The following is a 56,259-nucleotide window of genomic DNA, read 5'->3' on the forward strand; positions in this document are numbered from 1 at the left end:
CGTCAACCTGCTCGTGATCCTGCCGATCGCGCTGCCCGGCATCATCACCGGTATCGCGCTGAACAACTTCTTCCGTACGATCATGGGCGTGCCGCTGTCGATCTGGACCGTCGTCATCGCCCATGCGACCTTCTGCATCGTGACGGTCTTCAACAACGTGATCGCGCGACTGCGCCGCACGGGGACGAAGCTCGAGGAGGCGTCGGCCGACCTCGGCGCGGGCGTCTGGACCACGTTCCGGCTCGTGACCTTCCCGCAGCTGCGGTCGGCGCTGCTCGCCGGCGGCCTGCTCGCGTTCGCGCTGTCGTTCGACGAGATCATCGTGACGACGTTCACGGCCGGGTCGGGAGTCACGACCCTGCCGATCTTCATCCTGAACAACATGTTCCGGCCGAACCAGGCGCCGATCGTCTCGGTGATCGCGGTCGTCCTGGTGCTCGTCTCGATCATCCCGATCTGGCTCGCCCAGCGGCTCTCCGGCGACGAGCAGCAGCGGCGCTGACCGCGAGGGCGGAGCGACGACCCCCGCGCTCCGTCCTCGCCCGGGTGCAGAATGTGTGCATGGATGCCACGCCGACGTCGTCCTTCTCCGCCGCACTGCCCGAGTGGCTGGTCGCCGAACTGCCGCGGATCGCGGCGGAGCCGCTGCCCGACGACGACGCGCGCATGGCGCTCGCGATCGAGCTCGCCGACCGGAACTGGCGGGAGGGCAGCGGGGGGCCGTTCGGCGCGCTCGTCGTCGACGCGGCATCCGGTGAGGTGGTCTCGGCCGGCGTGAACCTCGTGCTCTCGAGCGGGCTGAGCTCGCTGCACGCCGAGGTCACGGCGATCTCGCTCGCGCAGCGCCGGCTCGGTCGATGGGACCTGGGCGCCGGAGGCGCCGAACTCGAGCTCGTCGTCAACTGGGCGACATGCGTCATGTGCTACGGCGCGACCATGTGGTCTGGGGTGCGACGGCTCGTCCTCGCGGGCGACGGCGAGGAGTGCGAGCGGCTCACCGGGTTCGACGAGGGCCCGATGCCGACCGACTGGAAGGGCGAGTTCGAGCGGCGCGGCATCCGCGTGCACTCGGGGGTCCGTCGCGACGATGCGATCGAGGTGTTCCGCGCGTTCGGCGCGTCGGATGCGGTCGTCTACAACGCGCGCGGCGCGACCGAGCGGTAGTCGCGGCCGGGCCGGGGGCGCCGCGATGGGGATCGACAACGACGTCTACGACCGGCTCGGCGCGACGTGGTGGGACGAGGACAATCCCCTGAACGTGCTGCACGGCAGCTTCACCCCCGCACGCATGCGGTACTTCCGGAGGGTCCTCGAACGGGTGGGCGTATCCGGCGGCCGGGTCCTCGACGTCGGCTGCGGCGCGGGGTTCCTGTCTGAGGAGTTCGCGAAGTCCGGGTTCGCGGTCGCGGGGATCGACCCCTCGCCGGTGGCGATCGCCGCCGCGCGTGCGCACGCCGAGGCCGGCGGGCTGGTCATCGACTACCGCCTCGGCAGGGGCGAGCAGCTGCCGTTCGCCGATGCGAGCGTCGACGTGGTGGCCTGCTGCGACGTCCTCGAGCACGTGGCCGACGTCGATCCCGTGGCCGCCGAGGTGGCGCGGGTCCTCCGCCCCGGCGGCGTGTTCCTGTACGACACGGTCAACCGCACCCGGCGCAGCCGGCTGCTCGTCATCCGAGCGATGCAGGAGTGGCGATGCACGCGGATCACGGACGCCGAGATCCACGAGTGGGCGATGTTCATCACCCCGGCCGAGCTCTCGGCGGTGCTCGACCGACACGGCCTGGCCGCCGCCGAGACGGTCGGCCTGGCCCCCAGGGCGGGACTGCCGGCGATCGTGCGCGACCTGCTCCGCACCCGACGGGGTCGGATGACGTACGGCGAACTGAGCCGGCGACTCGACTTCGGCGAGGTCGCGGACGTCCGCGTGTCGTACCTGGGGTACGCGGTCCGGAGCGGATGACGCGACCGGCCGGCCCGGACCTCGTCCGGACCGGCCGCTCGGCGATCAGTGCTCGGGGTGGCCGTCGCGCCCTCCGCGCCGGCCGCCGTCGTGGTGCAGGTGGACGTGCACGTGGACGTCGTCGTGGGCGCGACCGTGGCCGCGACGTCGGCCGCGGCCGTGTCGGCGCCCGCCGTGCTCGTGCTCGCACGGGTCGACGTCGTGACCGTGGTGGTCGTCGAACGCCGACGGATGCCGCATCGGCCCGCCCTGCGGGCCGCCGACCGCCCACGGCGGAATGCCGCCCCGGGCGCCGCCGCGCCGCATCCACGGCGCCGGCCCGAATCCGGGGCCGCCGGGGCCGCCAGGGCCGAAGCCGGGACGCCGCCGCCCGCGTCCGCGACGGGGCTCCGGCGTCGACTCGTCCCAGCCGAGTCCGCGGGCGATCGCCTCGAGCGAGGCGATCATCGTGGCGTACTCCTCGTCGGAGACGGCCGAGCGTACCCGGTCTCGCACGCCCTGTACGAGTTCGGTGAGCCGGTCGAGCGTCTCGCGCCCGGCGTCGGTGAGTGTCCAGTCGCCGGGCTCGCCGGTGATCCAGCCGCGCTCGACGAGGTCGTCGAGCTTGCGCGGACGGGCGGCCAGTCGCGCCGCGAGGCGCTCGTCGCGAACCTCGCCGGCGACCAGGTTGAGGCGGCGCCAGTCGCGCAGGCCGACGCCCTCCTCGGCGAGTGCGGTGTCGACCTCGGCGGCGATGCGCTGATCGACGGTCGTCAGCCAGAAGCCGAGGGGGCGGATGCCGCGGGTCGGCGTCTCGGGAGCGTCGGACGCCTGGGGCGCTTCGTTCGCGCCGTCGGCGTGGCCGGGCCCGTCGTGGTCGTGGTCGTGGTCGTGGTCTTGGAATCGATCGTCGGTGTTCATGGGAATCCTCTCGTGGCGCGCATGCGCGCCGGACTGCGACGCCCGCACGGTCGGCGGGCGTGGTCGGGGTGCCGCGAGTGCGGCGTCGGAGCGGGGCGCCCGACGTGACGCCGGGGAGTCCTGCTCCCGGCGATGTACATGTCGCATGACATGTACATGCACTATGACATGGAACCCGTTCGCATGTCAAATGACATGTAATCTGGGGGCATGAGCGAAGAGGGCGACGCGCGGGGTCGGGACGATGCGGTGGAGCGCATCGAACAGGCCCTCGCGTCTCTGCGGCGCGGCGGCCGCGGACAGTGGGCCGGGCCGCACGGACACGGCGGTGCCCACGGCCGCGACCAACCGGATCGGCGCGGCGAGCCGCATCGGCACGACGAATCGCATCGCCGCGGCGGGCCGTTCGGCGCGCCCTTCGGGAGTGGGGGGCCCGGTGGCCGTGGCGGGCCCGGCGGTCCGCGCGGCCCGTGGGAGTTCCGCGTCGGCCCGGTGGCCCGGGCGCGCCTGCTCGCCATGCTCGACGCTGCGGATCGGCCGATGTCGGTGACCGAGCTCGCGGGTGCGGTCGGCGTCGACCAGCCGAGGGCGAGCCGGCTCGTGCAGGCGGCCGTGGAGGAGGGACTCGTCGTGCGCGAGGCCGATCCCGACGACGCTCGGCGCACGCGCATCCGGATCACCGACCTCGGTCGCGGGGTCGTGCACGCGACGACCTCGAGTCGCCGGCGCGCGATCGAGTCCGCGTTGGAGGGCTTCAGCGACGAGGACCGCGAGCGATTCGCCGAACTCCTGGCGCGGTTCGCGGACGGGCTCCGGCGCGCACATCCGCCGCACTCGTGACCGTGCTCATCTGAGCAGGGCCCCGGGAGAAGAATGCACATTTGCGGGCAGCGCGTGAACGCTTCGTGACAGGTCTTCCCGATCGCCCGGGACCTCCATAGGCTGACGCCGTCCGGGGGTCAGGGTGGCCTCCTGTCGCGTGCCGGAGGTGCCGAGATGCAACGACCCGTCCAACGCCTGACCGTGGGGCTGACTGCGGCAGTCCTGATGGGGGTGGGAATCGCGGGGCCGACGAGCGCCGCCGTCGCGGCCGAAGGGCCGACCGACCTCATCATCAGCGAGTACGTCGAGGGGTCGTCGACCAACAAGGCCGTCGAGCTCTACAACCCGACCGACGCCGACATCTCGCTCTCGGGCTACTCGTTGAACGTCTACTTCAACGGCAACACGACGTCCACGGCGTTCGCCCTCGCCGGTTCGGTTCCCGTCGGCGGGACGTTCGTGTTCGCCAGCACCCTGTTGGCCTCGTCCGCCCCCGGCCTCGCCCAGCAGACCACCGGCGCCGGCCTGTGGAACGGGAACGACGCCATCGTGCTGAAGCGCGGCGACAACGTCGTCGACTCGCTCGGTCAAGTCGGGTTCGACCCGGGCAGTGAATGGGGCACCGACCTCGAGTCGACCGCCGACAACACCCTCCGCCGCAACGCGAACGTCTGCGTCGGCGACACGGACCCGTCCGACGTCTTCGACCCGTCCGCCGAATGGACCGGCTACGCGGTGAACACCTTCGACGGCCTCGGCTCGCACACCTGCGGCGAGTCCGGACCGCAGGAACCCGTCATCAACGAGTTCTCGGCGTCGACCGTCGGGACCGACGTCGAGTACGTCGAAATCCTGGCCGAACCCGGCACCGACGTGAGCGGATACCGCGTGCTCGAGATCGAGGGCGACTCGAACTCCGCCATGGGCACCGTCGACGAGGTCATCTCGTTCGGACCCGTCGACGGCAGCGGGCGCTCGCTCGCCTGGCTGCCCGCCAACGCGCTCGAGAACGGCACGATCTCACTGCTGCTCGTCAGCGGGTTCACCGGTGCGCTCGGCGACGACCTCGACGCCGACAACGACGGAACGCTCGACGCGGCCGGCTTCGAGATCCTCGACTCGGTCGCCGTGAACGACGGAGGCGCCGGCGACCTCGCCTACGGCGACACGGTCCTCACCGTCGCGTACGACGGCCTGTCGTTCGCGCCGGGCGGCGCCTCCCGCATCCCGGACGGCGTCGACACCGGTTCGACCGCCGACTGGGCGCGCAACGACTTCGACCTCGCCGGGATCCCCGGTTTCACCGGAAGCCTCGTCGGCGGCGAGGCGGCCAACACCCCGGGCGCGCCGAACTCGCTGACGGTGGTCGTCGTGCCGCTGCCTCCGGCCGACTGCAACGCCGCGACCGTATCGATCGGCTCCGTGCAGGGCTCGGGCTCCGCCTCGCCCGTGGTCGGATCCACCGTCCAGATCGAGGGCGTCGTCGTCGGCGACTTCCAGGACGGAGGATTCGACGGCTACTACGTGCAGGACACCGGCGACGGTGATCCTGCGACCTCGGACGGCATCTTCGTGTACGCCCAGAACGGCGTCGATGTCGCCGAAGGCGACGTCGTCCACATCGCCGGGGTCGTGAGCGAGTTCTTCGGCATGACCGAGATCACGGCGACGGCGAACTCGGTGTGCGAGACCGGCGCCGCGCTTCCGCCGGCCGCCGAGCTGATCCTGCCGGCCACGCCGGAGGCGAAGGAGTCCCTCGAGGGCATGCGCGTCACCCTGCCGCAGTCGCTCTCGATCCTCGAGTACTTCAACTTCGGCCGGTACAACGAGATCGCGCTCGGGACCGAGCGGCAGATGCAGCCGACCGCGGTCTACGAGCCGGGATCGCCCGAGGCGCTCGCTCTGAAGGAGGAGAACGCGGCGAACCGCATCACGCTCGACGACGGGCGCAGCACCGAGAACCCCGACCCTGCGATCCACCCGAACGGCGAGGAGTTCGGCCTCGACAACACGTTCCGCGGCGGCGACCTCGTCACCGACGCGACGGGCGTGCTCGACTACCGGTTCGACCTCTGGCGCGTCCAGCCCACCCAGGGCGCCGACTACGAGGCCGTGAACCTGCGGCCCGAGGTCCCTGAGGTCGGCGGGAACTTCACCGTCTCCAGCTTCAACGTGCTGAACTACTTCACCTCGATCGGCTCGGGCGGCGACTTCCGCGGCGCGAACACTCAGGAGGAGTTCGACCGACAGGAGGCCAAGATCGTCGCCGCTCTCGCCGAGATCGATGCCGACGTATTCGGGCTCATCGAGATCGAGAACAACGACGAGGCCGTCTTCACCCTCGTCGACGCGCTCAACGAGAAGCTCGGAAGCGACGAGTACGCGGCACTCGATACGGGGATCATCGGCACCGACGTGATCACGACGGCGTTCATCTACAAGCCGTCCGAGGTCGAACTCGCGGGCGACTTCGCGATCCTCGATGAGAGCGTCGACCCGCGCTTCGACACCGATCGCAACCGTCCGGCGCTCGCGCAGACGTTCGCCGACGTCGAGACCGGTGAGGAGGTCACGGTCGTCGTCAACCACCTCAAGTCGAAGGGCTCCGCCTGTGCGGGCGATCCCGACATGGACGACGGCCAGGGCAACTGCAACCTGACCCGTGAGGCGGCAGCCGAGGCGATGGTCGACTGGCTCGCCACGGGCCCGACGGGCGCCGAGCCCGGTCGCGACCTGATCATCGGCGACCTGAACTCCTACGACAAGGAGGACCCGATCGACGTCCTCACGGAGGCCGGCTACACCGACCTGCTCCTCGCCGAGCAGGGCGAGAACGCCTACTCGTACGTATTCGACGGCCAGCTCGGCTACCTCGACTACGCGCTCGCGGGGCCGGGACTGCTCCCGAAGGTCACGGGCGCGGCGGCGTGGGCCATCAACGCCGACGAGCCGAGCCTGCTCGACTACGACATGACGTTCAAGAAGGACGCCCAGGACGCGATCTTCGCGCCCGACCCGTTCCGCTCGAGCGATCATGACCCGGTCCTGGTCGGCTTCGACTTCGTGCCGCCCGAGCTCTCGGTCACGGTCGACCCCGAGCTGGTCTTCCCGCCGAACGCCAAGTGGCAGACGGTCACGTTCGACATCGAGGCGACCGATGACTCGGGCGAGGTCTCCGTCGAGCTCGTCGACGCCACGGCCGAGGGCCACAAGGCCGAGGTCCAGGTGATCTCCGACACCGAGGCGCGCGTTCTGGCCCGCTACGGCGCCGTGTACACCTTCGTGTTCGAGGCGACCGACCCGAGCGGCAACACCACCACGCAGGAGGTGACGGTCACGGTCGGACCGTAGTCCGGCCCCCAGCCCGACGGCGCGTCGCTCCCCTCCCCGGGGCGGCGCGCCGTCGTCCGTCTCCGGGTCGTGCCCGGCGGCTGCGTTCGAGCGGTCGAACGATACGTGCGCGTGAGCAGGAGGTAGTGCTCGGCGCGATCGCGCCGGACGCGGTCGCGTCCTAGCCGGCGGCGGCGGCGTCCGTCGCCCGCTGCGGTACGCGGACGAACAGCATGAGCACGAGCCCGGCGGCCAGGACGAGCACGATGCCGAGCACGCCCCAGTAGGTCGCGCCGAAGATCGCGATGAACATCGACCAGAGCAGCGGCGACAGGAAGCTGGCCGCCCGACCCGTGGTCGCGTAGAGGCCGAAGATCTCGCTCTCACGGCCGGCCGGCGTCACGCGCGCGAGGAACGACCGCGAAGCGGCCTGCGCGGGACCGACGAAGAGCGTGAGGACGAGGCCGAAGATCCAGAACGGCAGCTTGCCGGCGTCGTGGAGGAAGAACACGATGAGCCCCGCACCGACGAGTCCGGCGAGCGCCGTGAGGATGACGGCACGCGGCCCGAACCGGTCGTCGAACCGGCCCGCGACGATCGTCGACACTCCCGCCAGCAGGTTCGCGGCGATGCCGAAGATCATGACCTCGTTCGAGGTGAAGTGGAAGGCGACCGCGGCGATCACCGCGCCGAACGCGAAGACGCCTGCCAGCCCGTCGCGGAACACCGCGCTCGCGAGGAGGAACCAGAACGTGGGCCGCGACTCGCGCCAGAGGCGGACGATGTCCTGCACGAGCACCGCATAGCTGCGGAAGAACCCGACGCGCGCGCGACCCGGCGCCGGCGGCGCCTCGGGCACGTAGACGAGCACCGGCCACGCGAAGACCAGCGTCCAGACGGCGCAGCCGACCGCGATCACGCGGAAGACGAGCCCGTCGTCGGTCGGCATGCCCCACCAGTCGAACGCCGTGGCGACCACGACCAGCACGAGCGCGACGATGCCGCCGAGGTAGCCGAGGCCCCAGCCGAGACCCGAGACCTTGCCGACGGTCTTCGGCGTCGACACCTGCACGAGCATGGCGTTGTAGTTCACGCCCGCGATCTCGCTGAAGACCGTGCCCGCGGCGATGAGCGAGACCCCGAGCACGAAGTACGACGCCGTTCCCTGCACGAAGAAGAGGCCGAGCATGCACGCGACGAGGGCCGCGGTCGCGCCGCCGAGCCAGAGCTTGCGACGGCCGGCGACATCCGCTCGCTGACCGAGCACGGGGGCCAGCAGGGCGATGAGGATCCCGGCGATCGTGATCGCCCAGCCGAGCCCGCTCGCGAGCTCGGCGAGTCCGCGCTCGTAGGCCGGGTCGCCCTCGCCGAGCGCTGCGACGGCGGGGTCGAGGAACCAGTCGCTCGTGAGGTAGAGCGCCGTGAAGACGAACGTGAGGATGACCGAGTTGAACGGCTGCGTCGCCCAGTCCCAGAGCGCCCACGACCACACCTGACGCTTCGGGATCGTTCGCTCGCCCTGGAGCTCGAGGCCGGTGACCGCCCGCAGCTCGGCGGTCGACAGGGGAGGGGTGACGACGCCGGGCCGCGTGGGGTGCGGGGGCTCGGGCGACTGGGGCTGGTCGGTCATGGCGGGAGTCTTCCGACGTCGGGTGAACGGGCGGTGACGGCGCGCCCGGACGGTGCCGATCCGCGTCGATCCCGTGCAGGCTAGCGCCTCCGGCTCGGTGCGCGATAGCCGGAGACGACCGCGTCGTGGATTCCCGCGATCCCGCGCCGCGAGCCGCCCGTCCCCTGCCTCAGGCGGCGGACTCGGCCGCGGCCTCGCGCTTGATCGCCGACAGCTCGAACTCGAGCGTGATCTTCTCGGAGACGAGCCACCCGCCCGAGTCGAGCGCCATGTTCCACTCGAGGCCGAACTCGCGACGGTCGATCCGGCGGGTGCCCTCGAAGCCGGCCCGGAGCGCACCGAACGCGTCGGTCTCGACTCCGGTGAACTCGATCGGGATGGTGATCGGCTTCGTGACGTCGCGGATGGTGAGGTCGCCCGACACGACGAGCGCGTTGTCGCCGACCTCCTCGATCCGGCTGCTGCGGAACGTGATGTCGGGGAACGTCTCGGCGTCGAAGAAGTCGGCGCTGCGCAGGTGCTCGTCGCGCTGCGCGTTGCGGGTGTCGACGCTCGCGACCTTCAGCACGATCTCGGCCTTCGACGAGTCGGGGTCGTCGAAGTCGACATGCAGGGTTCCGGTCAGGTCATTGAAGGCGCCGCGGACGGTGGCCACCATCGCGTGCTTGGCCGAGAAGCCGATGCGCGTGTGACCGGGGTCGAGGTCCCAGTCGCCGCTCAGGTCGGGTCGGGTGTCGGTCATGATCTCCCCAGGGTCGTTCACCAAAAACTCCCACAGTCTCTCATCATCCGGCTGACCGGACGCCACGAGCCCACGACCGGCGGCCGATCGGGCGCCGTCGCATCGCCCGATCGGCCGTCACGGTCATCGGGTCACGTCGCCGACGAGCTCGGCGAAGAGCTCCTCGGCGTCGCACTCGAGCCGTTGCCGCGTGAACCACTCGCACACGTTCACGCAGTCGCGGTGCAGCAGGTCGAACCCGTTCGGATTCGCCACGACGTCGACGACCTGCGGCAGGTCGATCGCGACCACTCGGCCGCGGTCGACGAGCAGGTTGTAGGGCGAGAGGTCGCCGTGCGCGAGGCCCGCGTGCGCCAGCGTCCGCATGAACCCGGCGACCTTGTGGAAGAGGTCACGGAGCTCGTCGGGCGCGGCCCGCACCTGGGCGAGGCGCGGCGCGGCGACGCGTCCGTCGCCGATGAACTCCATGAGCACCTCGGTCTCGCTCACCTGCACGGGGTACGGCACGGACGCACCGAGCTCGGTGAGCCGCGACAGCGCCGCGAACTCGGCGTACGCCCATTCGACGCGGGCGACCTCGCGGCCGTACGACGACGAGCGCTGCACGGCGCGCACGTCGCGCGAGCGGCGCGTGCCGCGACCCTCGGTGTAGATCGCCGATCGGTGGAACAGCCGGTTCTGCGCGCCGCGATAGCGCTTCGCGGCGAGCAGGGTCGCGTTCCCGGGCACGCCGGCCGGCGCACCGGGCACGGCACGTTCGACGAGCCAGAGGTCGGCCTCCTTGCCGGTCTTCACGATGCCGAGTTCGGTGTCGATCGCTGCGGCGGAGGTGACGAGCCAGTCGGGCCGCGGCTGCGGCCCTCGCTCGCTGGGCTGGGTGGCCGGCCAGGTCGACCAGCGCTGGTCCTCGCCGGGCTCGACGTCCGAGAAGGCGAGTGGGGCGGATGCCGCGCCGAACGGCGCAGCGGTCGCCGCGCGCGGTCGCGCGGCGGAATCGTCCAATGACGACAGCATGTTCACGGTAGGTGTCTCCGAGATCGTGGAGGCCACCGGTCGCGGATGCTAGCGGGCGGCCTCGCAGGGAAGGGTGTCTGCGATACGCGCGACGAGGACGGTGTTCATCGCTTCACTCCCTCCGGTCTCGGCCCGCTGCGGGCGTCGTCGTCGTCGCCCCGGCGGGCGACGGATGCCGCGTGGCGCGGCCCGGATGAGCATACGCCGCACCGCGGCATCCGTAAAGGGCCGCGGGCGGGGCCGGCGGCTAGCGGCTGTGGTCGGCGAGGATCTGGTCGACGTCGATCTGCGACAGCAGGTGCTGCCAGTCGAGGCCGCGGGCGACGTCGGCCACGTCGGGTTCGGCGAACGCCTTGCCGTTGCGGTGCACGACGATTCCGGGCGGGACCAACTGGTTGAGCCGCGCGAGGATCGCGTCGTCGACCGCCTCGGTGTCGAAGTCGGCGCCGACGCGTTCGTAGACGTCGGCCGAGAGCGTGTACGGGACGATTCCGACCTCGATGGGTTCGGCCATGGTGGTTCCCCTTCCTCCGTCGGCCGCCCCGCTCACGCGCGGGCCGCTGCGGCCTCGTCGTCTTCCGTGGCGACCAGCTGACCGCACGCGCCGTCGATCTCCTTGCCGCGCGTGTCGCGGATGGTGGTCGGGATCCCCGCGTCGGACAGGCGGCGCACGAACTCGTGCTGGACCTCGACCTCGGAGGCGGTCCAGATCGAGCCCGGCGTCGGGTTCAGCGGGATCGGGTTGACGTGCACCCACCCTCGGCCGCGCGCGTTGAGCTTCTCGGCGAGCAGGTCGGCGCGCCATCCGTGGTCGTTCATGTCCTTGATGAGCGCGTACTCGATCGAGACGCGGCGACCGGTCTTCTCGAAGTACTCGCGCGCGGCGTCGAGCGCCTCGTCGACCTTCCAGCGCGAGTTCACGGGGATGAGCTCGTCGCGCAGGTGGTCGTCGGGCGCGTGCAGGCTGAGTGCGAAGGTGACGGGCACCTGCTCGTCGGCGAGCTTGCGGATGGCGGGGACGAGCCCGACGGTCGAGACGGTGATGTTGCGGGCCGACATCCCGAGGCCGTTCGGGGCCGGAGTCGCCATGGTGCGCACGGCGCGCATGAGCCGCGCGTAGTTCGCGAGCGGCTCGCCCATGCCCATGAAGACGATGTTGGAGACGCGCTCGGGCGTGCCGTCGTCGGCGCGCTTGCCGTGCAGGGCGCCCGACGCGATCACCCGGTTCGCCTCGACGACCTGCGCGAGGATCTCGGCGGCCGACATGTTGCGCGTGAGGCCCGCCTGGCCGGTCGCGCAGAACGGGCAGTTCATGCCGCACCCGGCCTGGCTCGACACGCACAACGTGATGCGGCCGGGGTAGCGCATGAGCACCGACTCGACGAGCGCGCCGTCGTGCAGCTTCCAGAGGAACTTGATCGTGTCGCCGCGGTCGGTCTCGAGGCGGCGGACCTCGGTCAGGAGCGGGGGCAGGAGTCCGGCGACGAGCTCCTCGCGGCCGTCGGCCGGGAGGTCGGTCATCTCGGCCGGGTCGCTCGTCCAGCGCGTGAAGTAGTGCCGTGCGACCTGCTTCAGGCGGTACGGCGGGATGCCGAGCTCATCGGCCTTGGCCTTCCACTCCTCCGGGGCGAGGTCGGCGAGGTGGGCCGGCGGCTTGCCGCGCTTGGGCGAGGCGAACTGCAGCAGGGGGCGGCCGTCGGGGCCCTTCGCCTGCTTCCAGCCCTCGGTCTTCGGACGAACCTGGCGGATGCCCGACGATCGCGGCGGCGTCGCCCGGCCCCCGTCGGCGGGCGTGGTGCTCTCGGGAGCGTCGGTCGGCATGGTCCAAGGGTACGCGCCGCCGCCGGGCGTCGGCTGGACGCCCTGCGGCCGGCACGGTTCGCCCGCGTGGGCCCGTCGACGCGCCACGCGGCTCGGGAGCGGGCTCCCGGCGCGCCAGCTCGCGTCAGCTCGCCGGGAGGAGGAACTCCGCGTACACCGGCGTGCTCACGTACGTGACCGTTCCGGACCCGATGACGACGACGGGACTGATGCCGTTCGCTGCGTCGGGCTGCCCGCGGTACGAGCCCGCGACCGGATCGTCGCCCTGCGTGTAGCCGGCCGCGGCGAGCGCGCCGCCCCACTCGGCCTCGTCGTCGCCGACCGGGAGCTGCACGACGTCGACCACGTTGTCGCTGTTCGGCCTCCCCCAGGAGCAGACGAGTCCGCCCTCGTCCTGGAGGTCGACCGCGATGGGGTCGAAGAGCGTGGGCGTGCGGGTCTCGAGCCCGTCCGCCTCGAGCTTCGCGTACGCCTCGGCCGTGAGGACGGTGTCGCAGGTCGCGGGCACGGCCGACCAGTCGGTCGTCGGCTCCGCGCTCGCCGAGTCGACGGGTGCGTCGGCGGACGAGCTCGACTCGGGCGAGTTCGACGGAGTCGGGTCGGCGCCGCTGCATCCGGCGAGACCGAGGGCGAGGAGGGCGGCGGCGACGGGCGCGACGATGCGCGAGTGGGGGCGTCGGGTCATCCGCTCAGCGTAGGGCGACCGGATGACCCGGGCGGGTCGTTCTGCACAGCGGCCCGCCCGGGACCCGTCGTTACGGCGTCGTCCAGGTGGCCGGTGGCTTCTGCTGGTCGTACAGCCAGATCTGGAAGAACTCGTCGAGATCCTCGCCCGAGACCTCCTCGTACACCTCCTGGAAGTCCTCCGAGGTGCCGGTCGAGTCGTCGTACCGCTCGACCCACAGGCGCGCGGCCTCGAAGAACGCGTCGTCGCCGACCTCCACCCGGAGCGCGTGCAGCGTCGCGGCGCCGCGGTTGTACACCTGCGTCAGGAAGAGCCCGAACTCGCCCGGGTCGCCGATCTGGAGGTCCCAGTACGCCTGCGTGCGCGCCGGCGCGTACCAGTTGTCGTAGGTGGTCTGCGCCGTGTTCCTGCCCTGCTCCTCGTTCCACATCCAGTTCGCGTACGTCGCCCAGCCCTCGTTCAGCCAGATGTCCTGCCAGCGCTCGGGGCTCACGGCGTTGCCGAACCACTGGTGCGCGAGCTCGTGCGAGACGGTGCCCTCGCTCGCCTGCGACGAGTACACCGGGCGGGTCTGCGTCTCGAGCGCGTAGCCCACGCTGTCGTTGTCGACGATCGACCCGTAGGCGACGAACGGGTACGGCCCGAACTTCGACTCGAAGAAGTCGATCATGTCGACCTGCCATCCGAGGCTGGTGTTCGTGGTCGCAAGGCGTGCCGCGCTCAGCTTCGTGTCGACCGCGTCGATGATCGCCACGCCGCTGCCGGAGGTGTACGGGTCGCGCAGGTCGAAGTCGCCGACCGAGGCGGTGGTGAGGTAGCTGGCCTGCTCGTCGGGGGCATCCCAGTACCAGGTGGTCCAGCCGTCGGCGGTCTCCTCGGGCTTCGGCTGGATGCCGTTCGCGACCGCGACCTTGCCCTCCGGCACCGTGATCTCGAACGAGTACGTCGCCTTGTCGGTCTGGTGGTCGCTGACCGGGTACCACGTCATCGACCCCTCGGGCTCGCTCACGACCATCGCGCCGTCGCGCTGGGTCACCCAGCCGTAGAAGACGCCCTCGATGTCGCTCGGTCGGGTCGTCGTGCCGCCGTACTCGACGACGAGCTGCACCCGCTGGCCGGACTTGATCTTCGGCCGCGGCTGCACGGTGAGCTCCCAGATGCGTGCGTCGTCGTCCTGGACCTGCCAGTAGGCCGCGCCGTCGACCTCGGCGCCGGCCAGCGGCGGTGCGACGGATGCCGCCGGCTTCCCATCGATGCTCAGGGCGTGCACCTCCATCCCGCGCAGGTCGAGGTTGAACCGGTCGAGGTCCTGCGTCGCGACGAGGTCGACCGTGGCGACGCCCTCGAACTCGCCCTCGAGCGGTGCGGGGTCCGGAGCCGGCGGGGTGTACGTGACGTCGAGGTCGTAGTGCTGCACGTCGTAGCCGCCGTTGCCGGCGTACGGGAAGTACGCGTCGCCGACGCCCTCGGCTCCGGCGGTGTACCGCGGGCCGCTCGGCTTCCCCGGCGCGGCCGCCGCGCCTGCCGCGCCGATCGTGCCCAGTGCCAGCGTCGCCACCGCGATGCCGCCGACCAGTCTCGTCCTCGATCTCATCCTGCGCTCCCCGTCTCGCTCATGCATCGGTGCCAGAACTCTAGGGTTGGAAACCGCCTGCCGGTAGACCTCGCGCACGAGATCGCCGGGCGACCCTGCCGCGACGCACGGAACGCGCGCCGCGCGCGTCGCGCCCGCCACGCGCCGCCCTCCAGCCCGTCCGTCCCGCACCCTCCCGCCCACCACGCGCCTCCTCCTGAATCGAGATGCCACCTGCTGCGGGATGCCGGCTGCCAGACCGGCGCCACGTGGCAACTCGAACCGGGGCGACGTCGTGGGCGGCGGTCAGGGGCGGCGGGTGCGCGACCAACCGCGCGAGCGGAGTGCGCGTTCGAGCTGCTCGAGCGCACGCGGCGGTGGGAGCAACCGGCCGATCCGGATCACGATCCAGCCGTCGGCCGCGAGGTCGTTCAGACGTTCCACGTCCCGGTGGAACTGCTTGGCGTCGACCCGATGCTGCTCACCGTCGTATTCGAGGAGTACCTGCTGCGCACGGAACACGAGATCACCGTGCGTCGTCCAGCCCGACCCGAGCCGGATCGGCGCGTTCAGCTCGGGCTCGGGGAAGCCGGCGCGCAGGACCCGGAGTCGGAGCAGCGACTCCCGGCGCGAGGCGGATCCGGCGCGGAGGTCGGCGAGCGCCTCACGCAGCCGGATCGCGCCGCGACGGGATCCGTACCGGACGACGGCCGCGCGAAGCTCCTCCGGCTTGGCGAGCGGCCGACGCCAGCCGACGAGTCGGTCTCCGGCGGCGACGAGGTCGTCCCTCCCGAGTGACGCGGCGAGTTGGCACCAGGCATCCACCGGGGCGACGAGCGGGAAGCCGTGGTGCTCGGTCGTCGGGATGCCCGCGCCCAAGCGGTGCCCGACGACGTCGCGCATCCTCGGCTGGCGCTGCGGAGCCGGGGCGGCGACGTGCAGCGGGCGGGCTCGGCCGCTCGGCAGGGGGAGCCCCCAGAGGAGCGCTGCCGTCGCGTGACTGAAGACGTGCCCGGGTGGCATCCGTTCCGCGTAGGCGCGGCAGAGTTCCGCGAGCGAGTCCGTTCCGACCGGGGCACGGACCGCGCGGAACGGGATCTCGAGGTCTCTCGCGGGGAGTCTCCCGCGCGAGACGCCGAGTGCGACGGCGCGGTGCACGCTGAACGGACGCCCGGCGAGCGCGGGAGGAAGCGGCGACGGACTCTTCACGACGCGAGTCTCGCGGCCCCGCAGCGTCGCAAGTGCCGCTCGAGCACCCGAACACGCCGTCGCGTATCCCGCACCCCCTGTGCAGGACGACTCCCCCGACTCCTGCACAGCGCTCGATCCGAATCGAGTTGCCACTCGGGGCGTCAGGAAGCGGCGCGAGGCGTGCACAGGTGGCATCTCGGTGTGGGGCAGTTCGTGAGGTGGTGCGGGGGCGGACGCGCAGCCGGGCGGCGGCCGTCGGAATGCTGAGATCTCGCCGAGAGTTGAGTCAAGTACGCTCAAGTTCACCGGTCTCGACTTGACATCGATTCGGGCGGGTCCGACACTTGAGTCGGCGAGGCTCAAGTCTCGTCGATCATTGACTTCGGCCGCGGGCGAGGAACGCCGGGCCGATCGCCGGGGGCGACTTCCTTGAGACCCCGGGCAGAAGGAGATACACACATGTCACGTGCAGTCGGAATCGACCTGGGCACCACGAACTCGGTCGTCAGCGTCCTCGAGGGCGGCGAGCCCGTCGTCATCGCGAACGCCGAGGGCTTCCGCACCACCCCGTCGGTGGTCGCGTTCACGAAGGACGGCGAGGTGCTCGTCGGCGAGACCGCCAAGCGCCAGGCCGTGACCAACGTCGACCGCACCATCTCGTCGGTCAAGCGCCACATGGGCACCGACTGGAAGTCGGCCTCGATCGACGGCAAGGAGTACACGCCGCAGGAGATCTCGGCGCGCATCCTCCAGAAGCTCAAGCGCGACGCCGAGCAGTACCTCGGCGACACCGTCACCGACGCGGTGATCACCGTGCCCGCGTACTTCAACGACGCCGAGCGCCAGGCCACCAAGGAGGCCGGCGAGATCGCGGGCCTCAACGTGCTCCGCATCATCAACGAGCCCACCGCGGCCGCACTCGCGTACGGCCTCGACAAGGGCAAGGAGGACGAGTTGATCCTCGTCTTCGACCTCGGCGGCGGCACGTTCGACGTGTCCCTCCTCGAGGTGGGCAAGGACGACGACTTCTCGACCATCCAGGTCCGCGCGACCGCCGGCGACAACCGCCTCGGCGGCGACGACTGGGACCAGCGGGTCGTCGACCACCTGATCAAGCGCTTCAAGGAGTCGACCGGCGTCGACGTCTCGAAGGACAAGATCGCCCTCCAGCGCCTGAAGGAGGCCGCCGAGCAGGCCAAGAAGGAGCTGTCGTCGGGCATGTCGACGAGCATCCAGCTCCCCTACCTCTCGCTCACCGAGAACGGCCCGGCGAACCTCGACGAGACGCTCACGCGTGCGCAGTTCGAGAACATGACCTCCGACCTGCTCGACCGCACCAAGAAGCCCTTCGAGGACGTCATCCGCGAGGCCGGCATCAAGCTCTCCGACATCGCCCACGTCGTGCTCGTCGGCGGCTCGACCCGCATGCCCGCCGTCTCCGAGCTCGTCAAGAAGGAGACCGGCAAGGAGCCCAACAAGGGCGTGAACCCCGACGAGGTCGTCGCCGTGGGCGCCGCCCTGCAGGCGGGCGTCCTCAAGGGCGAGCGCAAGGACGTGCTGCTGATCGACGTCACCCCCCTCAGCCTCGGCATCGAGACCAAGGGCGGCATCATGACCAAGCTCATCGAGCGCAACACGGCCATCCCGACCAAGCGCAGCGAGACCTTCACGACCGCCGACGACAACCAGCCGTCGGTCGCGATCCAGGTCTTCCAGGGCGAGCGCGAGTTCACGCGCGACAACAAGCCGCTCGGCACGTTCGAGCTGACCGGCATCGCCCCGGCGCCCCGGGGCATCCCGCAGATCGAGGTCACCTTCGACATCGACGCCAACGGCATCGTGCACGTGTCCGCCAAGGACAAGGGCACCGGCAAGGAGCAGTCGATGACGATCTCGGGCGGCTCGGCGCTGCCCAAGGAGGACGTCGAGCGCATGGTCCGCGACGCCGAGGAGCACGCGGCCGAGGACAAGAAGCGCCGCGAGTCCGCCGAGACCCGCAACCAGGCCGAGCAGCTCGCCTACTCGGTCGAGAAGCTGATCAAGGAGAACGAGGACAAGCTCCCCGCCGACGTGAAGTCCGACGTCCAGGGCGACGTCGACGCGCTGAAGTCGGCCCTCGCGGGCGACGACGACGACGCGGTGAAGTCGGCGTTCGAGAAGCTCTCGCAGTCGCAGGGCAAGCTCGGCGAGGCGATCTACGCGCAGGGCCAGCAGGCGGATGCCTCCGCCGCCGGCGCGAACCCCGGCGAGGACGCCAACGCCTCGGGTGAGCAGGGCGCCGAGTCCTCCGACGAGGACGTCGTCGACGCCGAGGTCATCGACGACGAGGACGAGAAGAAGTAACCATGACGGACGAGAACCAGAACCAGGACGAGCCGATCATCCGCGACAAGCGGCGGATCGACCCCGAGACGGGTGAGGTTCGCAAGGCGCCCGAGGCGGGGGCGGATGCCGCGGCATCCGCCCCGCCAGAGGCCCCCGACGCCGCCGTCGCCGACGCCGAGGCCGCCGACGCGGTCGCCGAGGCCGACGAGGAGACCCTCACGGTCGACGACATCCTCAACGCGGCGCAGGCCGAGGTGGAGGATCCGTCGGCCGAGCACCTCGCCGACCTCAAGCGCGTCACCGCGGAGTACGCCAACTACCGCAAGCGCACCGAGGCGAACCGCGAGATCGAGCGCGAGCGCGCGATCGGCGCGACGGTCGCGGTGCTCCTGCCCGTGCTCGACGACCTCGACCGGGCCGAGAAGCACGGCGACCTCGAGGGCGACACCCCGTTCGTGACGATCGCGGCGAAGCTGCGAGCGTCGGTCGAGAAGCTGGGCCTCGCGAAGTTCGGCGAGATCGGCGAGCCGTTCGACCCGCAGCGCCACGAGGCGATCTTCCAGCAGCACTCCGACGAGGTCGAGGTCGACACGGTCGCCGACGTCGTCGAGACCGGGTACCTGCTCGGGGGCACGCTGCTGCGTGCCGCGAAGGTCGTCGTCAAGACGCCCGCATAGCGGCATCCGGGCCGGTTCGCGGCATCCGTTCGCAGTAGCGGATGCCGCGGGCCGGCCCTCCACGGTTCCCACTAGATTCAGCAGGAAGGAGGCGCCGATGGCCAGCCAGGATTGGTTCGACAAGGACTTCTACGCCACCCTCGGCGTCTCGAAGGACGCGAGCGACGCCGACATCAAGAAGGCCTACCGCAAGCTCGCGCGCAAGTACCACCCCGACCAGAACCCGGGGGATGCCGCGGCCGAGTCGAAGTTCAAGGAGATCAGCGAGGCGAACTCGGTGCTCTCCGACCCCGAGGAGCGCAAGGAGTACGACGCGATCCGGGCGATGGGCTCCGGCGCCCGGTTCACCGCACCGGGCGGTGCCGGGTCCGGCGGCTTCGAGGACGTCTTCGGCGGCATGTTCGGCCAGCAGGGCGGCGGCCAGCGCTACACGTTCCGGCAGGGCGGCGGAGGCGGCGACTACGACGACCTCCTCGGCGGACTCTTCGGCGGCGGTCGCTTCGGCCAGCCGACGGGCGGGTACCGCGGCTACGGCGGCCCGACGAAGGGGCGCGACGTGACCGCCTCGACCACGCTCGACTTCATCACCGCCACCAAGGGCGACCGCATCACGCTGCAGACGGCCGAAGGGCGCGAGATCAGCGTCAACGTGCCTGCGGGCGTCGCGGACGGCCAGAAGATCCGCCTGCGCGGCAAGGGCCACCCTTCGCCCGACGGCGGCGAGGCCGGCGACATCGTGCTCACCGTCAAGGTGCGCAAGCACCCGGTGTTCGAGCGCGACGGCCTGAACCTCCGCGTGACGGTGCCCGTGACCTTCGCTGAGGCCGCGCTCGGCGCGACCATCCAGGTCCCGACGCTCGGCGGCGATCCGGTGAAGCTCCGCGTCGCGCCCGGGACCCCGAGCGGACGCGTGCTGCGGGTCAAGGGCCGAGGCGTCGAGACGAAGAAGGGCACGGGCGACCTGCTCGCGATCGTCCAGGTCGCGGTGCCGGCGCACCTGTCGAAGGATGCGGAGGAGCGGCTGCGCGAGTTCGCGGCGCAGCTGCCCGACGAGGACCCCCGCGAGGACCTCCTCGCCAAGGCCCGGAGCGCCTGATGCAGGTCGACGGCGAGAGCCCGCTGTTCGTCATCTCGGTCGCGGCCGAGCTGGCGGGCATGCACCCCCAGACGCTCCGCCAGTACGACCGGATGGGGCTCGTCTCGCCGAAGCGGACCGCGGGCAAGTCGCGCCGCTACTCGATGCGCGACGTCGCGCAGCTGCGCGAGATCCAGCAGCTCTCGAGCGAGGGCGTGAGCCTCGAGGGCATCCGCCGCGTGCTCGGCCTCGAGAACGAGGTCAACGAGCTGCGCGGTCGCGTGCGCGAGCTCGAGCGCGCGCTCGCCGACGAGATGCTGAACCGGCCTGGGCGTCGCGTGTTCGCGGCCGGAGCCGAGGGCGAGGTCGTCACGCTCCGCACGGGCACGCGCGTTCGGCGCGAGAACGCGGTGGTCGTCTGGCGGCCGCTCGAGCGCGGCTGAGCTCCGCGCGACCGGTGGCCCTCCACCCCCAACCGGGGGGATGGCCGGGTGCGAACCGCGGTGCGACGATGGGGCATCGGGTATCGCACGCGGGACGTGGGAGGCCGCAGTGGTCGTGTCGGGTACGGGGGTCCCGGAGCGCGTGGCAGCCACGTCGGAGCAGGTCGACGTGGTCGTCATCGGGTCGGGATTCGGTGCGTCGGTCGCCGCCTACCGCTTGGCGGAGGCGGGGCGGTCCGTCGTCGTGCTCGAGCGCGGTCGCGCCTATCCGCCCGGTGCGTTCGCACGCACCCCGAGCGAGTTCGGCGAGAACTTCTGGTCGCCCGCCGACGGCCTGCACGGACTGTTCGAGACGTGGAGCTTCCGCGGGCTGGAGGGGGTGGTCTCCTCCGGTCTCGGCGGCGGCTCGCTCATCTACGCCAACGTGCTGCTCCGGAAGGACCCGCACTGGTTCGTGCACGATTCGCCCCTGCCGGGTGGGGGGTACGAGAACTGGCCGATCAGCCGCGATGACCTCGATCCGCACTACGACCGGGTCGAGGCGATGCTCGATGCCACCCCGTACCCCTATGGGGACACGCCCAAGACGGAGGCGTTCGAGCTCGCGGCTCGCGCGGCGCGGCATGACGTGTTCCGACCGAACCTGGCGGTCACGTTCGCCGACGGGGACGGTCGGGTCGGCCCGTTCCTTCCCGTCGCCGCGAAGCCGTACGGCAACATCCACGGCCGCACCCGGTTCACGTGCTCGCAGTGCGGCGAGTGCGACATCGGCTGCAACTACGGTGCGAAGAACTCGCTCGACCATACGTACCTCTCGGCTGCGGCGCATCACAGCGCCGACATCCGCACGCTCCACGAGGTGAAGGGCCTGCGGCCGATCGACGGGGGATGGGAGGTGCGGTACCGCCGGCACGCGCTCGGTGGCGACACTCCGACCGAGGGCGTCATCCGCGCCCGGCGCGTGGTGCTCGGCGCGGGCACGTTCGGGTCGACGTACCTGCTGCTGCGGAGCCGGGCATCGCTCCGGAACCTGTCTCCGGCGCTCGGCACCCGGTTCAGCGGCAACGGCGATCTCATCGGCTTCCTGATGGGGGCCAAGGAGCAGATCGACCGGGTGGCGCGTTCGCGGCGCATCGCCGGAAGCCGGGGCCCGGTCATCACGAGCGCCATCCGCGTCGGCGACGAAGTCGACGGCGACGGCAGCCCGGGCCGCGGGTTCTACATCCAGGAGGCCGGCTATCCGGGCTTCCTCAACTGGCTGCTCGAGACGGCGCAGCTGCGGTCGGTCGTGTCGCGCTCCACGCGCGTGGCGCTCACGATGATCGCCAAGCGGCTGAGCCTGGCCGGCGAGTCCAACATCTCGGCCGACCTCGCGCACGTGCTCGGTCGCGACTCGCTCTCGAGCAGCTCGCTGCCCGTGCTCGGCATGGGCCGCGACGTGCCCGACGGCCGGATGTACCTCGACCGCGGGCGGCTCGCGGTCGACTGGACGACGGCGACCTCGCTCGAGTACTTCGCGGCGATGCGGGCCACGATGTCCGAGTTCGCGAAGACGCTCGGGGCGAGGTACGTCGACAACCCGCTGTGGCTGGCGAAGCGCGTCATCACGGTGCATCCGCTCGGCGGCCTGCCGATGGGCCGCAACGGCTTCGAGGGCGTCGTCGACCCGTGGGGCGAGGTGTACGGGCATCCCGGCCTCTCGGTCGTCGACGGCTCGGCCATGCCCGGGCCCGTCGGTCCCAACCCGGCGCTGACCATCGCGGCGTTCTCCGACCGTGCCGCCGAGCGGATCGCCGAATCCTGGCCGCGCGGCCGCCGTCGGCCGATTCGGACGGTGTCCACGGCCGGGCCCGAACCTGCGGGCGGCGTCGTCGCCGCCCCGCCGACCGTGACCCCGAAGGAGCCGGACATGAACGACGCATCCGCACGCACTCCGACCTCCGTCGCCTTCACCGAGCAGATGAAGGGGTTCTTCGTCCTGGGCGAGGGCGACCCTCGGTCGGCCGCGGAAGACGCGCGCGTGCGCGACGAGCGGATGATGTTCGAGCTCACCATCACGGCACCCGACATCGACGCGTTCGTCGAGGGCGAGGCGCACGAGGGCGTCGCGACCGGGTACCTCGAGTCCGACGCGCTGGGCGGTCGGCAGGAGGTCGAGCGCGGATGGTTCAACCTCTTCGTCGCGACCGGAAGCGCCGACGACCGGCTCATGAAGTACCGGCTCTGGCTGACGACCGACGCCGGTTCGCCGGTCACGTTCGTCGGCGTCAAGGACGTGCACGACGACCCGGGCTTCGACCTCTGGGAGGACACGACGACGCTCTTCGTGCAGGTGCTCGACGGGCACGTGCCCCCGCCCGCGGACGTCTCGGAGACGGGACTCCTCGACCCGTCCGACCCGGCCGTGCTCGGCGCCGGAGTGCTCCGCATCCATCCGGTCGACTTCGCCGAGCAGCTCACGACGTTCGCGACGACCGGACCGGAGGGAGCCTCCGCGATCGCGCGGTTCGGCGCCCTGTTCCTCGGCCGGCTGTGGTCGACGTACCGGCGGATGGCGAAGGAGGGGGCATGAGCGAGCCGACCGCGTCGGCACCCGTCACGGGCACGTCGGCCGCGCCGGTGCGGACGACGCGGGCCGATCAGCGAACCGAGCACCTCCCGTTCCGTGCACTGGACGGGCGCTGGCTCACCCTGCTCCACGTCGAGAACCCCGCGATCGCGCCGACCCGCGGGCCCGTGCTGCTCGTGCACGGCGCCGGCGTGCGCGCCGAGATCTTCCGCCCGCCGGTGCCTCGCACGATCGTCGATGCGCTGCTCGACGACGGCTTCGACGTGTGGATGCTCAACTGGCGCGCGTCGATCGACCTCGAGCCCGTCGCCTGGACGCTCGACGACGCGGCCGCGTTCGACTATCCGGCCGCGGTCGCCTTCATCCGCGAGCGGACGGGCGCCGACACCCTCAAGGCGTTCGTGCACTGCCAGGGCTCGACCTCCTTCACGATGTCGGCGATCTCGGGGCTGTTGCCCGAGGTGACGACGATCGTCACGAACGCGGTGTCGCTGCATCCGGTGCTGCCGCTCGGCTCGCGCGTCAAGATCCTGGGGTTGGCGCCCGCGATCAGCCGGATCTCGCCAGTGCTGTCGCCGAAATGGGGGTACAAGTCGGAGGGGCCGTTCGCACGAGCGCTGCGCACGGGGGTGGTGGCGACGCATCCGGAATGCGACAACGCGGTCTGCGCAATGGTGAGCTTCACGTACGGCAGCGGCCACCCGGCGCTGTGGGCCCACCGCAACATCGACCGCGCGACCCATGACTGGATCACCGGCGAGTTCGCCGGGGCGCCCATGTCGTTCTTCCTGCAGATGCGCGAGTGCGTGAGGGCCGGCCACCTGGTGCCGTCGGGCACGGCGCCCGGCATCGTGCCCGACCTCACCGCGCCGCCGCGCACCGACGCCCGCTTCGCATTCATCGCTGGCGAGGACAACCGCTGCTTCCTTCCCGAGAGCCAGCAGCGCAGCTTCGACCACTTCGAGCGGATGGCGCCGGGTCGGCACGCCCTGCATCGGGTCCCGGGCTACGGCCACCTCGACGTGGTCTTCGGGGCGGATGCCTGGCGGGACACGCATCCGCTGATCATCGACGAACTGCGCCGCTGACGGGCGATCGCGCCGTCACACGGCGCCGATCACCGCCCACGTGAGCATCGTCGCGGCGACTCCGAGCGCGATGAGCGCGAGGCCGAGCGGGAACCGGCGGTGCGACTGGTACTCGCGTGCGACCAGCGTCGCCAGCCCCACGGTCGACGCGGTCGTCACGACCGCCGCGACCCACAGCCACAGGTCGAGGGTCGGGTCGGTGCCGGCGGCGCCGTCCGCGACGATGCGGAGTCCGCCGCACGTGGCGGCGACGAGGACTCCGAAGATGAAGAGCAGCCCTGCCCAGTCCCTGGCACTGGCGCCGGGTTCGACCGGCTCGACGTCAGGCGTCATGGGTGCAGGATGCCACGTGCTCCCATCGCGCGTCGAGACACTCGCAGTGCGTTTTCCGCCGTCCCCGGGTGCCGGCACGCCCGGGCCCGTCGCTCCGCATCTCGAGGCGTCGGACCCTCGCCGCCCGGCGTGCCGGTGTGCGAGGCTGTGCCTAGCGTTCCGAGGCGCTCCGGCGGTCCGGCGGTGCGCGATCGCGATCGGGGGCGACGATGACGGACGACACGGACGACCTGCAGGTGCCGGCACCCACTCCGGCCCAGCTCCTCCTGCTCCTCGTCCCCGCCATCGTCATCGGCGTCCTGTGCGCGCTGGTCCTGCGCGTGCTCGACGTCGCGGCGGGCGGACTGCAGCAGGTGCTGTGGACGGCGCTGCCCGACGCGCTCGGCGTCGACCCGGACGGATGGTGGATCGTCGTCGTCCTCACCGCCACCGGCTTCGCAGTGGGCCTCGGCCTCCAGTTCCTGCCGGGCCACGGCGGACCGGACTCCGCCACCACCGAGCTCGTCTCGGAGCCGCTGAAGCTGCGCACCCTGCCGGGCCTCGTCATCGTCACGGGGCTGGCGCTCGCCGGCGGCGTGAGCCTCGGCCCGGAGAATCCGATCATCGCGATCAACGTCGCGCTCACGGTCGCCCTGCTCGGCCGCATGATGCCGCGCGTCGGCGCGAGGCTCGGCATGCTCATGGCGGCCTCCGGCACGATCGGCGCCCTGTTCGGTTCGCCGGTCGCCGCCGCCCTGCTGTTCACGGGGACGCTCGCGGCCGTGCGCGGAGGCGGCGCGCTCTGGGACAAGCTGTTCCTGCCGCTCGCCTCGGCGGCGGCCGCGGCCGGGACGATGCACGTGCTGGGCGCGCCCCCGCTGCAGTTCACGCTGCCCACGGCGCCCACGACGCCGTTGCTGCTCCTCGCCGGCATCGTCATCGCCATCGCGGGCGTCGTGATCGGCCTGCTCGGGGCGTTCGCGTTCCCGTTCGTGCACCGGGCGTTCCATTCGCTCCGGCAGCCGTTGCTCATCGCGACCGCGGGCGGCCTGGTGCTCGGCCTGCTGGGACTCATCGGCGGACCGATCACCCTGTTCAAGGGGCTCGACCAGATGGGCGAGCTGTTCGAGGACCCCGACGCCTACGATGCCGGGCAGCTCGTCGTGATCGTGCTGATCAAGCTCGTCGCGCTGGTCGTGGCGGCGAGCGCCGCCTTCCGCGGCGGCCGCATCTTCCCCGCCGCGTTCACGGGCGCGGCGCTCGGCATGCTCGCGCACGCGCTCATCCCCTCGCTCCCGATCGCGCTGTGCGTCGCGAGCGCCCTGATCGGGATACTGCTCGTGATGGCGAAGGACGGATGGCTCGCCCTGTTCGTCGCCGCGGCGGTCGCGGGCGACCTCGCACTCCTGCCGTGGCTCTGCGTCATCATCCTCCCGGCGTGGTTGCTCGTGTCGCGCGCGCCGGAGTTCCGGATCGTGCCGAAGCCGACTCCGCCGACGGAGCCCGCGGCCGCGGCGACGTCGGGGGCCGCCGAGTCGGACGGCGAGCGTCCGACGCCGTCCTGACGATCAGGCGCGGATCGGCCGGCTGCTCACGCGCGTGCGGCCTCGGGGAGGATCTCGCCGAGCAGCCCCTCGATGCGGCGGCGGATCTCATCGCGGATCGGGCGCACGGCCTCGATGCCCTGGCCGGCGGGGTCGTCGAGCTCCCAGTCCTCGTAGCGCTTGCCGGGGAAGACCGGGCACGCGTCGCCGCAGCCCATCGTGATCACGACATCGGATTCGCGGACGGCCTCGGTCGTGAGTACCTTCGGCGTGTTGCCGGCGATGTCGATGCCCTCCTCGGCCATCGCCTGCACCGCGACCGGATTGATCGCGTCCTTCGGGGCGGAGCCGGCCGAGAGCACCTCGACACGGTCGCCGCCGAGCTCGCGCAGGTAGCCCGCGGCCATCTGCGACCGGCCGGCGTTGTGGACGCAGACGAACAGGACGGTGGGCTTGTCGGACATCGGGGCCTCGTTTCGCTCGGACGGTTTAAGCATAGATCGTGATCTATGCGTTGTCGACCGGATGCCGCGTGCCCCGTCCGCCCACGAGGCGTTCGCGGCATCCGGCCGCCGCGCCGCCGCGGCATCCGCCTTCAGGTCAGGCTCGCGATGAGCTCCCGCACCCGCCGGTCGATGTCGTCGCGGATGCCGCGGACCTCGCCGAGCGGCCGTCCGACGGGGTCGTCGAGCTCCCAGTCCTCGTAGCGCTTGCCGGGGTACACCGGGCATGCGTCGCCGCAGCCCATCGTGATCACGACGTCGGCCGCGCGGACCACCTCGTCGGTGAGCGGCTTCGGGTAGGCGCCGCCGACCGGGACGCCGATCTCGTCGAGCACGCCCACCACCGCCGGCGACACGGCGTCGGCCGGCTCGGATCCGGCGGTGCGGACGTGCACGCGATCGCCCGCGAGGTGTCGGAGGATCGCCGCCGCCATCTGCGACCGGCCCGCGTTCTGCACGCACACGAAGAGCACCTCGGGCGTGGCCGCCCCCGCCTCGCGCCCCTGCGCCGCGAGCGCGGCCAGGCGCTCGGCGGCGAAGCCCGCGGCTCGAGACGTGAACCGCTTGGCGACCGCGCTCCGATCGGCGAGGAGGTCGCGGCTCTCGCGGACGTACCGCTCGACCGTCTCGCGGCCGAACGTGCCGGCGAATCGCGTCGCGAGGTCGTCGACCACGCGGGCGATCGCCGCCTCGTCGCCGGGTGCGGGGGTCGGGGGCGGCACGTCGAGCAGCTCCGCCACGCGGTCGAGGTGGTCCGGGGCGATCGAGTACCAGGCGCGACGCCCCTCGGGTTCGCGGACGAGCACGCCGTCGTCGAGCAGCGCCTTCGCGTGGTGCGACACGGTCGGCTGCCGGAGGCCGAGCTCGTCGGCGAGCGCCGTCACGGTCGCGCGGCCGTCGGGGCTCGCGAGGATCAGCGAGAGCATGCGCGCGCGTGTGGGATCGGCGATCAGCGCGAGACCGCCGGCCGCGCCATCCGCCCCACGCGTGTGCATAGACGACAGTCTATGCAACGTGCGGATGCGCCGACCTCGCCCCGTCCTCCCGTGCATGGGAATCCGTGGGACGTGGGCCACGCAGAGCCGACGTGCGGATTCCCATGCACGGAATCGGGCTCGGCGGGCCGGTCGCGCGCGCTCAGCAGCAGCCGCTCGAGCCGTCGAGGCTCGTCGAGCACACGCCCGTGGCGGGCAGCTCGAGGGCGACGTTCGCTGCGCCCGCCGTGTCGCCGGCGAGCCACGCGGCGATCGAGCGCACCTGCTCGTGCCCGGTCGCGAGCAGGAACGTCGGCGCGCGGCCGTAGCTCTTCATTCCCGCGAGGAAGAAGCCGTCCTCGGGCTGGCGGAGCTCCGCGAACCCGTGCGGCTCGACCGTGCCGCACGAGTGCACGTTCGGGTCGATCATCGGCGCCAGGCGCTTCGGCGCCTCGACCACGTCGTCGAGCTCGAGGCGGATCTCGCGGAGCATCTCGAGGTCGGGCCGGAAGCCCGTCGCGTTCACGATCACGTCGGCCTCGTGCTCGACGAGCTCGCCGCAGCGCGAGCCGACGATCTTCACGCCGCCGTCGGCCGCTCGGCCCAGCCGCACGACCTCGAACCGGTCGAGCACCTCGATGCGGCCGGCGGCGACCAGGTCGTCGACGCGCCGCCCGATCGAGGCGCGGGCGGCGAGGCCGTCGTCCTCGGATGTGGTCACGCGCACGGCCGAGGCGTTGCGGATCGCCCAGGTGATGCGGGTCTCGGGCACCTCCCGTGCGAGGGCCGCGAGGGCGAGGAGGGTGTTCGCGGCGGAGTGCCCGGCGCCCACGACGGTCGTGCGACGTCCCGCGAAGCGGGCGCGATCGAGGCCGAGCACGTCGGGCAGGGCGTGCGTCACCGCGTCGGCGACCTCGTCGAGCCCGAGCGGGTCGAGTCCGCTCGAGCCGAGCCGGTTCGGGGTGCGCCAGGTGCCCGACGCGTCGATGACGGCGCGTGCCGCGACATCCTGAACGGCACCGGATGCCTCGCGCACGCGGAGCACGAACGGCGCGGCTGCGCGCCCGGCCGTGCGGGTCCGGTCCATGCCCTCGCGTGTCACCGCGGTGACGGCGCCGCCGAAGCGGATGCGCGCGGCGATCGGCTCGAGCGCGGCGAGCGGCTCGAGGTACTGCTCGACGAACTCGGCGCCCGTCGGCAGGCGGCTCTCGTCGGGGTGCTGCCAGCCGGAAGCCTCGAGCAGGCGACGTGAGGCGGGGTCGACGAGCATGCGCCACGGCGAGAAGAGCCGGACGTGACCCCACTCGCGGATGCTCGCGCCGACCCGGTCGCCGGCCTCGTGGACCACGACGTCGAGGCCGCGCTCGAGCAGGTTCGCCGCGGCGGCCAGGCCGATCGGGCCGGCGCCGATGATCGCGACGGGCAAGGTGTCGAGACGCTCGGAGCGGGTCGTGGGGCGGGTGAGGTCGAGCAGGGTCATGGCGGGCCTTTCCGACGAGACATTGAAGTTCGTCGATGTTCAGTGTGGACCCATTCATCGAAGTTTGTCAATATTCAGGTAGGATCGGGGCATGACGACCTTCGAACTCACGCCCGTCGGTGCCGGCGTCGGTGCCGAGGTCGGCACGGCCGGCAGCGCCGGCGCGTGCTGCAGCCCGCTCGTGACCGAGCCCATGGACGCCGCTCGCGCCGAGGGGCTCGCCGCGTCGTTCAAGGCCCTCGCCGATCCGACCCGGTTGCGGCTGCTCTCGATCGTCGCGAAGTCCGAGGGCGAGGAGGCGTGCGTCTGCGACCTCACAGAGCCCGTCGGCCTCAGCCAGCCGACCGTCTCGCACCACCTGAAGATCCTCGCGACCGCCGGGTTCCTCGAGCGCAGCAAGCGCGGCACCTGGGCGTACTACAAGCTCGTCCCGGGCGCCCTCGACCGAATGTCGCAGCTCCTCGCCGACGCCTGACCTCCGACGGTCATTGCGGCGTCGGCGAGGAGTCGCGACGGTCGGTCCGAGGCGGCCCCTCAGTCCGCACTCGAGCCGACGCTGTCGTGCAGCGGCTCGCCCCCGGCGCCGTGGTCTCGGCGGGCTCCATCCCGCCGAGTGCGGACGGCGAGCAGGATGCCGGTCCAGAGCGCCCAGGCCCACCAGGCCATCACCGCCACGCTCAGCGCCTCCGCCAGCTCCCGCATCGACGGCGGCATGAGCCCGCTCGCGACGATGATGACGCCGGCGAACCCGCCGAGGGCGGCGAGCAATCGCGGGAAGTTCCCGCTGCGCCACATCACGATCGCGCAGAGCACCGCGGCCAGCCCGGCCGGCGGCACCGACGCGGTCTCCAGGAGCCCGGCCGACGCCACGAGCGGCAGCACGCCGTCGGCGCCGCCGCCGTCGGTCGCGCTCGCGGCGGCCGCGGCCAGGGTCGCGACCGACGCGACCTCGAGCGCGACCGACACGGTCATCGCCGCGACCGCCCAATCGAGGAGCGCCGATGGTCCACACACCGTGCGCAGGCCGACCACGATCAGGATGCGGCCCGTGAGCACGAACGCCATCCATCCGACGAGGAATCCGGCACCCTCCGCGAGCCCCTCGAGCGCGGCGGCGGCCTCGCCCGGCGAACTCCCGGGTTCCACGTACGGGTAGCCGCCGGCGATCGCCATTCCGACGAACTCGGCGAGGTAGAGGAGGATGCCGACGAGGACGAGCCAGGTTCCCTTGCGTGCAGTCATGGCGTCACGGTAGGAGCGATGCAACCGGGCGCACATCGTCGTATCGCGGTCGGAGCATCGACCCCCAGGACCATCCCGATCAGCCCCAGGACCACAACACGGCGCGATCCGTCGGGGTACAGTCTCGCCATGCAGCGAAGGTGGATCGCGGACGGGGCCTTGGCATGCCTGCTCACCGCGATCGGCGTCATCGAGGTGCTCACCGCGCACGGCATCGTCGACGCGCCGGCGGCGGATCCCGATGCGACGATCGGACCGCTGCCGGTCGATCTCGCACTCGCCGCGGCCACGACGCTGCCCGTCGCCGTGCGCCGGGCATGGCCGACCGCGGTGCCGATCGCCGTGTACGGGCTGCAGGTGGCCGCCAACCTCCTCATCGCCCACCACATGCCCTTCTTCGCCGGTCTCGGCGCCCTGGCACTCCTCGGATACACCTTCGGGCGCTGGGCCCGACCCGACCTGGTGCGCTGGGGCTGGATCGGCCCCCTCGCGTGGGCCGCGACGTTCCCCGTGCTCACGCCGGAGGCCCGGAGCCTCCCGAGCATCCTCTACTCGGCATTCCTGCTCACCGCTCCATGGGCGATCGGATGGATCATCCGGCGCCTGCTCGAACAACGCCGCGCCCTCGAGGCGGCGCTCGCCGAGGTCTCGTCGCTGGAGTCCGTCCGCCGGGAGGCGGCCCTCCTCGCACAGCGCGCCCACATCGCCCGTGAGATGCACGACGTGCTCGCGCACGGCGTGAGCGTCATGGTCGTGCAGGCCGGGGCGGCTCGGATCGAGGTGCCCGAGGACTCGCCCGCGTCAGCGTCGCTCATCGCCGTCGAGGAGACCGGCCGGCGCGTGCTCCGCGAGCTCCGGCGGACGGTCGGCCTGCTGCGCGGTCCGGGCGCCAACCACGGCGTGGCGCCCGCGCCCGGCCTCGCCGAGCTGCCCGAGTTGGCGGAGACGATGCGACGTGCCGGACTGCACGTCGACCTGGCGGTCGAGGATGGCGAACGCTCCGATCCGTCGCGGGAGCTCGTCGCCTACCGAGTCGTCCAGGAGGCGCTCACCAACTGCCTCCGGCACTCCGGCGCGAGCGGCACGTCGGCACGGGTCCGGGTGACCCGCGGGGACGCGCTGCGAGTCCACGTGCGCGATTCCGGCCGTCCGGACTCCGGTTCGGATGAGGGCGGCGGATTCGGCCTCGCGGGTCTGCGGGAGCGTCTCGCCCTCTACGACGGCAGTCTGCGTGCCGAGCGCTGCGACGGCGGGTTCGAGGTCGAGGCGGTGATCCCGTGGGAGGCGACCGCATGACCCGCGTCCTCCTCGCGGACGACCAGCAGTTGGTCCGCGCCGGGTTCCGGTCGATCCTCGAGCACGCGGACGACGTCGTGGTCGTCGGCGAGGCCGAGGACGGAGCCGAGGCGGTCCGCCTCGCCGCCGAACTCGGGCCCGACCTCGTGCTGATGGACATCCGGATGCCTGGGATGGACGGCATCACCGCGACGCGACAGGTGGTCGCCCGCCCCTCGCCGCCGACGGTCGTGGTGCTCACGACGTTCGAGGCGGACGAGTACGTCTACGCCGCCCTCCGCGGCGGCGCCGCCGGGTTCCTCCTGAAGGACATCTCGCCAGAGGAACTCATCGCCTCGGTGCGTGCCGCCGTCGCCGGCGACCGCATCCTGTCCCCGAGCATCACGCGCCGGCTCATCGCCCACTACGTCGCCGCCCCGGACCCCGCCGAAGCGGACCGGGCGACCGCGCACCTGAGCGAGCGCGAGGTCGAGGTGCTCCGCCTCGTCGCGCGCGGCCGGTCGAACCACGAGATCTCCGCGACGCTGTTCATCGCGGAGAGCACCGTCAAGACGCACCTGGCTCGGATCCTGCTGAAGCTCGACCTGCGCGATCGAGTTCACGCGGTCGTGTTCGCCTACGAGCACGGGCTCGCCGGGCAGACCCGCGTCGTCGAGGATCCGCCACGCGACACCGCGCCGGGCTGAGCGGCCGCGGGCTCAGCGCCCCCAGGCGGATGCGGGTGCGGTGACCACCGGAACCGGCGCCGTCGACCACCACGTGCCGTTCCCGTAGTGGCTCGACGCCCAGGGCGAGGCCCAGATCGCGCGGGCCGTGGCATCCGCCGACGTACCGGCCTCGAGCCCGGCGACGATGCCGGCGTAGAACGAGCGCTTCTTCAGGTTGGAGGCGGCGTATTCGGCCGCGGAGACGAGTGTGTCGTAGCTGCCGAGGCCGCTGCCGCCGCCGGAGCCGTACCCGTTGTTCAGCGGGTTGTTGCGGTTCCACCAGTTGTCGGGGCCGTTCTCCTCGCGCATCCACTCGACCATGAGCCGCACGTTCTCGTCGGTCAGCGGCCAGTCGCCGAAGACGAGCACCAGCTTGGCCCAGTCGTAATTGGTGCCGGAGTCGACGAGGGTCTCGGGCCCGGTCGTGGTCGAGTAGCCCTCGCGCGACACGCTCGCGGGCGCGACGTCGCCGTCGACCTTGACCTCCTGCACGGCGCCTGAGAACGGCGAGACGGTCGTGACGGACGCCTCCGCGATCGGCGCGCTCGCACGTGGAAGCGGTGCGAGCGCGAGCGTCGCGAGGATGCCGGCGACCGCGACGGTCGCCGCGAGCGCGTTCCCCAGCCGTCGATGCCGCGGACGGACGGACCCCTCGCTCCGGCGCTGCGGCGGCGGAACCCGGTGCGCGGACACGGCGTCCCGATCGGGCGCCGCGGTCGATGCGCCGACCGGCGACCGGCGACCGGCGACCGGCGCGGCCCGGCGCCCCGACGGCGCCGACGACGGACGCCGCGTGGTCGATCCCCTCGCCGCGCGGCGCTCCCCCAGTGGCCCTGCCGTGTCTCGCATTCGGGGGCAGAACCTACCAAATGCGGCTGATCGCCGCTATCGGGTTGCGGGGACGATCCGACTCGTCCTCGGACGCGCGCGTCACCCCTCGGTGAGCGAGCGGAGCGTGCGGAGGTTCGGCACGTCCGTCGTCGACTTCTCCGTCTGCACCAGCATGGCGCGGTCGAGGCTCCCGATGCTGAACCCGCTCAGCGCCCAGCCGAGCGGCGGCATCACCGCGGGCACGGTGGACGGCGCGACGATGACCTCGAGGCCCGGCAGGCATCGTGGGTTCGCGCAGTCCTGGACCTCCTCGATCGCCCGAGCCGCCTTCTCGGAGCCCTCGTTCGGGGCCGTCGGCTCCGCGTCCGCCGTCGTGGCGTCGCCGTCGTCGACCTCGCCGATCGTGACGAACGCCGCGGTCACCCGCTGTCGCAGCGCCTGCTCGGTGGCGGCCTTCGTCAGGGCCGGATACCCCACGAGCGGGACGAGGGGCTCGGCGGTCACGTCCTCGAGGTTGCGTCGGAGGTCGTACCCGGCGGAGTTCTTCAGGTACACGAGGATCGGCACGATCGGATCCGCGCTCGCATGTTCGCGGTTCCACGCCGCGATGCGGTCGGCGATGACCGGTGCCAGGTCGGCGGCGGTGCCGAGACCCGACGGTTCCGCGTAGCCGCCGTCGACGAGTTGCATGCTCGCGTCACCGCAGACGCTCTCGCCAGGCATGCGTGCGGCCGGCGTGATCACCGCGAAGCGCGCGGAGAGCATCGCCGCGGTCGCCCAGTCCATGTCGGAGAAGCACGCGGACGCGACGGGCAGGCTCGCGGCGGGAGCCGTCGCGGGCGTCTCGCAGCCGATGCTCGGGTCGGCCTCGACCGCGGCGGCGGCGGCGGCCGGGTCGTCGTCGGGCGCCGCACCGCCGGCGCCCGACGTCGTCGGCGGCGCGGGCGTCGGCCCGGCCTCGGTGGTGAGCCCGTTCGAGACGAGCACCTTGCACTTCGAGCGGATGTCGGTGGAGTTCAGCACCGGGATGCCGACGCGGTCGTTCGCCTCGAGTGCGACCGTGGCCTTGAGCCCGTTGACGGCGTCGACCCACACGTCCTCGATGAGGGCCGCGCGGTCGCGCCACGCCCACTCGCCGGCGACGTTCGACGGGAGGCGCAGCCCGGTCACCGAGGCGACGAGATCGCCCACCATGAGCGACGCGGCGCCGGTGCCGACGGCGTCCGGTCCCGCGAGCCGCTTGAGCTCCGTCGCGGCACGGACCTCGTCCGATTCACCGGCGGCGGCGACGGCGAGTCCCACGGAGCCGCCGCTGACGCCGCTCGACAGCAGTACCGAGGCGGCGATGCAGTCCGGCTCGTCGACGCGACCGCGGAGTTGGTCGAGCGCCCGCGCGGTCCAGTAGGCGGCGCGGATGCCGCCGCCCTCGGCGACCACCACGAGCGCCGGAGTGAACTCCGCATCGCCGACGGTGGCGGTGCAGCCGGCGCGGGCGAGCGTGCGCAGCCGATCGTCCACCTGGTCCTCGAACGAGTCGTCGGCGTTGCGCGCTGCGACCGGGTCGCCCTTCGACTCGACCGCCCCCGTGCGCACGCCGTGCAGGCCGACGTCGTCCGCACCGACCACCGGCGCGATGATCGCCCAGATGAGCGGGATCGTGATGGCGAGCGTGAGGACGGGATCGGCACGCAGCCGTAGGAACCGGAAGACGGGCGCCGGCGGGTGGTCCTGCAGCACGACCGTGAAGGCGCCGAGCACCGCACCCCACGCGGTGAGGAGCAGCACCGCGAGCGCCGGCGCCCCGAAGAGCGCGGCGGTCTGCACGGGCAGGAGGCCGATCCACGCGAGCAGCAGGAGCCCGGCGACGAAGCCGAGCACGATGACGATGATGTGGATCCGCCGTCGCCGCGGCGCCCCGGCGTCCGCGTCCACGCGGACGGTCGGGTCGAGCAGCACCGGCACGTGCCACTTCCACCGGAGCAGCCACGGTGAGACGACCGCCATCGCGAGCCCGAGCAGGAGCAGGACGATGGAGAGCGGATACCGCTCCGCGGCGTCGTTCGGCAGCTGCCCGGCGAACACCGGCGCGGTGAACGAGCGCACGAGCCCGAGCCCCGCGATGACCGGGATGGCGACGGCGACGGCGTCGCCCGTGAGCCACGCCCAGCGCGCGCGGTCGAGGCGGTCGATCCGAGGCGTGATCTTCCACGCGGCATCCGGCCGGCGCAGCCAGGTCAGCATGACGAGCGCGGGCACGACGAGGAACACGATGGCCGACCATCCGGGCACCCAGGCGCCGGTCAGCGACCCCGTCACGACCCAGAGCACGAGCCAGACGATCATCGGGGCGAGCCACCACAGCGCATGCACGCGGCGGGGCGTCACCTCGGTCACGTCGAACCCCCGGACCCCCGAGGCGAGTGCGCGTGTGCGCGCCCGGCCGAGCGACCAGGCGCAGAGCACGGCGATCGCGATCGCCACGAGGGCGAGGAGCATGTGCCGACCGGCCGCGCCGTCGAACGCCGCCCACCGGCGCTGCAGGTCCGGAAGCTGGTCGAGCACGCCCTCGGTGGGGATGCACGTGAGGACCGCGAGGGCGAGGACGAGCACGGCCGACAGGCGGTGCAGCCAGAGCGCCTGCGCGAGCCGGCGGACGGCGGTCCAGATGATCCGCCGAGCGAGGGCGTCGCGCACGACGAAGACGGCCAGCAACAGGATGAGCGCGCACTTGAGGGTGCCGAGCGCGGCCTCGGTGATTGCGATCGGACCGAGCGGCGCCAGGAGGCCCGCCTCGTCGGCCGGGACCGGCGCCCCGCCGAACACGAGAAGCAGTGCCCCCGCGAGCAGCACCACGAACTCGGCCGCCTCGACGCCGAGCAGCACGATGAGGGTGGTGTGCGCATACCCGCGCGGTTGCTCGTCGCCCATCCGGGCGATGATCCGCTTCGCCATCCAGAAGTAGGCGACGATGAGGGCCAGGTCGATGAGGATCGACGCGATGATCCATCCGCCGATCGAACCACGGCTGGCGCTCGACGCCCATTCGGCCCAGCTCTCCCTGGAGAGCAGTGCGAGCGGCCCGATCGTGCCGTTCAGCGAGGCGCTGCGGCCGGTGGCGCTCAGCGCGCCCGCGATGAGCCGGTCGATCTCGGCGAGTGAGATGACCGCGGCGAGGGCGACCGCGACCGCGACGATGGCGCGCATCGTGCGCGGCCGACGGGACTTGACCCACCGCTTCAGCGAGTCGGCGGCGCGCGCCTGCGCCTGCACCGACGATGCCGAGGCACGTTCGACGACGGCGGCCATGGCTCCCCCCATCCAAGGCTTGGCCGTGACGATAGTCCTCCGGCGGATGCCGCGGTGCGCCCCGTTCGGGGGATCTTCCCGTGGCGCAGCGCGGGTAGGGTGCCGAGGTGGACTTCGATGCGCTCCGCCGTCACCCCGACCTCGAGGCGCCCGGGCTGCCCGCAGCGGATGCCGCTGACCGGCTGATCCTCGACGAATCGGCGGCCGCGCTCGCCGAGGTCGCTTCCGCCCCCGGCTCGGTCGTCGTGATCGACGACGCGTACGGGGCGCTCGCGCTCGGCGCGGCGGACGCCGGTGCGCGGGGCGTCCGCGTGCACCAGGACCCGATCACGGGGGAGCGTGCGCTCGCGGAGAATGCCGAACGGCTCGGCATCGGAGCCGACGAACGGCCCGCCGCGCTGCCGCTCGGGCCCGAGCTGCTCGCGGGCGCCCGCGTCGTATTGATGCGCCTGCCGCGCTCGCTCGACCGGCTCGACGAGGTGGCCGGGCTGATCGCCCGGCACGCGTCGCCCGACGTTCGCGTGTTCGCCGGCGGCCGCCTCAAGCACATGTCGCTCGCCATGAACGACGTGCTCGGCCGGTGGTTCGAGCGCGTCGACGTGACGCACGCCCGGCAGAAGTCGCGCGTGCTCGTCGCCTCGGGGCCGCTGCAGGGTTCGGATCGCCCCGCGCTGGCCTGGCCGCGCACCGCGCGCGACGATGAACTCGGACTCGAGGTGGTGGCGCACGGCGGCGTCTTCGCCGGAACCGGCGTCGACATCGGCACACGGTTCCTGCTCGGCGTCCTGGCCGACGCGGTGCCGGATGCCGCGACCGCCGTGGACCTCGCGTGCGGCTCGGGCGTCGTCGCCGCCTGGCTCGCGCGCGAGCGCCCGGGCGTCGTGGTGCGCGCCTCGGACCGGAGCGCCGCGGCCGCGGCATCCGCCCCGCTCACCGCCGCGGCCAACGGCGTCGGCGACCGCGTCGAGGTGACGCGCGCCGACGGCCTCGAGCACCTGCCCGACGCGAGCGAGCGGCTCGTCGTGCTGAACCCGCCCTTCCACTCGGACGCCGCCGTGCACACCGGGATCGCGACGCACCTGTTCGCCGAGGCCGCGCGCGTGCTCGCACCCGGCGGCGAGCTCTGGTGCGTGTGGAACTCGCACCTGCGCTATCGGCCGCTGCTCGAGCGGATCGTCGGACCGACGCGGCAGGTCGCGCGGAACCCGAAGTTCACGGTCACCGCGTCGATGCGCCGGGCGGCGGCGTCGCCGTCCTGAGGTCGCCGCGCCCGACATGCCGTGAACTGGGGCATGCGCTCGACGGCGGGACGTGCCAGTCTCGAAGGGTGACCAGCACGGCTGCGACGAGCCGTCGTCGTCTCCCGACGGGGACGGTCACGTTCCTGTTCACGGACGTCGAGGGATCGACCCGCCTGGTGCAGGCGGCCGGGGAGCAGTGGCCTGCCCTGCTCGCCGAACACGACCGGCTGCTCCGCGAGGCCATCACGGGCAGCGGCGGCACCGTGGTCAAGACCGAGGGCGACGGGTTCTTCGCCGCGTTCGCCTCGGCGATCGACGCGGTCGCGGCCGCGGTCGCGGCGCAGCGGGCGATCAGCGCCCACGACTGGCCCGAGGGCTTCGCGCCGAGGGTCCGGATGGGCCTGCACACCGGGCTCGGGCTGCTCGGCGGCGACGACTACATCGGCCTCGACGTCCACCGCGCGGCCCGCATCATGGGTGCGGCGCACGGCGGGCAGGTCGTGCTCTCCGCATCGACGGCCGCCCTCGTCGAGCACGAGCTGCCCGACGGCGTCTCGCTCCACGACCTCGGTCGGCACCACCTCAGGGACCTCTCCCAGGCGGAGGCGATCTCCCAGCTCGACATCCCCGACATCCAGACCCGCTTCCCGGCGCTGCGATCCCTCGAGGGTGCGCCGAGCAACCTGCCCGAGCCGGTCACGCACTTCGTCGGCCGGCGGCGCGAGCGGGAACGGGTGCGCGGGCTGCTGGAGACGTCGCACGTGGTGACCGTCACGGGCACGGGCGGCACCGGCAAGACCAGGCTCGCCGTCCAGGTGGGCGCCGAGGTCGGCGGGCGGTTCCGCGACGGGGTCTTCTTCGTCGACCTCGCCCCGGTGGACGATCCCGCCGTCGTCCCGTCGCAGATCCTCCGCGCGCTCGGCGAGGACGTGCTGCCGGGCAACCGGCCGCCGCGCGACGCGCTGCTGGATCGCGTGTCCGACCTCGAGGTGCTGCTGATCCTCGACAACTTCGAGCAGGTCATCGCCGCGGCGCCGCTCGTCGCGGCCATGGTGTCGGCGGCGCCGCGCTCCCGATTCCTCGTCACCTCGCGCGGTCCGCTCCGGATCGCCGCAGAGCAGGAGATGCCGCTCGAGCCCATGGACCTGCCCGACCGGCACGATCGGGAACTCGCGACGGAGACCGACGCGGTCGCGCTCTTCGTCGACCGGGCGCTCGCCGTGCGACCCGACTTCGCGGTCACGCCGGAGAACGCCGACGCGGTCTCGGAGCTCGTGCGCGGGCTCGACGGACTCCCGCTCGCCATCGAGTTGGTGGCCTCGCGCGTGCGGCTGCTGCCGGTGCCCGAGATCCTCGCCCGGCTCGACCCGGCCCGTCCCGGCACGGGGACGATCGACCTGCCGGCGCGCCAGCGTACGATCGAGGGCGCGATCGCGTGGAGCCACGACCTGCTCGACCCGCCGGTGCAGGTGCTCTTCGCCCGGCTCGGCGTGTTCGCCGGGGGCGCCGACCTCGAGCAGATCGAGCGGGTCTGCGACGACATCGACGTCGACCTGCTCGCGGGGATCGCGGAACTCGTCGACCAGGGACTGCTCCGCCAGGTCGCGGCGCCCGGCGGACGAGCCCGGTTCCGCTCGCTGCACGTGATCCGCGAGGTCGCGCTCCTGAAGCTCGAGGCGGGCGGGACGGCCGAAGCCGTGCACCGTCGTCACCTCGAGGCGTACGTCGACTGGGCGGAGGAGGTCGCCTCGCACGTCCTCGGCGAGGACCGTTCGGAGTGGCTCGACCGGTTCGACGCCGACCACGACAACGTCAGGACGGCCCTCGACTGGGCGGCCGTGCACGGCCAGACCGACCTCGCGCTGCGGCTCGCCGCCGCCTCGTGGCGCTTCTGGCAGTCGCGCGGCCACCTGTACGAGGGTCGGAGCCGTCTCGAGACCGTGATCTCGCTCGAGGGGGGCGAGCCCCTCAACCGTGCACGCGCCCTCGAGGCGCTCGGCGGGGTCTACTGGTGGCAGGGCGAGATCGAGCGATGCGTGCCGCCGTACCGGGAGGCCCTCGCGATCCAGCGCGAGCTCGGCGATCCGGCCGACATCGCGAACGCGATCTACAACTCGGCGATCGGCCAGTCCGTCGCTGCAGTCACGACCGGCGTCACCGACGAGGTGCGAGCCGAGGTCTACGGCCTGTACGACGAGGGCGAGGCGATCTACCGCCGGCTCGGCGACGAGAACGGGCTCGGGAACATCACGTGGGGCCGCGGCCTGGCCGTCTCGGACCTGGACGACGACCTGACCCAGGCCCTCGAGCTCTTCCACCGGAGCATCGACCACTACCGGAGGGCCGGCAACGAGTTCGGCATGGGCTGGGGGATGTTCGAGGTCGCCATCTTCTCGGCGAGGGTCGGCGACATCGAGACCGCATGGGACTACCTCGAGGAGGGACTGGAGCTGTTCGCCCCGCACCGCGACGTCTCCGCCGTCGTGCTCTTCCTCTCGCTGGCGGCCGCACTTGCGCAGGCGGCGGACGACGAGGAGCGCGCCGCGCGCCTCGCCGGGGCCGTCCGCGGCCTCCGGAACTCGTCGGGCGCGAAGATCGTCGACCACGAGATCACGCGGATCCGGGGACTCTCGTTGGAGGAGCTGGACCCCTCGCGCGACGACCTCGAGCCGATCTATCGCGCGGGCATGGCGATGGACCTGCCGCAGGCGGTCGCGTTCGCGCTCGGCCGCCCCATACCGACCGACGGGGGCGACGACGCGGAGTGACCCGGTGCCGGGTCGCTCGTGGCGAAAGGGGACGTGCGAGCGGGCCGGGAGCGTGTCAGTCTGGGATCGTGACGTCCACCATCGAGCAGCTCGACGCCGACCTCGTCGCCGACGAGGCCGTGCGCCCCGACCTGCCGTGGCAGACCGTCGTGTGGGACGACCCGGTCAACCTCATGACGTACGTCACCTACGTGTTCCGCAGCTACTTCGGCTACCCGCGCGAGGAGGCCGAACGGCTCATGCTGCAGGTGCATCACGAGGGGCGCGCGGTCGTGGCATCCGGCAATCGCGAGGCGATGGAGCGTCACGTGCACGCCATGCACGGCTACGGCCTGCAGGCGACGGTCTCGAAGGCGGAGCCGTGATCGTCGCCGGACGCGAGGGCGGCGCCGACGGCGTGCGGATCGTGCTGGAGACCGAGGAGGCCATGCTGCTCTCCGAGCTCGCCGACCAGGTCGACTCGGTACTGCTGCTCGGCGGTGACGACGATCCCGCGCTCGGCCGGCTCTTCCCGTCCGCGTACCCGGACGACCGCGAGGCCGCGAGCGACTTCACGCGCTACACGCGGGACAGCCTCGTCGACGGCAAGCGCCAGGCCGCCCAGTCGGTCCGTGACGCGACGGCGACCGAGCGCGATGCCGGACTCGTCGAGATCGAGCTCGACCAGGCGCAGGCGTGGGGGTGGCTCACCTTCCTCACCGACCTGCGGCTGATCCTCGCCGAGCGCGTCGGCGTGACCGACCCCGACGAGGCCGAACCCGCCGACGACGAGCGCGACGACTACCTCCGCGCCGCGTACGAGTGGGCGGGCATCGTCCAGGGGTCGATGCTCGAGGTCCTCGACCCGCTCGGGCGCTGACGGGTCGAAAGTCCCGTGGCCGCGTCCGCGGACCGTAGGACGATGCGCGTGGGTGCGCCCATCGACGGGCGCGCCGGAAGGGTGCGCCATGTCCGACACGAACGTCACCGGCTGGGTCGGCTGGGGCTGGTTCGCCGGGGTGATGATCATCATCTCCGGTGCGATCGGCGCCATCTACGGACTCATCGCGATCCTGCTGCCGAACAACACGTACTTCCTCAAGCCGTCCGACGGCGAACTCCTGGTCCTCAACGCGACCGGCTGGGGCTGGCTGCACCTGTTCCTCGGGCTCTTCCTCGTGCTCGTCGGCGTCGCCCTGCTCGCCGGAGCATCGTGGGCGCGGGTCGTCGCGATCATCCTCGCGGCGTTCAGCGTCCTGGCGAACCTCATGGTCCTGCCCCTGCAGCCGTGGTGGTCGGCGATCGTGATCGCGGTCGACGTCTTCGTGATCTACGCGCTGACGGTGCACGGCAAGGAGCTCGCCGCCAGGCGCTGACACGCGATCCGGGTGCCGCGCCGGTCCGAATCCGCCGGAGCGGCGATGACCCGCGTGCGGCTGCGGCTGGCAGTCTGGTGCCGCGGGCTCGGCACCTGCGCCGGCGAACGGTGCGACGGGCTCACATGAGCGGAGGAGCGATGTCCCAGCCGTCGTCGATCGTGGGGATCCTGCGCGAGCCCACACGCACGACCGAGTCGATCGAGTCGAGCGCCCTCATCGTCGGGGCGATCGTCTTCGTCGTCGCCGCACCGGTCGGACTCATCGCCTTCTGGGGGCGCAACCTGCCGATCGCCGGGCCGGGCTCACTCGGCACGAGCGTCGCGATCGGGTCGGCGATCGCGGGCATCCTCGCCTTCGTCGCCGGGCGGATCCTGCTGAAGCGCCGGTTCGGACCCGCGCCCGACGATCCCGACGTCGAGGAGGCCGCCGCGACGCGGAGCGCCACGGGTCCGCGCGGAGCCGAGGCTCCGCCGCTGCTCTGGTTCGACGTCGCCGCGCTCGCGGTCGCGCACGGCGTCATCGCTCTGCTCGGCTGGACGGGACTCGCCGACGTGCTCGAGCAGAGCTTCCTCGGCGCCGAGGTGTTCCCGATCCCCGGAGCGCTCCTCTTCGGCGTCTCGCTCGCCCTGACCGCGTACGTCTGCTTCCTGTCGTCGGTGCGGATGACGCCGATGCTGCTCTCGATCGTCCTGGCCGCCTTCCTCGTGGTCGGCGTCATCACCGCGATGCTGAGCTCGAGCGACCCGCTCTGGTGGGAGAAGAACCTCAGCGCGCTCGGCATGACCGACGACGTGTCGGCGCTCGCCTTCAACCTCACGCTCGTCATCGCCGGGGCGATCGTCACGATCGTCGCCCGCTACGCCACCGCCGGCCTTCCGGTGACGACGGACCGCGACCGGCGGGGCCGCGACTTCGTCCGCTACGGGCTCATTCTCATCGGGGTCCTGCTGGCGTGCGTGGGGATCTTCCCCGTCGACGAGTTCTTCGCCGTGCACAACACGGTTGCGACCGGCATGGCGGTCGTCTACACGGTCATCGTGATCGGGTTGCCGCGATTCCTGCCGGCGATGCCCCGCGTGTTCGTCATCCTCGGCTGGGTGTACGTCGGGGCCATCGTCGTGCTCGGGGTCTTCTTCGCAGTGGGGTACTACAACCTCACCGCGGTCGAGCTCGTGGCGGGGATGCTGATCTTCAGCTGGATCATCCTGTTCCTGCGGAACACCGGCTCGGTCGGGGCCCGACGGGTGGTGGCGGTCACGGCCTGACCTGGATCGCGAGACGCCGAACGGCCGGGCCCGCTCCGGGGCCCGGCCGTTCGCCGTCTCGTCAGGCGCCGAGCGCCTTGGCCTTGATGGCCTCGTACTCCGGTGCGGTGATCGTGCCGGCGTCGAGCAGCGCCTTCGCCTTCGCGATCTCGTCGGACGGGCTCGCGCCGCCCGCGGCCTGGCGGATGTAGGCGTCGGTCGCGGCCTGCGCGTCGGAGGCCGCGGCAGCGGATCGCTTGGCCATGCCGTCCCCGCGTGCGATGAGGTAGATGAGGGCCGTGAGGAAGGGCAGGAAGATCAGGAAGAGGATCCAGACGGCCTTCCACCAGCCGTTGAGCTCGTGGTCGCGGAACAGGTCCCCGATGATCGCGAACAGGGCGAACAGGTACGCGATGAAGGCGAAGCTCCAGAAGAAGATCCAGACGAAGTTCCAGAAGTTGCTCGCGAAGTCCACGGGGGTGACCTTTCCAGTCGTCGACGGGGACGCCGGATGCCGCCCCCCAGCGTCACATTAGTGCTGCGCCGACCCGGAGCGACAGGACCTTGGGCTCGTCGGCGCGGCGCGACGTGCACTGGAATCGACACTGGCGGCGCCGCGGGGCGCCACCTAGTCTGCTTCCCGAGGGGGGAATCGATGGCTGAATTCGAATACGGTCCGGTCGACGTCTACGTGGTGAGCTTCGAGGGCGATCGCCTCGACGAGGCGACGGCGACCGCACTGGGTGAACTGATGGTCGGCGACGAGATCCGGCTGCTCGACCTGTTGATCGTCTCTCGGGGCGACGACGGCGAGGTCACGGTGCGCGAGTATGAGGAGTTCCGCGACGAGGCGGGCTTCGCGGTCGTGGAGCTCGAGGCGTCCGGCATCGTCGGCGACGAGGACATCGACGAGCTCGCGGACTCGATCCCGCCCGGCACGTCGGGCGCGATCATGGCGATCGAGCTGCTGTGGGCGAAGAAGATCGCGTCGGCCTTCGCCGCGTCCGGCGGCGAGGTGCTCCAGGTGGAGCGCATCCCGGCCACGGTCGTGAACGAGGTGCTCGCCGAGGCGAGCGACGAGGAGTAGGGGGAGACGTCATGCCGATTCGACGCATGGGACGACCGGGGCTGATCGGGATGGCCGCGCGCACCGCGGTGGTCGCGGGGACCGCGACCGCCGTGAGCGGCCGCGTCGCACGCCGCCAGCAGGGGAGGTACGCCGACCAGCAGGCCGAGGAGCAGGCGGCCGCGCAGCAGCAGTGGGAGGCCGAGCAGTACCAGGCGCAGCAGGCGGCCGCGCAGCAGGCGGCGATGCAGGCACCGCCGCCCCCGCCACCCGCACCGGCAGCCGCAGCGGGAGGCGGCGTCGACGTCGTCGCCGAGCTGCAGAAGCTCGCGACCCTCAAGGAGCAGGGCATCCTGAGCGACGCCGAGTTCGCCGCGGCGAAGGCGAAGCTGCTCGGCTGACGGCGTCGCATGACCGAGCACGCGACGCGCGACGGGTGGACGCGCGCCACGGAGATCGTGGGCGTCTTCCTGCTGTCCGTCATGGCCGTGCTCACGGCGTGGTGCGGATTCGAATCCTCCAAGTGGGGCGGCGAGATGTCCATCGCCTTCAGCCAGGCGTCGAGCGCGCGGATCCAGGCGGCGTCGGCGCAGGGGGAGGCGAGGTCGTCGCAGACCTTCGACCTGACGATCTACGCCTCATACGTCGAGGCGGTGGGTCGCGGCGAGGATGAGCTGGCCGAGTACATCCGGGCGCGGTTCACGCCGGAGTTCGAGGTCGCGTACGTCGAGTGGGTCGCTGACGGGCAGGTCGAGCGGTCCCCGTTCGCGCGCGACGAGTACGTGCCGGCGGGCACCGAGGAGGCCGAGGAGCTGAACGCCCGCGCCGACGCGAAGTTCGCCCAGGCGCTCGAGAACAACCAGCGCGGTGACAACTACTCGCTGCTCACGGTGCTCTTCGCCCTCGTGCTCTTCCTCACCGCCATGTCGCAGCGCGAGATCGTCACCTGGATGGCGCGGACGCTGCTCGGGCTCGCGGTGATCGCGGCGATCATCGGCGTCGCGATCCTCGCGACGTTCCCGATACGGATCTGACCGGTTCAAGCGGAGGAGGACGACGATGGGCGGAGCGATCGGTGACATCCTGCCGCTCGCCGTGGGGATCGCGATCAGCCCGATCCCGATCATCGCGGCGATCCTGATGCTGCTTTCGCCGAGGGCACGGTCGACGAGCGTCGGCTTCCTCGGCGGATGGGTCCTCGGGATCGCCATCGCGGCGACGGTGTTCACGCTGCTCTCGGCGGTGCTCCCGCAGGGCGATTCGGATGACCCGAAGCCGGTCACCGCCGTGATGCAGCTCGTGCTCGGGGTCGGCCTGCTGTTCCTGGCGCTCCGGCAGTGGCGGAGCCGTCCAGCGCCCGGCGAGGAGCCGCCGCTGCCCAAGTGGATGGCGGGCATCGATGCGATGACCGCCGGACGGGCGTTCGGGCTCGGGTTCCTGCTGGCGGCGGTGAACCCGAAGAACCTCCTGCTCGGTGCCGGCGCGGGCCTCTCGATCGGCTCGGCCGCACTCGGCATCGGGCCCTCGGCGGTGGTGCTGCTCGTGTTCACGATCATCGCCGCCGCCTCCGTCGCCGTGCCGGTCGTCGCGTACCTCGCGGCATCCGATCGCATGGCCGCACCGCTCGAGCGCCTGCGCGGCTGGCTCGTGCACAACAACGCGACCGTCATGGCCGTGCTCCTGCTCGTGATCGGCGTGGTGCTGATCGGCAAGGGCGTCGGCAACTTCTGACCCGGCGCCACGGCGCCGCCTCGACCGACACGGAGTGGAGACCGAAACCATGCAGCAGAACGACGCGACCGAGGCCATCCGAGCGCAGCAGCGCGACCTGGCATCCGCCTTGCCGTTCGATGACGAGCGAGACCTCGAGGCCGCGGATCGCGGGTTCGTGGGAGCGCTCGAAAACGGTGAGATCACGGACGCCGCGGGCGCGGTCGTGTGGGATGCGAACGAATTCGCGTTCATCACGGGCGATGCACCGGACACGGTGAACCCGAGCCTCTGGCGCCAGTCGATGCTCGCGTCGAAGCAGGGGCTCTACGAGGTCGTCGAGGGCATCTACCAGGTGCGCGGGCTCGACCTCTCGAACGTGAGCTTCGTCGAGGGCGACACGGGCGTCATCGTGATCGACCCGCTCATCTCGAAGGAGACCGCCGCGGCGGCGCTGGAGTTGTACCGTGCGCACCGCGGCGACCGGCCGGTGACCGCGGTCATCTTCACGCACAGCCACATCGACCACTTCGGCGGCGTGCTCGGCATCGTCGACGCGCAGGACGTGCGGCCCGGCGGCGTGCAGGTCATCGCCCCGATCGGCATCGTCGGCGAGGCGGTCGCCGAGAACGTGTACGCGGGCACCGCGATGTCGCGGCGGGCGGGGTACATGTACGGCGCGGCGCTCGAGCGCGGACCGAAGGGCGCCGTCGGCGCCGGTCTCGGCCAGTCGACGTCGACCGGGCACCCGGGCATCGTCGTGCCGACCCTCGAGATCCGCACGACGGGCGAGACGCACGTCGTCGACGGCGTCGAGATCGAGTTCCAGATGGCGCCCGGCACCGAGGCGCCCGCCGAGATGCACTTCCTCTTCCCGGCGAAGCGTGCGCTGTGCATGGCCGAGAACGCGACCCACACCCTGCACAACCTGCTGACCCTGCGCGGCGCGCTCGTGCGCGACCCCCACGTCTGGTCGAAGTACCTCACCGAGGCGATCGAACGCTTCGGCGACCGCGCCGACGTCGTCTTCGCGTCGCACCACTGGCCGACGTGGGGCGCCGACGAGATCCGCGAGTTCCTCGGGCTCCAGCGCGACCTGTACGGCTACCTCCACGACCAGACCCTGCGCATGCTCAACCGTGGAATGACCGGGGCGGAGATCGCCGAGGAGATCCAGCTCCCGCCGGCCCTCGAGAACGCGTGGCACGCGCGCGGGTACTACGGGTCGGTGAGCCACAACGTGAAGGCGATCTACCAGCGCTACATGGGCTGGTTCGACGGCAACCCGGCGCGGCTCTGGCCGCACCCGCCGGCGGCGCTCGCGCAACGCTACGTCGCCGCGATCGGCGGCCTCGATCGCGTGGTCGAGCTGGCGCAGGAGGCGTACGACGCGGGCGACTTCCGATGGGCGGCGACCCTGCTCGACCACGCGGTCTTCGCCGACGCGGACCACGCCGCGGCGCGCACGCTGTACGCGGACACGCTCGAGCAGCTCGCGTACGGCGCCGAGAACGGCACGTGGCGGAACTTCTTCCTCTCCGGCGCGACGGAGCTGCGCGGCGAGAACTTCGGCACGCCGACCGCGACGGCGGCCCCCGAGATCCTCGCCCAGCTGAGCGCCGAGCAGTTGCTCGACGCGATCGCCATCACCGTCGACGGGCCGCGAGCGTGGGACCTCGACCTCGCCCTCGACCTGCAGTTCACCGACGTCGGCCGGAACTTCCGCGTCACGCTCCGCAACGGGGTCCTGGTGTACGTCGAGAAGCCGGCTGACGAGACGAGCGCGCAGGCGACGGTGGCTCTGTCGAAGCCGCGCATGCTCGCACTCCTCGGAGGCGACCGCGAGAGCGCCGGCATCGACCGCACGGGCGACACCGAAGTGCTCGACCGGCTCATGTCGGTGCTCCAGCCGGGCGACCCGTCGTTCGACATCGTCCTGCCGTGACGTCGGGAGGAGCGGCGCCGCCTATCGTGGGGTCCGTGACCGATCAGGCGCCTCCCGTCCCGGCCTCCGACGACGGCCCACCCGCGCGCGACGCCGGGGCCGGCCTGCGCGCGGGAGTGACCGTCATCGCCGCCCTGCTCGTGCTCGTCGCGCTCTGGTTCGGGCGGGAGCTCGTCGCTCCGCTCGCACTCGCCCTCGTGCTCGTCGTGATCGTGCACCCGATCCGGCACCCGCTCGAGCGACGCGGCTGGCCGCGGTGGGCCGCGACGACCGTCGTGATCGCGGTCGTGTACCTCATCCTCGCGGTGCTCGCGGCGCTGCTCGTCTTCGCCGGGGTCGAGTTCACCGACCTCGTCGTCGACGTCGTCGACGAGCTGCACGCGGCCGTGGCATCCGTGGCCGCCTGGCTCACCTCGATGGGGTTCGGGGAGCAGCTGGCGGATGCGACGGCGTCGGCGCTCGACCCGTCGGCGCTCATCGACCTCGCGCAGGGTCTCGGCGGTGGCTGATCGGATTCCTCACGGCCGCGTTCTTCGTGCTCGCCTACGTGATCTTCATGGCCGCCGACGCTGCGCGGTATCGCCGGGCCGAACGCGCGTTCGGCGCCGGGATCCGCCCGCGACTCGAGCGGATCAGGGCGCTGAACTCGTCGGTCCGGCGGTACTACGTCGTGAACGCGACGTTCGGTGCGATCGTCGCCGTGATCGACGGCCTCGCGCTATGGGCGCTCGGCATCCCCATCCCGGCCGTGTGGGCGATCCTCGCGTTCGTCACGAACTTCATCCCCAACATCGGGTTCGTGCTCGGCCTCGTGCCGCCGGCCGTGCTCGCGTTCGTCGTCGGCGGAGTTCCGCTGCTGCTCGTCGTGATCGCCGTGTACTCGGTCGTGAACGTCGTGCTGCAGGTGCTCGTGCAGCCGAAGTTCGTGAGCGACGCGGTCGACCTCTCGCTCACGCTGAGCTTCTTCTCGGTCGTGTTCTGGACGTTCGTGATCGGGCCGCTCGGCGCCATCCTGTCGATCCCGCTGACGCTGGCCGCACGAGAGGCGCTGCTCGGAGACGGCGACGGGTGGCTCCGCTGGCTGTCCGGGAACGCGGCGATCAGCCCGCCGCCGGAACCGACGCCCGATCCTCTGGATCAGGACAGCCCCGCCGGTTAGTCTGCAAGCGGGGAGAGGGGGCACCCATGCCGCAGCGACGAACCGATCCGGGAACGACGGCATGAGCGCGGGGGTGCACCTCAGGGGCCTCTCGACCGCCGTCCCGCCCACGGTCCTGCCGCAACCCGCCGTGCGCGACGTGTTCGCCGCCCAGGCCGGCCTCAACCGGCTCGCGCAGCGCATCATCACGACCTCGTTCGACGTGTCGGGGATCGAGCGCCGGTACAGCGTGCTCGAGGAGCTGACGTTCGACGAGCGCGACGACGAGCCGGTGTTCTTCGATCGCGCGACGGGCGACCTGCTGCTCCCCGGCACGAAGGCGCGCAACGAGATCTACGCCACCGAGGCCACGAAGATGTACCTCGAGGCGGGGCGCCGCGCCATCGCCGCGACGCCGGGCATCGAGGCATCCGACATCACGCACGTCGTGACCGTGTCGTGCACCGGGTTCTACGCGCCCGGACCCGACTACATGCTCGTGCGCGACCTCGGGCTCGGGCCCGCCGTGCAGCGCTACCACCTCGGCTTCATGGGCTGCTACGCCTCGATGCCGGCGCTGCGCAACGCGGTGCAGTTCTGCGAGGCCGACCCCGACGCCGTCGTGCTCGTCGTGAGCGTCGAGCTCTGCACGCTGCACCTGCGCTCGTCGAACGACCCCGACACCATCGTCGCGTCGTCGCTCTTCGCCGACGGCGCCGGCGCCGGCATCGTCACCGCGCGCCCGCTCGAGGAGGGCGAGCGCGCGCTCGCCCTCGACCGCTTCGAGACCCGGATCACGCCCGTCGGCGAGGGCGACATGGCGTGGAAGATCGGCGACCACGGCTTCGAGATGGTGCTCTCGAACGCCGTGCCGGCGATCATCGACGACCACATCACCGGCGCGCTCGAACCGCTGTTCGCGCCCGACGACGACCTCGCCGAGGCCCTGGCGACGGATGCCGCGGCCGACCACGTCGCGCACTGGGCCATCCACCCCGGCGGGCGCAGCATCCTCGACAAGGTCGAGGCGCGGTTGAAGCTCACCGAGCCGCAGCTCGAGCCCGCCCGCGAGACGCTCCGCGACTTCGGCAACATGTCGAGCGCGACGGTGCTGTTCGTGCTCCGGAACATCCTCGACCGGGCGTCGTCGACCGACGGCGACCGGGTCGCGGCGATGGCCTTCGGGCCGGGACTCACCGTCGAGTCGGCCCTGATGACGGTCAAGGGGTGACGGATGCCGCGACCTGACGCCGGCGAGCCCGGGCTGCTGCACGCGCTCGCCACGCTCGACCACAGGGACGTGGACGTGCGAGAGCTGATGGACGACCCGGCCGCCGACCCCGGAATGCTCGAACGCACCTTCCACCGGTTCGGGATCGTGAACCGGATCGTGTCACGCCCGGCGGCCGTCTACGAGGAGTGGGTGCGGCCGCGACTGGCGACCACGCACCGGGCGCGCCTGCTCGACATCGGCGCGGGCGGCGGCGACCTGCCCTTCCGCATCCTGCAGCTCGCCCGGCGCGACGGACTGCGCCTCGAGATCGTCGCGATCGACCCCGACGAGCGTGCCGTGGCCGCCGCGGCCCGATTCGCGGGGCCCGGGTTCCAGGCGCGGGCGGCGACGACCGCCGACCTCGTCGCCGAGGGGGCGACGTTCGACATCGTGTGGTCGAACCACGTGCTGCACCACCTGGGCGCCGCCGAGCTCGGCGCCCTGCTCGCCGACACCGAGCGGCTCGTCGCACCGGGCGGCATCGGCGTGCACGGCGACATCGAGCGCAGCCGCGGCGCCTACGTCGGCTTCTGGGCGGCCACGCTGCCGTTCGCGTGGAACGTGTTCGCGGGCTCGTACATCCGGCCCGACGGGCTCACCTCGATCCGCCGGAGCCACACCGCGCCCGAGCTCGCCCGCGCGATCCCGCACGGCTGGCGCGTCAAGCGGGGGTTCCCGTCGCGGCTCGAACTCGTCTGGGGCAGCGAGATCCGCGATGACTGAGGCATCCGAGGCGGCCGACGCGGCCGACGCGCCGGCGGTCCGGTCGGCGGCCGGCGACCGGCCGATGCACGACGTCGTCGTGGTCGGCGCCGGCGCCGTGGGGCTGCTGCTCGCGTGCCTGCTCGCGCGCCGCGGCCTCGACGCGGTGGTGCTCGAGCGTCGGCACGCGGCCGACCCGGCGGCCACCCCCTCGCGCGCGATCGGCATCCACCCGCCTGGGCTCCGGGCGCTCGCCGCCGCGGGCGTCGGCGACGAGGTGCGCCGACGGGCCGTCGTCATCCGCGACGGCCGCGTCACGTGCGACGGGCGGACGCTCGGCCGCCTGCGATTCCCGCGCTCGGGGCAGGTCCACTCGCTGCCGCAGCGCGAGGTCGAGGCACTGCTCGAGGATCGACTCGACGAGGCCCGGACGGTGTCGATCCGCCGCGGCGTCGAGGTGACCGGCGTCACCGACCGCGGGACGCACCTCGTCGTGCACGCGGTGGACGGCGATTCGCCGCTCGACCTCGCCGCGCGCTACGCGGTCGGCGCCGACGGCGTCAGGAGCGGCATCCGATCGCTCATCGGCGCGGATTGGACGCCGCGACGCGGCCGCGCGTCGTACGTCATGTGCGACACCCGCGATGACACCGGCGCGCCCGAGACCGCGCTGCTGCACTTCGAGCCGGCCGGCGTGGTCGAGTCGTTCCCGATGCCGGGTGGGCGGCGGCGATGGGTGGCCCGCGTCCGGCGCGAGCCCGCAGAGCTCGACGCCGCCGCCGTCGCGACCATGGTCGAGGCGCGAACGGGTTCGACGTTCGACACGGACGCCGCGACCGCGCCCACCGCGTTCGAGGCCGCGCAGCACGTCGCCCACCCGATGGCGTCGGGCCGCGTCGCGCTCGTCGGCGACGCCGCGCACGAGATCAGCCCGATCGGCGGGCAGGGCATGAACCTCGGATGGAGCGATGCCGTGCACCTCGACCGGGAGCTCGCCGCAGCGCTCGCCGCGGCGGCGCCGATCGACGTGTTCGCCGCCTACGACCGGTCGCGCCGGGCGGCTGCGCTGCGCGCAACGCGACAGGCGGCCTTCAACATGCGCATGGGCGCGCCGGCGACGGGCCTGCGGCTCCGCAGTCGCAACGCGGCCGTGCGGGTGCTCGGGCTGCCCGGACTGCGCGGCGTGCTCGGCCGCGCGTTCACGATGCAGTGGCTGTGAGGCCTGCGGCGTCCCGATCGCGTGATCGCCGCGATCGGGACCGCGTCAGGCGGCTGCGCCGTCGTCCTCGTCCTCGGCCTCGGCGTCGTTCCCAGCCTCGGCCTCGGCGAGCTCGGGTTCGAACGGCGTGAGCACGAAGATCGGGATCGCGCGGTCGGTCTTGGCCTGGTACCCGTCGTAGTCGGGCCAGACCTCGGTGGCTCGCGCCCACCATGCGTCCTTCTCGGCGCCCGTGACCTCGCGGGCGAGGTAGTCCCGCTTGACCGCTCGGTCCTGCAGCTCGACGTGCGGCTGCTGCTTCATGTTGAAGTACCACGCCGGGTGCTCGGGGTCGCCGCCCTGCGACGCGACCACCGCGTACTCGCCCTCGTGCTCGACGCGCATGAGCGCGGTCTTGCGCAGCTTCCCGCTCTTCGCGCCGACCGTGGTCAGCACGATGACGGGTCGGCCGCGCAGCGAGTTCGCCTCGCGCCCCTCCGTCGCCTCGTAGGTCTCGGCCTGGTCGCGCGCCCACTTCGATGTGCTCGGTGCGTAGTCGCCCTGCAGCGGCATCCGTTCCTCCTCGTTCGGGTCCGTGTTCCACGCTAACGCGCGCGGCCTTCTCGTGATTCCCGGTGCGCCGGTGCGCGGCTCGGGAACATGAGCGGCGTGTCGCAAGTTGAGCGTAGTACACTCAACTTTGTCGAAAGGAGCCCCGTGGCCAACATGCAGGGCGCGCCGAGCTCGCAGGACGAGCAGAAGTCGGCGCTCGAACAGTACGGCGTCAACCTCACCGAGATCGCCCGGCAGGGCAAGCTCGACCCGGTCATCGGTCGCGATGCCGAGATCCGCCGCGTCAGCCAGGTGCTCACGCGCCGCACGAAGAACAACCCCGTGCTCATCGGCGAGCCCGGCGTCGGCAAGACCGCCGTCGTCGAAGGGCTCGCCCAGCGCATCGTGGCCGGCGACGTCGCCGACTCGCTGAAGGACAAGCAGCTCGTCGCGCTCGACATCTCCGCCCTCGTCGCGGGCGCCATGTACCGCGGGCAGTTCGAGGAGCGGCTCAAGGCCGTCCTCAAGGAGATCAACGAGGCCGAGGGTCGCATCATCACCTTCGTCGACGAACTGCACCTGCTCATGGGCGCGGGCGGCGGCGAGGGCTCGGTCGCGGCATCCAACATGCTGAAGCCCATGCTCGCGCGCGGTGAGCTCCGCCTCATCGGCGCGACCACGCTCGACGAGTACCGCGAGTACGTCGAGAAGGATGCGGCGCTCGAACGCCGCTTCCAGCAGGTGTTCGTGGGCGAGCCCAGCGTCGAGGACACGATCGCGATCCTCCGCGGGCTGAAGGGCCGGTACGAGGCGCACCACGGCGTGACGATCACCGACGCCGCGCTCGTCGCCGCGGCGGCGCTGTCGAACCGGTACATCACCGCTCGCCAGCTGCCCGACAAGGCGATCGACCTCATCGACGAGGCGATGAGCCGCCTCAAGATGGAGATCGACTCGAGCCCGGTCGAGATCGACCAGTTGAAGCGCCAGGTCGACCGCATGCGGCTCGAGGAGCTCGCCCTGAAGAAGGAGAAGGACGAGGCCTCGAAGGAACGGCTCGAGCGGCTCCACGAGAGCCTGCTCGAGAAGGAGCGCGACCTCGCGGCACTCGAGGAGCGCTGGTCGCGCGAGCGGATGTCGCTGAACCGCGTCGGCGAGTTGAAGAAGCGGCTCGACGAGGCCGTCACCGAGCGCGACCGCGCGATGCGCGAGGCCGACTACGCCCGCGCGTCCAAGCTCGAGTACGAGACGATCGCGCAGCTGCAGCGCGACCTCGAGGCGGCCGAGCAGGCCGAGCAGGCCCCCGACGAGCCGCGCATGGTCAACGAGCAGGTCACCGAGGAGGACATCGCGGCGGTCATCGCCCAGTGGACCGGCATTCCGGTCGGGCGCCTCATGCAGGGCGAGACCGAGAAGCTGCTGCACCTCGAGCAGGAGCTCGGTCGCCGGGTGATCGGCCAGCGCCGCGCGGTCGAGGCCGTCGCCGACGCCGTGCGGCGTGCGCGCGCCGGTGTCTCCGACCCCGACCGGCCGACCGGCTCGTTCCTGTTCCTCGGCCCGACCGGCGTCGGCAAGACCGAGCTCGCCAAGGCGCTCGCGTCGGTGCTCTTCGACGACGAGCACGCCATGGTCCGCATCGACATGTCGGAGTACGGCGAGAAGCACTCGGTGGCCCGCCTCGTCGGCGCCCCTCCCGGCTACATCGGCTACGAGCAGGGCGGGCAGCTCACCGAGGCCGTGCGGCGTCGCCCCTACTCGGTGATCCTGTTCGACGAGGTCGAGAAGGCGCATCCCGAGGTCTTCGACGTGCTCCTGCAGGTGCTCGACGACGGGCGACTGACGGATGGCCAGGGCCGAACCGTCGACTTCCGGAACGTGATCCTCGTGCTCACCTCCAACCTCGGCTCGCAGTACCTCATCGACCCGACGCTCTCGTGGGACGAGAAGGAGCAGGCCGTCATGGCCGCGGTGCGGCAGGCATTCAAGCCCGAGTTCGTGAACCGGCTCGACGACCTCGTCGTGTTCTCGGCGCTCACGCTCGAGGAGCTCGGCGAGATCGTCAACCTCTCGATCGACCGGCTCACGGCGCGGCTGCACGAGCGGCGGCTCGAGCTCGGCGTCACGCCCGATGCGCGGACCTGGCTCTCGCAGCGCGGGTACGACCCGCTGTTCGGTGCGCGGCCGTTGCGCCGGCTGATCCAGACCGAGGTCGCCGACCGGCTCGCGCGGGCGCTCCTCGCGGGCGAGATCCGCGACGGCGACACGGTCGTCGTCGGGCTCGCCGCCGACGGCGAGCACCTCACGGTCACGCGTGCACCGGAGCCCGGCGACACGCCCGAGGGCGGCGACCACGACGTGATCGACGCCGAGATCGTCGAGGAGTAGGGCTCCGCGTCAGGAGGTCTCGGCCGAGGGCGCGGCGGCGGGCGCGGATCCAGGAGACGGTTCCGGCGCACCGTTCGCCGTCGCCGAGGCGCGGCGCTCGAGCGCCACCGCGAGCATGATGATCGCCGCGCATCCGGCCACCATCGTCGCGATGCAGCCCGCGTGCCGGCCCTGGTCGAGCAGCAGTTTCGAACCCGTGGACCTCGTGCCCTCGCTCGGGAGCGCGTGCCAGCAGCCCTTCATGCCGGTCACCGGCGCAGTCTGCCGCACCCTGCCGACACGGCACGTTCCGCCGTCCAGCGCCACGCGGCATCCGCACCGTCCGTTCACCCGGCCCGCCTACGGTCGTCGGCATGTCGGTGGGGGCGAGGACGGACGAGTCGCTGGTCGTCGAGGTCGATGCGGGCGCGGTCCGCGGGCGGCGACGTCGTGGCACGCGGCAGTGGCGGGGCGTCCCGTACGCGGCGGCGCCGGTGGGCGAGCTGCGGTTCAGGGCACCCGTGCCGCCGGTTCCCTGGCGCGGCGTCCGGGATGCCGCCGCGTTCGGCCCGGTCGCCCCCCAGCACCGGCGGGGGCAGTTCCTGGGCGCGGCAGAGCATCTCCCGCGCAGCGAGGACTGCCTGCGCCTCAACGTCACGGCACCCGACGTCGACCGCGACGACGGGCTACGCCCGGTCATGGTGTTCGTGCACGGCGGCGCCTACAGCGTCGGCTCCGCCGGCGAGTACCCGAGGCAGGGCGAGCGGATGGCGCGCGAGCACGGCGTCGTCTACGTCGGCGTCGACTATCGGCTCGGTGCCCTCGGCTGGCTCGATCTCAGGGCGTACTCGCGCCCGGGGCATCCGTTCGAGGTGAACCTCGGCCTCCGCGACCAGGTCGCCGCGCTCGAGTGGGTGCGCCGCAACATCGGCGCCTTCGGCGGCGACCCCGATCGCGTCACGCTCTTCGGCGAGTCGTCCGGAGGCAACTCGGTGACGACCCTGCTCACGGTCCCGGCGGCCGAGGGGCTCTTCGCGCGCGCGATCGCCCAGAGCTCGCCGGCGAACGCCGTCTACTCGCCCGAAGTCGCCCAGCGCTGGGCGGCCGAGTACGTCCGCATCCTCGCCAGGCTGGTCGACGACGACGACCTCGACAGCGAGGCGCCCGAGGACGCCGCGGCGATGCTCCGTTCGACCGACCCGATGCGCCTGGCGGACGCGACCACCGAGCTCACCGTGCGCACCCCGGATGAGAATCCGGGCACGATCGCGCTCGCCCCCGTGATCGACGGCGACTTCCTGCCGCACCGCCCGCTCGACGCATTCCGCGACGGGCTCGCGCACCGCGTGCCGCTCATCATCGGCACCAACGATCGCGAGGGGTCGCTGTTCGAGGGGCGCATCGACATCCTGCCGACGACCAAGCCGCGCATCCGCGCCATCTTCGCCAACACCGCGAAGCGGTCGCGCAAGGCGATCAAGGCGCGCTACCCCGGCCTGCCCGCGCGTCGACCGGCCGCCGACTTCGCGGGCGACTTCACCTTCTGGTTCCCGAGCGTGAAGGTGGCCCAGCGGCACTCCCGCCACGCGCCGACCTGGTGCTACCGGTTCGACGCGGCGCCGCGCGCGGCGCGATGGCTCGGCCTCGATGCGACCCACGG

At 72.0% G+C, this 56,259-nt stretch carries 52 protein-coding genes (2 of these 52 running past the window's edge); 33 read left to right on the plus strand and 19 right to left on the minus strand.

The genetic code is table 11. From position 1 onward, the window contains the following. The 3 genes in view from ACSJD1_RS01325 to ubiG are tightly spaced (at most 59 nt apart) and all read left to right on the plus strand, a layout consistent with a single transcriptional unit that may run on beyond the window. Positions 1 to 502 carry the 3' portion of an ABC transporter permease gene (locus ACSJD1_RS01325; protein ID WP_155841031.1) on the plus strand. 299 nt of this gene lie to the left of the window's left edge, so only the last 502 of its 801 coding nucleotides appear in the window; its start codon lies beyond the left edge, outside the window; the stop codon is at positions 500 to 502. 59 nt (positions 503 to 561) lie between these two features. Then, on the plus strand, positions 562 to 1,164 hold the full coding sequence (locus ACSJD1_RS01330; protein ID WP_438853513.1) for a nucleoside deaminase: 603 nt from the start codon (positions 562 to 564) through the stop codon (positions 1,162 to 1,164). Positions 1,165 to 1,189: 25 nt separating this feature from the next. Continuing rightward, a complete protein-coding gene (gene ubiG / locus ACSJD1_RS01335) occupies positions 1,190 to 1,960 on the plus strand; it encodes a bifunctional 2-polyprenyl-6-hydroxyphenol methylase/3-demethylubiquinol 3-O-methyltransferase UbiG (RefSeq protein ID WP_438853514.1) in 771 nt (256 codons plus the stop codon). Positions 1,961 to 2,005: 45 nt separating this feature from the next. Here ubiG and ACSJD1_RS01340 read toward each other — a convergent pair whose 3' ends face one another. After that, positions 2,006 to 2,860, minus strand: coding sequence for a MarR family winged helix-turn-helix transcriptional regulator (locus ACSJD1_RS01340; RefSeq protein ID WP_438853515.1), 855 nt, complete (start codon positions 2,858 to 2,860; stop codon positions 2,006 to 2,008). Positions 2,861 to 3,352: 492 nt separating this feature from the next. On the opposite strand from ACSJD1_RS01340, the gene ACSJD1_RS01345 reads away from it, so the two are divergent. Both ACSJD1_RS01345 and ACSJD1_RS01350 read left to right on the plus strand, forming a co-directional pair. Further along, positions 3,353 to 3,700, plus strand: coding sequence for a MarR family winged helix-turn-helix transcriptional regulator (locus tag ACSJD1_RS01345; protein ID WP_438853516.1), 348 nt, complete (start codon positions 3,353 to 3,355; stop codon positions 3,698 to 3,700). A gap of 207 nt (positions 3,701 to 3,907) precedes the next feature. Then, entirely contained in the window at positions 3,908 to 7,033 is a 3,126-nt protein-coding gene (locus ACSJD1_RS01350) for an ExeM/NucH family extracellular endonuclease (protein ID WP_438853517.1), read from the plus strand. A 160-nt stretch (positions 7,034 to 7,193) separates the two neighbouring features. Here the strand turns inward: ACSJD1_RS01350 and ACSJD1_RS01355 are convergent, their stop codons facing one another. From ACSJD1_RS01355 to ACSJD1_RS01390, 8 genes are all read right to left on the minus strand, one after another. Beyond that, positions 7,194 to 8,642: an MFS transporter gene (locus ACSJD1_RS01355; protein ID WP_438853518.1), complete on the minus strand. Its 1,449-nt coding sequence runs from the start codon at positions 8,640 to 8,642 to the stop codon at positions 7,194 to 7,196. Positions 8,643 to 8,811: 169 nt separating this feature from the next. Then, complete coding sequence (locus tag ACSJD1_RS01360; RefSeq protein ID WP_438853519.1) at positions 8,812 to 9,384, minus strand: YceI family protein; 573 nt, start codon at positions 9,382 to 9,384, stop codon at positions 8,812 to 8,814. Positions 9,385 to 9,507: 123 nt separating this feature from the next. Further along, the gene (locus tag ACSJD1_RS01365) at positions 9,508 to 10,434 is read right to left on the minus strand and encodes a serine protein kinase RIO (RefSeq protein WP_438853520.1); all 927 of its coding nucleotides are present in this window, start codon (positions 10,432 to 10,434) and stop codon (positions 9,508 to 9,510) included. 211 nt (positions 10,435 to 10,645) lie between these two features. Further along, positions 10,646 to 10,912 (minus strand): hypothetical protein, encoded by a 267-nt coding sequence (locus ACSJD1_RS01370; protein WP_438853521.1) that lies wholly within the window; start codon positions 10,910 to 10,912, stop codon positions 10,646 to 10,648. A 32-nt stretch (positions 10,913 to 10,944) separates the two neighbouring features. Next, positions 10,945 to 12,219 (minus strand): dual-specificity RNA methyltransferase RlmN, encoded by a 1,275-nt coding sequence (rlmN, locus tag ACSJD1_RS01375; RefSeq protein WP_438853522.1) that lies wholly within the window; start codon positions 12,217 to 12,219, stop codon positions 10,945 to 10,947. 124 nt (positions 12,220 to 12,343) lie between these two features. Continuing rightward, positions 12,344 to 12,904: a hypothetical protein gene (locus tag ACSJD1_RS01380; RefSeq protein WP_438853523.1), complete on the minus strand. Its 561-nt coding sequence runs from the start codon at positions 12,902 to 12,904 to the stop codon at positions 12,344 to 12,346. A gap of 70 nt (positions 12,905 to 12,974) precedes the next feature. Continuing rightward, positions 12,975 to 14,498 carry a M1 family metallopeptidase gene (locus ACSJD1_RS01385; RefSeq protein WP_438853524.1) on the minus strand — a complete coding sequence of 508 codons (1,524 nt, stop codon included), beginning with the start codon at positions 14,496 to 14,498 and terminating at the stop codon, positions 12,975 to 12,977. A 285-nt stretch (positions 14,499 to 14,783) separates the two neighbouring features. Then, complete coding sequence (locus ACSJD1_RS01390) at positions 14,784 to 15,686, minus strand: hypothetical protein (RefSeq protein ID WP_438853525.1); 903 nt, start codon at positions 15,684 to 15,686, stop codon at positions 14,784 to 14,786. 441 nt (positions 15,687 to 16,127) lie between these two features. Between ACSJD1_RS01390 and dnaK the strand changes: the two genes are divergently transcribed. The 6 genes from dnaK to ACSJD1_RS01420 all read left to right on the plus strand — a co-directional run bounded on the left by dnaK (position 16,128) and on the right by ACSJD1_RS01420 (position 23,845). Further along, positions 16,128 to 18,011 carry a molecular chaperone DnaK gene (gene dnaK / locus ACSJD1_RS01395; RefSeq protein ID WP_438853526.1) on the plus strand — a complete coding sequence of 628 codons (1,884 nt, stop codon included), beginning with the start codon at positions 16,128 to 16,130 and terminating at the stop codon, positions 18,009 to 18,011. Between the two features lie 2 nt (positions 18,012 to 18,013). After that, positions 18,014 to 18,670: a nucleotide exchange factor GrpE gene (locus ACSJD1_RS01400; RefSeq protein WP_438853527.1), complete on the plus strand. Its 657-nt coding sequence runs from the start codon at positions 18,014 to 18,016 to the stop codon at positions 18,668 to 18,670. 97 nt (positions 18,671 to 18,767) lie between these two features. Continuing rightward, positions 18,768 to 19,766: a DnaJ C-terminal domain-containing protein gene (locus ACSJD1_RS01405; RefSeq protein ID WP_438853528.1), complete on the plus strand. Its 999-nt coding sequence runs from the start codon at positions 18,768 to 18,770 to the stop codon at positions 19,764 to 19,766. Next, positions 19,766 to 20,188, plus strand: coding sequence for a heat shock protein transcriptional repressor HspR (locus ACSJD1_RS01410; protein ID WP_438853529.1), 423 nt, complete (start codon positions 19,766 to 19,768; stop codon positions 20,186 to 20,188). The genes ACSJD1_RS01405 and ACSJD1_RS01410 overlap by 1 nt, the downstream gene beginning before the upstream one ends. A gap of 142 nt (positions 20,189 to 20,330) precedes the next feature. Further along, positions 20,331 to 22,760, plus strand: a complete 2,430-nt coding sequence (locus tag ACSJD1_RS01415) for a GMC oxidoreductase (protein WP_438853530.1) — start codon at positions 20,331 to 20,333, stop codon at positions 22,758 to 22,760. Further along, positions 22,757 to 23,845: an alpha/beta fold hydrolase gene (locus tag ACSJD1_RS01420; RefSeq protein ID WP_438853531.1), complete on the plus strand. Its 1,089-nt coding sequence runs from the start codon at positions 22,757 to 22,759 to the stop codon at positions 23,843 to 23,845. The genes ACSJD1_RS01415 and ACSJD1_RS01420 overlap by 4 nt, the downstream gene beginning before the upstream one ends. 15 nt (positions 23,846 to 23,860) lie before the next feature. Here ACSJD1_RS01420 and ACSJD1_RS01425 read toward each other — a convergent pair whose 3' ends face one another. Further along, positions 23,861 to 24,178 carry a hypothetical protein gene (locus ACSJD1_RS01425; protein WP_438853532.1) on the minus strand — a complete coding sequence of 106 codons (318 nt, stop codon included), beginning with the start codon at positions 24,176 to 24,178 and terminating at the stop codon, positions 23,861 to 23,863. 209 nt (positions 24,179 to 24,387) lie between these two features. On the opposite strand from ACSJD1_RS01425, the gene ACSJD1_RS01430 reads away from it, so the two are divergent. Beyond that, positions 24,388 to 25,722, plus strand: coding sequence for an ion channel protein (locus ACSJD1_RS01430; RefSeq protein ID WP_438853533.1), 1,335 nt, complete (start codon positions 24,388 to 24,390; stop codon positions 25,720 to 25,722). Positions 25,723 to 25,748: 26 nt separating this feature from the next. Here the strand turns inward: ACSJD1_RS01430 and ACSJD1_RS01435 are convergent, their stop codons facing one another. The 3 genes from ACSJD1_RS01435 to ACSJD1_RS01445 all read right to left on the minus strand — a co-directional run bounded on the left by ACSJD1_RS01435 (position 25,749) and on the right by ACSJD1_RS01445 (position 28,658). Then, positions 25,749 to 26,165 (minus strand): arsenate reductase ArsC, encoded by a 417-nt coding sequence (locus tag ACSJD1_RS01435; RefSeq protein ID WP_438853534.1) that lies wholly within the window; start codon positions 26,163 to 26,165, stop codon positions 25,749 to 25,751. Between the two features lie 131 nt (positions 26,166 to 26,296). Continuing rightward, positions 26,297 to 27,199 carry a metalloregulator ArsR/SmtB family transcription factor gene (locus ACSJD1_RS01440; RefSeq protein ID WP_438853535.1) on the minus strand — a complete coding sequence of 301 codons (903 nt, stop codon included), beginning with the start codon at positions 27,197 to 27,199 and terminating at the stop codon, positions 26,297 to 26,299. 142 nt (positions 27,200 to 27,341) lie between these two features. Continuing rightward, complete coding sequence (locus ACSJD1_RS01445) at positions 27,342 to 28,658, minus strand: FAD-dependent oxidoreductase (RefSeq protein ID WP_438853536.1); 1,317 nt, start codon at positions 28,656 to 28,658, stop codon at positions 27,342 to 27,344. Positions 28,659 to 28,749: 91 nt separating this feature from the next. On the opposite strand from ACSJD1_RS01445, the gene ACSJD1_RS01450 reads away from it, so the two are divergent. Beyond that, positions 28,750 to 29,133, plus strand: coding sequence for an ArsR/SmtB family transcription factor (locus ACSJD1_RS01450; RefSeq protein ID WP_438853537.1), 384 nt, complete (start codon positions 28,750 to 28,752; stop codon positions 29,131 to 29,133). 59 nt (positions 29,134 to 29,192) lie between these two features. Here the strand turns inward: ACSJD1_RS01450 and ACSJD1_RS01455 are convergent, their stop codons facing one another. Next, a complete protein-coding gene (locus tag ACSJD1_RS01455) occupies positions 29,193 to 29,900 on the minus strand; it encodes a DUF4386 family protein (RefSeq protein WP_438853538.1) in 708 nt (235 codons plus the stop codon). 129 nt (positions 29,901 to 30,029) lie between these two features. Between ACSJD1_RS01455 and ACSJD1_RS01460 the strand changes: the two genes are divergently transcribed. Further along, positions 30,030 to 31,196 carry a sensor histidine kinase gene (locus ACSJD1_RS01460; protein WP_438853539.1) on the plus strand — a complete coding sequence of 389 codons (1,167 nt, stop codon included), beginning with the start codon at positions 30,030 to 30,032 and terminating at the stop codon, positions 31,194 to 31,196. Further along, positions 31,193 to 31,882 (plus strand): response regulator, encoded by a 690-nt coding sequence (locus ACSJD1_RS01465; protein ID WP_438853540.1) that lies wholly within the window; start codon positions 31,193 to 31,195, stop codon positions 31,880 to 31,882. Before ACSJD1_RS01460 ends, ACSJD1_RS01465 begins: the two co-directional genes overlap by 4 nt. A 12-nt stretch (positions 31,883 to 31,894) precedes the next feature. Here the strand turns inward: ACSJD1_RS01465 and ACSJD1_RS01470 are convergent, their stop codons facing one another. Continuing rightward, positions 31,895 to 32,596, minus strand: a complete 702-nt coding sequence (locus ACSJD1_RS01470; RefSeq protein ID WP_438853541.1) for a hypothetical protein — start codon at positions 32,594 to 32,596, stop codon at positions 31,895 to 31,897. 237 nt (positions 32,597 to 32,833) lie between these two features. Beyond that, positions 32,834 to 36,040, minus strand: a complete 3,207-nt coding sequence (locus tag ACSJD1_RS01475) for a hypothetical protein (protein WP_438853542.1) — start codon at positions 36,038 to 36,040, stop codon at positions 32,834 to 32,836. Positions 36,041 to 36,147: 107 nt separating this feature from the next. On the opposite strand from ACSJD1_RS01475, the gene ACSJD1_RS01480 reads away from it, so the two are divergent. From ACSJD1_RS01480 to ACSJD1_RS01505, 6 genes are all read left to right on the plus strand, one after another. Beyond that, positions 36,148 to 37,299 carry a class I SAM-dependent methyltransferase gene (locus ACSJD1_RS01480; protein ID WP_438853543.1) on the plus strand — a complete coding sequence of 384 codons (1,152 nt, stop codon included), beginning with the start codon at positions 36,148 to 36,150 and terminating at the stop codon, positions 37,297 to 37,299. 68 nt (positions 37,300 to 37,367) lie between these two features. Further along, a complete protein-coding gene (locus tag ACSJD1_RS01485; RefSeq protein ID WP_438853544.1) occupies positions 37,368 to 40,049 on the plus strand; it encodes an adenylate/guanylate cyclase domain-containing protein in 2,682 nt (893 codons plus the stop codon). A gap of 80 nt (positions 40,050 to 40,129) precedes the next feature. Further along, positions 40,130 to 40,414, plus strand: a complete 285-nt coding sequence (gene clpS, locus ACSJD1_RS01490) for an ATP-dependent Clp protease adapter ClpS (RefSeq protein WP_438854101.1) — start codon at positions 40,130 to 40,132, stop codon at positions 40,412 to 40,414. Beyond that, a complete protein-coding gene (locus tag ACSJD1_RS01495) occupies positions 40,411 to 40,908 on the plus strand; it encodes a DUF2017 family protein (protein WP_438853545.1) in 498 nt (165 codons plus the stop codon). The genes clpS and ACSJD1_RS01495 overlap by 4 nt, the downstream gene beginning before the upstream one ends. Before the next feature lie 88 nt (positions 40,909 to 40,996). After that, positions 40,997 to 41,404: a DUF7144 family membrane protein gene (locus ACSJD1_RS01500; RefSeq protein ID WP_438853546.1), complete on the plus strand. Its 408-nt coding sequence runs from the start codon at positions 40,997 to 40,999 to the stop codon at positions 41,402 to 41,404. 140 nt (positions 41,405 to 41,544) lie between these two features. After that, a complete protein-coding gene (locus ACSJD1_RS01505; RefSeq protein ID WP_438853547.1) occupies positions 41,545 to 42,672 on the plus strand; it encodes a hypothetical protein in 1,128 nt (375 codons plus the stop codon). 61 nt (positions 42,673 to 42,733) lie between these two features. On the opposite strand, the gene ACSJD1_RS01510 is transcribed toward ACSJD1_RS01505, so the two are convergent. Further along, positions 42,734 to 43,126, minus strand: coding sequence for an SHOCT domain-containing protein (locus ACSJD1_RS01510; RefSeq protein ID WP_438853548.1), 393 nt, complete (start codon positions 43,124 to 43,126; stop codon positions 42,734 to 42,736). 180 nt (positions 43,127 to 43,306) lie between these two features. On the opposite strand from ACSJD1_RS01510, the gene ACSJD1_RS01515 reads away from it, so the two are divergent. The 10 genes from ACSJD1_RS01515 to ACSJD1_RS01560 all read left to right on the plus strand — a co-directional run bounded on the left by ACSJD1_RS01515 (position 43,307) and on the right by ACSJD1_RS01560 (position 51,704). Further along, on the plus strand, positions 43,307 to 43,738 hold the full coding sequence (locus ACSJD1_RS01515) for a DUF6325 family protein (protein ID WP_438853549.1): 432 nt from the start codon (positions 43,307 to 43,309) through the stop codon (positions 43,736 to 43,738). Between the two features lie 50 nt (positions 43,739 to 43,788). Beyond that, positions 43,789 to 44,118 carry an SHOCT domain-containing protein gene (locus ACSJD1_RS01520; protein WP_438853550.1) on the plus strand — a complete coding sequence of 110 codons (330 nt, stop codon included), beginning with the start codon at positions 43,789 to 43,791 and terminating at the stop codon, positions 44,116 to 44,118. A 9-nt stretch (positions 44,119 to 44,127) separates the two neighbouring features. Beyond that, positions 44,128 to 44,751, plus strand: a complete 624-nt coding sequence (locus tag ACSJD1_RS01525) for a hypothetical protein (protein ID WP_438853551.1) — start codon at positions 44,128 to 44,130, stop codon at positions 44,749 to 44,751. Positions 44,752 to 44,776: 25 nt separating this feature from the next. Next, positions 44,777 to 45,448 carry a GAP family protein gene (locus ACSJD1_RS01530; protein ID WP_438853552.1) on the plus strand — a complete coding sequence of 224 codons (672 nt, stop codon included), beginning with the start codon at positions 44,777 to 44,779 and terminating at the stop codon, positions 45,446 to 45,448. Positions 45,449 to 45,497: 49 nt separating this feature from the next. Then, positions 45,498 to 47,372, plus strand: a complete 1,875-nt coding sequence (locus ACSJD1_RS01535) for an alkyl/aryl-sulfatase (RefSeq protein WP_438853553.1) — start codon at positions 45,498 to 45,500, stop codon at positions 47,370 to 47,372. A 35-nt stretch (positions 47,373 to 47,407) separates the two neighbouring features. Then, positions 47,408 to 47,881 carry an AI-2E family transporter gene (locus ACSJD1_RS01540; RefSeq protein ID WP_438853554.1) on the plus strand — a complete coding sequence of 158 codons (474 nt, stop codon included), beginning with the start codon at positions 47,408 to 47,410 and terminating at the stop codon, positions 47,879 to 47,881. 47 nt (positions 47,882 to 47,928) lie between these two features. Next, positions 47,929 to 48,531 carry an AI-2E family transporter gene (locus ACSJD1_RS01545; protein WP_438853555.1) on the plus strand — a complete coding sequence of 201 codons (603 nt, stop codon included), beginning with the start codon at positions 47,929 to 47,931 and terminating at the stop codon, positions 48,529 to 48,531. 61 nt (positions 48,532 to 48,592) lie between these two features. After that, entirely contained in the window at positions 48,593 to 49,741 is a 1,149-nt protein-coding gene (locus tag ACSJD1_RS01550) for a type III polyketide synthase (protein WP_438853556.1), read from the plus strand. A gap of 3 nt (positions 49,742 to 49,744) precedes the next feature. Then, complete coding sequence (locus tag ACSJD1_RS01555; RefSeq protein ID WP_438853557.1) at positions 49,745 to 50,506, plus strand: methyltransferase; 762 nt, start codon at positions 49,745 to 49,747, stop codon at positions 50,504 to 50,506. Next, on the plus strand, positions 50,499 to 51,704 hold the full coding sequence (locus ACSJD1_RS01560) for an FAD-dependent oxidoreductase (RefSeq protein WP_438853558.1): 1,206 nt from the start codon (positions 50,499 to 50,501) through the stop codon (positions 51,702 to 51,704). Before ACSJD1_RS01555 ends, ACSJD1_RS01560 begins: the two co-directional genes overlap by 8 nt. Positions 51,705 to 51,749: 45 nt before the next feature. On the opposite strand, the gene ACSJD1_RS01565 is transcribed toward ACSJD1_RS01560, so the two are convergent. Beyond that, positions 51,750 to 52,256, minus strand: a complete 507-nt coding sequence (locus ACSJD1_RS01565) for a nitroreductase family deazaflavin-dependent oxidoreductase (protein ID WP_438853559.1) — start codon at positions 52,254 to 52,256, stop codon at positions 51,750 to 51,752. A 153-nt stretch (positions 52,257 to 52,409) separates the two neighbouring features. Here ACSJD1_RS01565 and ACSJD1_RS01570 point away from each other — a divergent pair, with 153 nt between their 5' ends. Further along, the gene (locus ACSJD1_RS01570; protein WP_438854102.1) at positions 52,410 to 54,620 is read left to right on the plus strand and encodes an ATP-dependent Clp protease ATP-binding subunit; all 2,211 of its coding nucleotides are present in this window, start codon (positions 52,410 to 52,412) and stop codon (positions 54,618 to 54,620) included. A gap of 9 nt (positions 54,621 to 54,629) precedes the next feature. Here ACSJD1_RS01570 and ACSJD1_RS01575 read toward each other — a convergent pair whose 3' ends face one another. After that, positions 54,630 to 54,872, minus strand: coding sequence for a hypothetical protein (locus ACSJD1_RS01575; protein ID WP_438853560.1), 243 nt, complete (start codon positions 54,870 to 54,872; stop codon positions 54,630 to 54,632). A 101-nt stretch (positions 54,873 to 54,973) separates the two neighbouring features. On the opposite strand from ACSJD1_RS01575, the gene ACSJD1_RS01580 reads away from it, so the two are divergent. Then, positions 54,974 to 56,259, plus strand: the 5' portion of a protein-coding gene (locus ACSJD1_RS01580; protein WP_438853561.1) for a carboxylesterase/lipase family protein. It continues 271 nt past the right edge of the window; 1,286 of the gene's 1,557 nt are visible here — the first part of the coding sequence; its start codon is at positions 54,974 to 54,976; its stop codon lies off the right edge, out of view.

The organism is Agromyces excoecariae (assembly GCF_051715505.1).
In the GTDB taxonomy this organism is placed as follows: Bacteria; Actinomycetota; Actinomycetes; order Actinomycetales; family Microbacteriaceae; genus Agromyces.

Bases quoted from the DNA above. Each gene is read 5' to 3' on its own strand.
- ACSJD1_RS01330 (WP_438853513.1), top strand. From the start codon at position 562: ATGGATGCCACGCCGACGTCGTCCTTCTCCGCCGCACTGCCCGAGTGG.
- ubiG (WP_438853514.1), top strand. From the start codon at position 1,190: ATGGGGATCGACAACGACGTCTACGACCGGCTCGGCGCGACGTGGTGG.
- ACSJD1_RS01340 (WP_438853515.1), bottom strand. From the start codon at position 2,860: ATGAACACCGACGATCGATTCCAAGACCACGACCACGACCACGACCAC.
- ACSJD1_RS01350 (WP_438853517.1), top strand. From the start codon at position 3,908: ATGGGGGTGGGAATCGCGGGGCCGACGAGCGCCGCCGTCGCGGCCGAA.
- ACSJD1_RS01355 (WP_438853518.1), bottom strand. From the start codon at position 8,642: ATGACCGACCAGCCCCAGTCGCCCGAGCCCCCGCACCCCACGCGGCCC.
- ACSJD1_RS01360 (WP_438853519.1), bottom strand. From the start codon at position 9,384: ATGACCGACACCCGACCCGACCTGAGCGGCGACTGGGACCTCGACCCC.
- ACSJD1_RS01370 (WP_438853521.1), bottom strand. From the start codon at position 10,912: ATGGCCGAACCCATCGAGGTCGGAATCGTCCCGTACACGCTCTCGGCC.
- rlmN (WP_438853522.1), bottom strand. From the start codon at position 12,219: ATGCCGACCGACGCTCCCGAGAGCACCACGCCCGCCGACGGGGGCCGG.
- ACSJD1_RS01380 (WP_438853523.1), bottom strand. From the start codon at position 12,904: ATGACCCGACGCCCCCACTCGCGCATCGTCGCGCCCGTCGCCGCCGCC.
- ACSJD1_RS01385 (WP_438853524.1), bottom strand. From the start codon at position 14,498: ATGAGATCGAGGACGAGACTGGTCGGCGGCATCGCGGTGGCGACGCTG.
- dnaK (WP_438853526.1), top strand. From the start codon at position 16,128: ATGTCACGTGCAGTCGGAATCGACCTGGGCACCACGAACTCGGTCGTC.
- ACSJD1_RS01400 (WP_438853527.1), top strand. From the start codon at position 18,014: ATGACGGACGAGAACCAGAACCAGGACGAGCCGATCATCCGCGACAAG.
- ACSJD1_RS01405 (WP_438853528.1), top strand. From the start codon at position 18,768: ATGGCCAGCCAGGATTGGTTCGACAAGGACTTCTACGCCACCCTCGGC.
- ACSJD1_RS01410 (WP_438853529.1), top strand. From the start codon at position 19,766: ATGCAGGTCGACGGCGAGAGCCCGCTGTTCGTCATCTCGGTCGCGGCC.
- ACSJD1_RS01420 (WP_438853531.1), top strand. From the start codon at position 22,757: ATGAGCGAGCCGACCGCGTCGGCACCCGTCACGGGCACGTCGGCCGCG.
- ACSJD1_RS01425 (WP_438853532.1), bottom strand. From the start codon at position 24,178: ATGACGCCTGACGTCGAGCCGGTCGAACCCGGCGCCAGTGCCAGGGAC.
- ACSJD1_RS01430 (WP_438853533.1), top strand. From the start codon at position 24,388: ATGACGGACGACACGGACGACCTGCAGGTGCCGGCACCCACTCCGGCC.
- ACSJD1_RS01435 (WP_438853534.1), bottom strand. From the start codon at position 26,165: ATGTCCGACAAGCCCACCGTCCTGTTCGTCTGCGTCCACAACGCCGGC.
- ACSJD1_RS01440 (WP_438853535.1), bottom strand. From the start codon at position 27,199: ATGCACACGCGTGGGGCGGATGGCGCGGCCGGCGGTCTCGCGCTGATC.
- ACSJD1_RS01445 (WP_438853536.1), bottom strand. From the start codon at position 28,658: ATGACCCTGCTCGACCTCACCCGCCCCACGACCCGCTCCGAGCGTCTC.
- ACSJD1_RS01450 (WP_438853537.1), top strand. From the start codon at position 28,750: ATGACGACCTTCGAACTCACGCCCGTCGGTGCCGGCGTCGGTGCCGAG.
- ACSJD1_RS01455 (WP_438853538.1), bottom strand. From the start codon at position 29,900: ATGACTGCACGCAAGGGAACCTGGCTCGTCCTCGTCGGCATCCTCCTC.
- ACSJD1_RS01460 (WP_438853539.1), top strand. From the start codon at position 30,030: ATGCAGCGAAGGTGGATCGCGGACGGGGCCTTGGCATGCCTGCTCACC.
- ACSJD1_RS01465 (WP_438853540.1), top strand. From the start codon at position 31,193: ATGACCCGCGTCCTCCTCGCGGACGACCAGCAGTTGGTCCGCGCCGGG.
- ACSJD1_RS01475 (WP_438853542.1), bottom strand. From the start codon at position 36,040: ATGGCCGCCGTCGTCGAACGTGCCTCGGCATCGTCGGTGCAGGCGCAG.
- ACSJD1_RS01500 (WP_438853546.1), top strand. From the start codon at position 40,997: ATGTCCGACACGAACGTCACCGGCTGGGTCGGCTGGGGCTGGTTCGCC.
- ACSJD1_RS01505 (WP_438853547.1), top strand. From the start codon at position 41,545: ATGTCCCAGCCGTCGTCGATCGTGGGGATCCTGCGCGAGCCCACACGC.
- ACSJD1_RS01515 (WP_438853549.1), top strand. From the start codon at position 43,307: ATGGCTGAATTCGAATACGGTCCGGTCGACGTCTACGTGGTGAGCTTC.
- ACSJD1_RS01520 (WP_438853550.1), top strand. From the start codon at position 43,789: ATGGCCGCGCGCACCGCGGTGGTCGCGGGGACCGCGACCGCCGTGAGC.
- ACSJD1_RS01525 (WP_438853551.1), top strand. From the start codon at position 44,128: ATGACCGAGCACGCGACGCGCGACGGGTGGACGCGCGCCACGGAGATC.
- ACSJD1_RS01530 (WP_438853552.1), top strand. From the start codon at position 44,777: ATGGGCGGAGCGATCGGTGACATCCTGCCGCTCGCCGTGGGGATCGCG.
- ACSJD1_RS01535 (WP_438853553.1), top strand. From the start codon at position 45,498: ATGCAGCAGAACGACGCGACCGAGGCCATCCGAGCGCAGCAGCGCGAC.
- ACSJD1_RS01545 (WP_438853555.1), top strand. From the start codon at position 47,929: ATGGCCGCCGACGCTGCGCGGTATCGCCGGGCCGAACGCGCGTTCGGC.
- ACSJD1_RS01550 (WP_438853556.1), top strand. From the start codon at position 48,593: ATGAGCGCGGGGGTGCACCTCAGGGGCCTCTCGACCGCCGTCCCGCCC.
- ACSJD1_RS01555 (WP_438853557.1), top strand. From the start codon at position 49,745: ATGCCGCGACCTGACGCCGGCGAGCCCGGGCTGCTGCACGCGCTCGCC.
- ACSJD1_RS01560 (WP_438853558.1), top strand. From the start codon at position 50,499: ATGACTGAGGCATCCGAGGCGGCCGACGCGGCCGACGCGCCGGCGGTC.
- ACSJD1_RS01565 (WP_438853559.1), bottom strand. From the start codon at position 52,256: ATGCCGCTGCAGGGCGACTACGCACCGAGCACATCGAAGTGGGCGCGC.
- ACSJD1_RS01570 (WP_438854102.1), top strand. From the start codon at position 52,410: ATGCAGGGCGCGCCGAGCTCGCAGGACGAGCAGAAGTCGGCGCTCGAA.